Raw genomic sequence first — 57,671 nt, 5'->3', positions numbered from 1 at the left:
GGGTACTGGTGATGGCGATGGCGATGGCGATGGCGACGGCGATGGCGAGCCGAGTTGTCCCCCCTCACTGCCGGATGAGTACGTGCCGGGCCAGTTCGACATCGTGGCATTGCCGAGCTTCGCGCCATCCGAGGACAACTTCGACGACCTGCAGGCCCTCTGCGACCCCGCGGAGGTGGGCTTCGGATGGGAGGACCAAGCCATCCAGTGGGAAACGGTCAACGGAAACGGCGTCGATCTCCTCGTCTACCGCCCCGCAGACCCAGGTGGCGAATGGCCAGTCGGACAGTTCCCCGTCGTCTTCCACCACCACGGCAACGGTGGCCAGGACGGCGCGCTCTACGAACACGTTGCGAACGCGGTGGTCGATGACGGTGCGATCTTCGTCAGCGTCGGTGGCGAGCGCGCAGCGAACCCCGACCTGCGAGCGATGATCGACATCTGCATGCTGCGCTGGCTCTTCACCGCCGATGATTGGGATGGTTTCGGGCCGGGTACAGGTGGTGCAGCGAAGCTCGACGGCAACGTCATCGTGATGGGACACAGCAACGGCGGAGAGGGGGCTCATATCGTCAACAACTGGTTCGAGGAGCGGCCGTGGAAGGACGACGTGGAGGCCCCGGAACACCACATGCGGCTTTGCGGGATCGTTGGTCTCGCACCGCGCGGTGTCGAGGCAGGCGAAGCGCCCTTCTCCAGCGGGATCGGGATCGCCGGGCCGGCGACCGTGCCGTACCTGACCATTGAAGGCTCTGTGGACAAGATCGCCAACAGACCCGACGAGATCGCACGGGCGCTCGCCGATCTGGTTCAGCAACATCTACGGCATGGCCGAGACGGTCTTGTTTGTGTGCGGTGGGGGGCGCGACGCGGCGACGGTGCTCGAACTCGACGCTGGAGAGCTCGAGCGCGGGTACGTCCGGCCGCTCGAGGCGGGGGACGTCAGCACGCAGCGGCGGGTGCTCATCGGCTGTGGTCGGCCCGACGCCGCCGCCGGTGTGTCGATCGAGGTCGTCGACCGCCAGACCCGGCGCCGCTGCCCTGCGGGTGTCGTGGGTGAGCTGTGGTTGTCCAGCCCAAGCAACGCCGAAGGCTACTGGAGCGGCACGGAAGCGGACAACGCCGATCGCTTCCGTGCGCAACTCGTCGACGCCCCCGAGCGTGCCTTCCTTCGCACCGGTGACCTCGGCTTCCTCCACGACGGTGACCTGTTCCTCTGCGGTCGCGCCAAGCACGTGTTGATCGTGGGCGGTCGCAACGTCCACGCCCATGATCTCGAGCAGAGCCTCGAGCAAGCGCACCCGAACCGACGCCCCCATTCCCGAGCTTCGCTGAGCGAAAGTGGGCGCGAAGTGGTGACTCGAGCATGGCCGAAGGCCCAACTCGGGGCTTGACGGTACGGGTGATCGACGAGGGTCGAACAGGACTCCCCGCCCGGATCACCCGGATCACCCGGATCACAACCTCGTTTCAGCGAAGTCTCGCCAATATTCCTTGTCGACACCAGAACTCGTACATACAGCAACAAGCTCCGCGCGCAATCGAGGTTCCAGAACGACTCCCAGTTCACCCAGGTTGTCGCACAGAGTTTCTAGCGCCAGCACCGTTTCGCCATGCTCCACGTAACGCTTGACGTTCCCCAGGGGGAAGCTAGGAGCGTTCAACGCAACTGCTTCCAGCAACAACAAAATTTGGTCTTGATTTGTGTGTGAATTACTCATGATTTCGCCTATAGCCTCACGTACCCCGTGGTAATGCCTTCCCCCCCCGGTCCTGGCTCGATGATCACGGTAATATCGAGGCCGTGATCTTGACCTCGAACCTCGAAACGGACTGGGCGTCCCTTGGAGTTCACGGTGAGAGCACGTAGTGACGGTCCACCACGAGTAATTCGTGCTGTGTCGAACCCAGGTCCAGTGGTTTGTTTCCATGTCGACGAACGGGAGTTGGCCACGCGCTCAATCGAAGCGATGGCTTGATCATCGTTCCCAGGTATAAGGAAATGCGCCTTGCGTACTACCCCGGTTGGGGCCATGCCCAGAGCCTGGCTTCCCGGGATCTCCATCAAGAATATGCTTTCGGCGAGATGAAGAGACTCCGTACCCTCCCGCCTTTGCGGCGTCGCTCGCGTGAGCCTGGCTCGCTTGGACTTCAGAGTCCGAGGTACCACAGTTGCCCTTCTTTGGCTTCGAAAAGCGACACCATGAGTTCGTCTTCTTGTCGCGCCGGTACGTGTGCCCGTTCGGGAGCACCACCTCGCGGTCGTAGTGCTTACTCCCGATTTCGAGCGAAATCTCACGGCCGTCGGCATTCGCCACGTACCGCAGCTCGGCGTCAAACACCTCCGGCGCAAGCTCCGAAACGTTCTCGACATCACGTCCCTCCTCGAGGGCCTCGAGCGTCTCCTTGGAGACCTTGGAGGAGGACACGTCGGCATCCGCGTGCTTGGCGGCCTGTTGCCCATTGACCAGGTTCTCTAGTTCGTCCGCGCTGCGCTCGACATCCCCAGCCAGGCGCTCCACCCGGTCGAGGTCCGGATCGTCCTGCTCGAGCGCGAGCTCGAGCTTGGTCTGCTCGAACTCGACCTCGTCGAGCTTCCGCGTGATCGCCTTGTGATCGGCGAGCGCGGCGATCATGTCCGCGTCGAGTTCGTCGAAGTCGTCGAGCCGCCGCCCGATCTTCGCGTCGTTGGTCAGGTCGGGCAGCAGCTTCCGCACCCGGCGAAGCACGTCGTCGACCCGCTCGAGCACGGCGTGGGCCCCCTCGGCGATCTTCGTGCCGATCTTGACGCCGGCACGGACCAGGCTCGCCGCCGCGATCCGCTTGGCCAAGGCCTGCAGTCGAGGAAATTTCGCAAGCAACTCGGCGCCCTCGAGGCCTTTGAGCGCGGCGGAGCCGGCCCTCCGGTCAGGAGCCCGACCGCCACTTCGAAGAGCAGCGTCCCAAACAAGACCCCGAGCTTGTTCCCGTAGTCGTAGGGTTTGGAGGCGTTGAGCGCCGTGAGCTGCTTGTGCAGCATCTCCGCCGAAGCGCGACCGATCTCGAAGCGGAACTTCGGCTCGGAGATGACCTTCGGGATCATCTCTTCCATCGCCGTCCAAAACTCAGGCGTGAACAAGGAGGCGAGGGATACAAATGTATCGACGATGCTTTGCCGATCCCTTTACAAGAGGACCGGACTCGGAGTCGTCGATTTGGTCATTGGATCAGTGATCTGTCCCTGCCAGGCTGCCCCGCGGAGAAATGATCAGAAACTCTGCAACAAGGCCGTTCCCGGGCCGATGACCTCTACGTGGCCACGTCCGCGCAGAAGCAAGCCAGCGCCGCCCGCCGGGAGGCCAACCGGGCCCGGGGGGCGACGCGTGGCTACGATCGCGTCCGAGCTCGGCCGATCTACCCCGGCCGTCGCTACAAGATCAACCGGCGCTGCATCGGCCGAATGATGCTGTTCGCGCCGGGCGCCAATCCCACGGATCTCACCAACTTCATCGGGTATTGCCTCGCTCACAACGCTGAACGCTACGGGATCCAAGTCCACGCTAGCCTGTGGATGTCCGACCATCACCATACGGACGTGACCGATCCCGATGGCCATTTGGTCCCATTCAAGCAGCAATTGCACAGTCTGGTCGCCCGTGGCCGCAACGCTCGTTTGGGCCGATTCGACAGCGTCTGGAGCGGCGATGATCCCTGCGACACTCGTCGACCGACTGACGACGAGTCGCTGATGGATCTGGTCTACAGCCTGACCAATCCCGTGAAGGCGGGGCTCGTCAAGTGGTCGTGGCAATGGCCGGGGTTCAGCACGCTCGGCTGGCGGTTTGGCGAGACGCGGATCTTCGAGCGGCCTGATTGGTTCTTTGACAAGGCCGGCGGCATGCCCGAGAAAGTGTCGCTGACTTTAGTGCGGCCAGCGATCTTTCCCGAGCTCGATGACGACGCGCTGTATGCCAAATTGATGGAAGCGGTCCGCGAGCGCGAGCGCGAGATCCACCGAAGCATGCGCAGGCGAGGGCGAAAGTTCATGGGGGTGCGCAAGCTTGCCCGGCAGCGCTGGAGTGATGTGGCGCAGAGCGTCGAGGAGCGGTTCACGGTCGCGCCCAAGCATGCCGGGTCGAGCAAACGGCGGGTGCTGGTGGAGATCGGGCGGGATCGTGAGTGGGAGCGGCAGTATGCGGCGGCGCGGGCGTTGATGCTTGCCGGGAAACCGGCGGTGTTTCCTGCGGGGACGTACTGGCTGCGGCGGTTCGCGGGTGTTGCAGTGGCGGCGCAGGCTCCGTAGCGGGCGGGCGATACAGTGACGGCGGGGTCGCGCGAGCCATCCCGTCGTCATGTATTGGTTCGGCGGGGTTGAGCTGTGGGTCGAGCGGTGGATCGCCCGGGTTCTTGGGCTTCGGTGGTCGGAATTGGGTGTGAAATTGCGACTCGAACGTGGCCGGAGGGCCACCTCGAGCCTCCGCCCGGTCGGCCGATGAGGAAGACTCCCAGTCCGGCTCTCCCGGATCCCCGTCCGCATCCGGCAGATGAAGCATCGGTCATGACTCCCCGACCGACTCAGACTCATCATCAATGGTCGAAGTTTCCAGCAGGACAATGCCAGAGCACGAGGCCATCAGCCGCTGTTGGATCTCGTCCATATCCTCCAAATCCGACACTTCGAGCAGTACGCTGTAGTCTTTGTGGCGTCCGCGTACCCAATCAGCCCTCGCAGCAATGAAGTTGCTGAATAGAATCGCCTCCCTTCCTGAATCCAGCCGATACTTATAGTAGGCCCCCCCGAAATACTCGCTCCCGCGCTCTGAGAGTTCGAGGCCGAGAGCCTTCTCGATGATCGAGCGGGCATCAGTCAGACTCAACTCCGTCAGCCCATACACGTCGTAGCGATGCTGCACCATTGTCTTTTCTCCTAGAACCTGATCGTGTCCGCAGACCACTGAAGAGCGCGTTCCTGAGACTTGAATATCATGAAATTTACCTCACGCTCGGCGTTCCTCTCGAGCGTCCGATGGACCTTGTCCAAACGCATTTGTTTGATTTGCTTCGGCGTCAATGGGCCGATCCTAGCCGGGTTGGTTCCGATCTCAATGCCGAGCTTCTTTGCGCGAAGGAAGAGAGATTCACTCGCCAACGCAACGTCGAAATCGCTGTGAGGGCCAAATGCCTTTCCGGTGCTGAAGCTCTTGCCGGTCACCGCGCTTCCTTGAAGACTGGCTGTTGCGTCAGTGACGCCGGCCTTGCTCAAGCCCCTGTTGAGCTTTGTACCAAAATCAGCGAAGTCGTCGGCAGATGCGAAGCCGTCCGGCACTCCCCCCCTGCGGCGTCGCTCGCGTGAGCCTGGCTCGCTTGGACTTCAGAGTCCGAGGTGCCACAGTTGCCCTTCTTTGGCTTCGAAAAGCGACACCATGAGTTCGTCTTCTTGTCGCGCCGGTACGTGTGCCCGTTCGGGAGCACCACCTCGCGGTCGTAGTGCTTACTCCCGATTTCGAGCGAAATCTCACGGCCGTCGGCATTCGCCACGTACCGCAGCTCGGCGTCAAACACCTCCGGCGCAAGCTCCGAAACGTTCTCGACATCACGTCCCTCCTCGAGGGCCTCGAGCGTCTCCTTGGAGACCTTGGAGGAGGACACGTCGGCATCCGCGTGCTTGGCGGCCTGTTGCCCATTGACCAGGTTCTCTAGTTCGTCCGCGCTGCGCTCGACATCCCCAGCCAGGCGCTCCACCCGGTCGAGGTCCGGATCGTCCTGCTCGAGCGCGAGCTCGAGCTTGGTCTGCTCGAACTCGACCTCGTCGAGCTTCCGCGTGATCGCCTTGTGATCGGCGAGCGCGGCGATCATGTCCGCGTCGAGTTCGTCGAAGTCGTCGAGCCGCCGCCCGATCTTCGCGTCGTTGGTCAGGTCGGGCAGCAGCTTCCGCACCCGGCGAAGCACGTCGTCGACCCGCTCGAGCACGGCGTGGGCCCCCTTGGCGATCTTACGGTCCCGACTTCAAAGCCGATGTAGATCTCAGGAATGTCCCAGCCTGAGAACTTCGGCGATGTGAACGGAGATTCGTGCTCGAGGCTGTTGGCCTCGATGATGAAACCGTCGAGGAAGTCCGCATCGTTGGGCGCGACGAATTTGACCCCGAAGACCCCATACTCTTGCAGAGCCGAGATCAGTGAGCATTCGACTCGCACACGAGGCTCATACCGAAGCTGGCATCCTGAGAGAGAAAGACACCAAGGGCGAGATCGCCCTCGAGCTTGGTGTTGGCCCCGCTTGCGACGGCAGTCGGCTGGTTTCCGCGTTCGGTCGGGAGTGGCTCTAGCTCCGGTGTGGGCTCGAACGTCCCCGAGGTTTCTGGCCCGGCCTTGGCTTCCACCTCGCCCGGAACCGCCAACTCGGACTTGATGGTCTCCGCCCGCTCCTGCCCACAAGAAGATAGCCAGACGAGCAAAAAGCAGGTGCTCGAACGGGTCTTCGAGAGGAACGCTACGTTGGACATCGCGCTGGTCTAGCACGAAAGCCGACAGTGCAGCTGGATGAGGACGTGGCCTGGCCTACGCATCGGGCTCGTTGGTGTCGACGAGGCGTGTAGCTAGAGCCGCAAGTCGCAAGTCCGTGCCGGGTTATGCACGGCACTGGAACCCAATGGCTTCGTCGCGGCTCCTCGCAGTACGCCCGGTACAGCGTCGTCGCCGCTCCTCGCCCTTGGGCCTCAGCTCCGCACCTAACCCGGAACGAACTTAGGGTGTGCGGCACTAGGCTTCCGCGGGCACAGGCTCGGGCGTGTCGGCCCCGCCGGCGAGCATCGTGGCGAGCAGTGACGCCATGCGCTCGTAGGAGAGCCCCTGGCGGATGTCCTTCTCCGCCAGCGTGCCCGCACAAAAGGCCAGCGCGACGATGACCTTTGCGCGATCGCTGCGCTGCTCGGGGGTCAACACGTCGGCCGCAAATCGCTCGAGCAACTCTTCGTGGAAGCTGGTGCGCAGCGCCTCGTTGCGCACCGCTGCACCGCCGGCCAGCTCGCGGACTTCATCCAGCTCCGCGACAGCCAAGAGGATGTCGTGCTCGCCCCGGATGAGGCGGGCCGTGAGCGGCATCTGGTGGCCGAGCAGCAGCGACTGCTCGATCAGGCAGCGAAGCCGGTCGCGGGCTGGCCACGAGTCGTCGAGCAACTGCGAGATGCGATCGAAGTACTCCCGCTTCTCATTGGTGATCGCGTGCAAGAGCAGGTGGGCCTTGCTCTCGTAGTGCGAGTAGAGCGTGGGCTTGGTGACCCCGGCTCGCCGCGCGATCTCGGCGACCCCCGTCTTCTTGTAGCCATGCTCGACGAACAGCTCGGTCGCGGCGGTCAGGATCAACATCCGGCGAAAGTGCGCGGGGCTGCCGACCACGGCCCCGCCGTTCAGCATCGCGTCGAGCCGGGCCCGCGCTTGTGTTGCGGTCATCATCGGCGCGACGATACCGCAACCTTACTTGTTTGACTAGTTGAGTAAAGGCGGTAACTTGTTCGAAACAGCCACGGGGAGCCAAATGGACACCAAACTGATGATCGAGGTGTACCGAGCCTTCCGAGCGGGCGCCCCAATGGGCGACGTCGCGCTGACGAAGTTCGCGGCGATGAGGGGGTCCAGACAACGCGATCATCGCACGGCTCACTGACGTCGCGGGGTACGCCCACGGGGTCGATGTCGAGACCAGGCTGCTACGTTGTCGAGATGTCCGACTCCTCGGATGCCCTCCTCGATCTACCCGCCAAGCGTGGTCGCCTGCACGCGCTCGCGGCCGCGGGGATCCTCGGCCCAGCCGAGCTCGAGCGGGCCCTGACTGCGACCGGCCACCGCCCCACCGCCAAGAGCTGGTCCGCGTACCTCTACTGGCAGGCGCTGATCATCGGCGTGGTGTTGCTGGTCGCCGGCACGATCTTCTTCGTGGCGGCCAACTGGTCGGCGCTGCCGGGCCACACGCGCATGGCGATCGTCGGCGGCGCGATGCTGCTCGCAACCTTGGGCGGCGGCTACCTCGGCGACACACTGGCCGGACGCGCGGTGACCCTGCTGGGTGGCCTGCTGTTTGGGCCGCTGCTCGCGGTCTATGGCCAGGTCTATCAAACGGGCGCCGACGCGTGGGAGCTGTTCGCCGCGTGGACGGTCATGCTGATTGCCTATGGGGCGCTGTCTCGGTTCGTTGGCACCTGGGTGCTCGCGCTGGTCTGTCTGCACGTCGCCGCGTTCGGGTGGATCCATCAGGAGCTCGGCGCCAACATCTACGAAGGCACCGGCGCCCTGCCAGCCGCCGCGCTCGCGCTGCTCGACGCCGTCATCGTCGCGCTCGCCGAGCGCTTCACCTCTGGGCGCGATCGCGAAGTCATCGCCCGCGCCGCCGCGTTCGCTGGCCTCGCGTTGCTGGTGCCGTTTGGCGTGGTCACGATCTTCGAGCGGCTCCCCGAAGGTGGCGCGCCCGGGCTGGTCTTGCTGCTCGCCGGCCTCGCGGCGATCTGGGCGATCTATCGGGCCCGGATCCCCGACATCGGCATGCTCGCCGCGTTCGCCAGCGTCGTCACCCTGCTGGTCTCCACCGGGTTCGCGCGGGTCCTGTTCAAAGACGTCGGCGCCGAGCTGTTCGGTGTGACCACCCTGGGCGTGATCATCTGCGCGCAAGTGTGGGGCTTCACGCGCTGGCTGCTGAATTGGCGACGCGAGCATGGCCCGACCCACCACCCCGCCAGCCCAGCGCCCGCCGAGACGGGAGATGCGTCCGCAAGCGAGCGAGAAGCCCTCGCCCGAGCTGAGACCACCCTGCGCGAGCTGCTTGGGCTCATCGCCCCCACCCAGCTCGAGCGCGCGAGCACGCTGCCGCTGGCCGACGCGCTCCACGACAGCGAAGCCAGCGACGCCCCGGTGTTGGTCCGGCTGTTCACGGCGATCGGCACCTGGATCGGCGCCGCGATGATCGCCACCTTGTTCGCCGCGATGGAGCTGTACCGGGTCGTCCCGCTGGCGCTGGTCCTGGGCGCGGGCTTGTTCGCTGGCGCGATCAAGTGGTCGCAGCGGCCCCGGCGATCGCTGGTTGTCTCGCAGGTGATCTGGGCGATGGCCCTTGGCGCGCACGGGCTGATCGCAGGGGCCCTCGCCAAGGCCGACCTGCTCAGCGACAGCATGATCGCGTTCACGTGGATGGGGCTCAACATCGCCACGATGTTCCTGGTCCGCGTACCTAGCTTCCAGCTGGCCTCGGCCGTGTGCGCGGTTGGGTTTGCGACCTGGTGGGCGCTCTCGCTCGAGCTGCCCATGTTCGCCCTGTGGGTTGGCGTGCCAGTGGCCGCGCTGGCGACCGCGGCGTGGATCCGCGAGGTCCCGTGGGCGGCCCGGCTTGGGCGAACTTGGACCGCGCTGGCCTACGGCCTGCCGATCGGCGCGCTGATCCCCCTGTCGGTGATCTCGGTCGGCCACACCTGGGTGGATCCGACCCTGCGCCTGGGCCTCGTCGGCCCCCTCGCCAGCCTCACGATGCTCGCGCTGATCGGCGCGGTGGTGTGGCAGGCCAAGCGCGAGCAAGCCAGCGCGCTCGCGGGCCGGGCCTACGCGCTGGGTGCGATCGCGCTGCTGCTCGGGCTCGCCACCCGCCACGTCCCTGGCCTGAGCCTGGCGCTCGTGTGGCTGTTGCTCGCGCACCTGCGCAAGAGCAGGGGCTTGCAGACGCTGGCCTCGATCCAGCTCGGCTGCTTCTTGTTCCTGTTCTACTACCAGCTCGAGACCACGCTGCTGCTCAAGTCCCTGTGGGTGATGAGTACGGGCGCGCTGTTGTTGCTCGGGGCGTGGCTGGCACGCCCGCGCAGCGACGAGACCCGCGCCGACTCGGGCCCCGAGCGAAGCTCGCGTTGGCTCCCCGCGATCGTGCTGTGTGTCGTGAGCGCAGGCCTGGTGATCGGCGCGAGCCTGCAAAAGGAGCGCGTGCTCAGCACCGGGCAGACCGTGCTGCTGCCGCTGGCCCCCGTGGATCCGCGCTCGCTGATGCAGGGCGACTACATGATCCTGCGCTACGAGCTCGAAGACGAGCTCGACACCGGGCGCGCCGGACAGCGCGAGCTCATTCGACCGATGCCTGGCCAGTTCGAGCCCGACCACGAGGCACTCGAGCCCGAGCCGCCAGCCGTGCCCGCGCTACCGTCCACGCTCGTCGGCCAGCCCCGCCGCGGTCGCCTGGTGCTCACCGTTGACGGCGATCGGGTCGGCCACTTCGCGCGCTTCGACGACGGCAGCCCGCTCGCCGCGGACGAGCTGTTGCTCGAGTATCGCCAACGCAACAACCAGGGCAGCCGCCTGCGCGTTGGCGCCGAGTCGTTCCTGTTTGAAGAGGGCAGCGACGATCTCTACGCTAACGCCCGCTACGGCGAGCTGGTCGTCGCCAGCGACGGCGAGTCAGTGCTCGTGGGCCTGCGCGACGAGGCCCGGCGACCGCTCGGCGTCCCCCGCCACTACCAGGGCAGGCGCTCGCCGTTTTGATGCCAGAACCCGCCGCTGGTCTCGAGCGAGAGCTCGTCGATCCGCGCCAGCAACCCGCGCGCCGCGTCCTTGGCCTGGGTGTCCCCACGCCCGCCGGTCATCTCGGTCTGCACCCAACCCGGATGCAGCAGCGCGACGGCGATACCAGCTGGACGAAGGTCATGCGCCAGCGACACCCCGGCCATGTTCGCCGCGGCCTTCGACATGCGGTAGCCGTAGCTGCCGCCCGAGCTGTTGTCGGCCAGCGAGCCCATCCGACTGCTGACAATCGCGATCTTCGCGCCCGCACCCAGCCGATGTTTGAGGGCGGTCACCACCCGCAGCGGACCGATCGCGTTGACCTGGAACTGCCGCTCGATCGACTGAAAATCGAGGGCATCGAGGCTCGTCCGGGCAAGGATGCCCGCGTTGTTGATCAGCAGGTCGAGCGCCAGATCCCCCAGCCGCTCGTTCAGGCGCTCGAGGCTGGCGCTGTCGCTGACCTCGACGCCGGTCTCGACCTGGACACCAAGGGCGTCGAGCTCGGGCGATGAGCTTCGGCAGGCGGCGACGACATGGTCGTCACGCTCGTTCAGCAGTCGCGCGAGCTCGAGACCGATCCCGCGGTTGGCTCCGGTGATGAGGATGTTGGCCATGGGGGGGAGCCTACAGCTTCTTTCACGCGCGTGAAGCCCGGCGCGCGGGCGACGACACCCAGCGGCGTGCGGTACTAGTCGTGGCTCGCGATGCCGGACTCCTACGACAGCGTCCCGTACACCAGCTACGCCTACCCCTACACCCACCCGGATCTTCTGTGCGTGCTGGGGCGGCTGTTTGGGCTGACGCCAGCGGCGCCAACGCGGTGTCGGGTGCTCGAGCTCGGGTGTGCCAGCGGCGGCAACCTGATCCCAATGGCGGAGCAGCTGCCCGAGAGCACCTTCGTTGGGATCGACCGCTCGCGCGTGCAGATCGATCGCGGGCGCGCGTTGGTTGGCGAGCTTGGCCTGACCAACATCGAGCTGCAGCAGGGCGACATCATGGCCCTCGACGCCCAGACGCTCGGCAGCTTCGACTATGTGATCTGTCATGGCGTGTTCGCCTGGGTCGCGCGCCCGGTCCAAGATCGGATCCTCGCGCTGACGGCCGCGCTGCTGCGCCCGCGTGGGCTCGCGTTCATCAGCTACAACGTGTACCCGGGCTGGCACATGCGCGAGATGGTCCGGCGCATGATGCTGTTTCACCTGCGCCGGTTTCAGGGCCCGCAAAAGCAGGTCGAGCAGGCCCGGGCGCTCGTCGACTTCGTGGCCAGCTCGGCCAAGCACGCCGCGGCGCCCGATGATCCCTACATGCTGCTGCTCGAGCGCGAGCTCGCAACCATCGAGGCCATGCCCGACGCGTACCTGTTTCACGAGCACCTCGAGCGCGACAACTCGCCGCTGTACTTTCACGAGTTCATTGATCGCCTGGGCCAGCTGCCGCTGCGCTACCTGTGCGACAGCGATCTGCACCTGATGGTCGATCGGGACATGCCCGAGGAGGTCCGCGAGACCCTGGCCCGGATCGCCACCGATCAAGTCAGCATGGAGCAGTACCTGGACTTCGTGCGCAACCGGCAGTTTCGGACCAGCGTGGTGTGCCGCAGCGAGTCGGCCCCGCAGCGGCGCCTGCAGCCCGCGCGGGCCCAGTCGCTGCGCTTTTGTATGGACGGCGGGACCAGCGAAGCCGCGCCCTCGCTGGCCCCAGATGTCAGCGTGGGGTTCGCCAGCTCGACCGGCGCGCGGCTCAGCTCGCCCGCGTCGCTGACCAAGGCGGCGTTGATCGAGCTGGGCGAACGCTGGCCGGCGAGCCTCGCGTTCGACGAGCTGCTCGCGGCCGCCAGCGCACGCGTGCAGGCGGCCGGGTTCACGGTCGAGCCGGACCGCGAGCGGCTCGCCGCCGATCTGATCGAGTGTCTGCTGCGCAAGGCCGTGACCGCCCGCATCGACGAGCCACCGCTGACCACGAAGATCCCCGACAAGCCGCGCGTGAGCGCCTTCAACCGGATCATGGCCGCGCGCGAAGGCTGGCTGGCGACCCACCATCACAGCCGCTTCGAGCTCCCGGCACCGCTCGCCGAGTTGGTACCGCTGCTCGATGGGACCCGCGATCGCGGCCAGCTCATCGCCGAGATCGCCGGGCTCGTCCGCACCGAACAGCTGAGCATTCGGACCAAGGCCGGCGCGACGCTCGAGCCGGGTCCACAGCTAGACGGCGCCTGCGCGAGCTTTCTCGACGAACAGCTCGCCAAGCTGGTGAAGCTTCCGGCCTTGATGTAGCGCCAACGAGTACAATCCGCCGCGATGCGCCTGTCATGGCCCCACGCTTGTCTACTGCTGTCCACCCAAGCGCTCGCGTGCGGCATCGGCCGCGAAGCCGACTCGGGACCCGCCGCGACCTTCACCCTTGGCCAACAAGACACGACCGAGCCAAGCGACGAGCTCGGCACCGAAGACACCGAAGACCCTCCGACCACGGGCGACGGCGACGGCGACGATCAAGGCAACGATCAAGGCGACGGCGACCCCAAGTTCGATCTCACAGCCACCCCCGACGCCGAGCTGCCGCCGACCGGCCCGATCCCGACAAACTGCGCCCAAGCGCTGCACGGCACCAGCACGGTTGGCTGCCGCTTCTACGCCGTCGATCTCGACACCCACGACGCCGCCGAGTCCGTGCAGTTCGCGGTCGTGGTCTCCAACGTGCAGACCCACACGCCCGCCACGGTCACCGTCGAGCGCAAGAACATGGCTGGCGTGTGGTCGAGCGTCGCCGGCCCCACCGTCGTGAACGCGCTGGACCTGCACAGCTTCGAGCTCCCGGATCTGCACCAAGACAAGAGCGGCAAGCGGGTCGGCGGCGCCTATCGGATCAGCGCGGACGTGCCGATCGTCGCGTACCAGTTCAACCCCGTCGACGGCGCGACCTCGTACCTCTCCGACGCCTCGATGCTGTACCCGGCCGCGGCCTGGGATCACATCAACCACGTGGTTGGCTGGCAGCCCAACGAAGACGGCTTCGGGCTGCAAGGCGCCTACGCCACGATCGTCGCCGCCCACGACGGCACCCAGGTCCAGGTCACCCCCAGCGTCGTCACCCTAGGCGCCGGGGGGGTCCCTGCCGGCCAGGCCGGCGTGCCGTTCATGATTAGTCTCGACGAGGGCGACATCGCCGAGGTCATGACGCAATTGATGGGTTCGACCCTGAGCGGGACCAAGATCATCAGCGACGAAGACCACCCGGTCGCGGTGTTCTCGGGGCACGAGTGCGCGTTCGTGCCAGCCAACCTCGAGGCCTGCGATCACCTCGAGTCGCAGCTCGCGGGCGTGCGCAGCTGGGGGACCCACTTCATCGCCTCGCGCATGCCCGTGCGGGTCCCAAACTTGCCCGAGGCCGCAGCCTGGCAGGTCTACGCGTCCGAGGGGCCCACGACCATCACCTTCACTGCCAGCCCCGGGGTCGTCGGGCTGCCAGCGCCGCAGATCGTGCTGCAGGCCGGCCAGATGCAGCCCTTCTACGTGCGGGGTCCAAGCGGCACCCCGGGCGACTTCGAGGTCCAATCCGACAAGCCGATCGCCCTCGTTCAATACATGATCGGCGGCGACGGGTTCGGCGGGATCGGTGATCCAGCAATGGTCCAGCTCGCCCCGATCGAGCAGCAGCTGCAGCGCTACGTGGTCTTGGTCCCGGACACCTGGATCAACGACGTCGCCGTGCTGACCCGCAGCGCGGGCGCCCCGATCACGATCGACGGGGTCCCGGTCGCCAACAACCTGTTCGTGTCCGTGGCCAACAGCGGCTACGAGGTCGCCCGCGTGCCCGTGAGCGACGGCGTCCACGTGCTCGATGGCGGCGACGCGCCGTTCTCGGTCCTGATCGTGGGCTACGACGAGTACGACAGCTACGCGTACTTGGGCGGCACCGGGACCGAGCTCATCAACCCTCGAGCACCTGCTTGAGCCGCGCGAGGTCCTTCATGTTCGCCCGGCGCCGCGAACTCCGAAGGCGTGCCCGCGCTGCGCAGCGTCATCTGCGTGGATGCCCCGCCCTCGGCCGGCGCCCAGGTGTGGGTTGTCGTGATCGGGAACGGGGTCGGGGGTCGGGGACAAGCTGACTGACCGCCGTCCCACACCGGATCGCGCGGCCCAGCCGTTGTGGTCATCGCCCAACACCCGCGACGCGATCCCTGCTATACGATGCGACGAGCCAGTGAGGTGCGGCCAGGGTGGCCCCGCTCGCTGGCGCAGATCGGTGCTGAGGATGTCCGACGACCCCCGCCTCGAAGTCTCCGCTTCGCGCATTCAACAGCTGGTTGATGTCCTCTCGCTGTTGTCGTTGGGTCAGTACGATCCCGCGCTGACGCAGATCCAGGTCGGGGCAGAGGAAGACCAGATGGCGCTCCTCGAGCAGAGCCTGAGCATCTTCGTGCGTGAGCTGTCCGAGGCGCACGCAGAGAACGACGCGCACATCTCCCAGCTCGAGCATCAAAGGCTCGAGCTCGAGCGAAAGCTCGAGCTGATCAACCGGCAGCGCGCGGCGATCAGCGAGCTCTCCACGCCGATCCTCGAGCTCTGGGACGAGGTCGTCACGCTGCCGATCATCGGCCTGGTCGACACCGGGCGATCGCTAGAGATCACCGAGCGGCTGCTGCAGCGCATCTCGGACACCGGCTGTCGATACGTGATCATTGACGTGACGGGGCTCGACGTCATCGACACGATGACCACCGACCACTTCGTGAAGATGATTCGCTCGGCCCAGCTATTGGGCGCCCACTGTGTCGTCACAGGAATGAGCTCCAACATCTCGCAGACCATGGTCGGCATCGGGGCCGAGCTTGGCGGGGTCACGACCTTGCGAACCCTCAAAGAGGGGCTCAAGCACTGCTTGCGTCTGCTCTGGGCCAACACCGCAAACGGCTGAGCACAGATCGTGGAAGCCAAGATCGTGGGCCGCACGCGCCTCGCCACCGTGGGCTCGAACACCCTCCACCTGCAGTGGCATGGTGACATCGGCGCCGCTGAAGTCACCGCGATCGAAGCGTACAGCGCCGCGCTCAGACAAGAGCTTGGCGGTGACGCGCAAGTCTACGCGCTGGTCGAGATCGGTGACGACGTCGGGATCTCGCGGGACGCTCGCCCCGGGATCGGGACGCTCGCCCGCGAGCAGCCCTGGGCTGCGACCGCGCTGGTCGGCGCCCGCTACGAGGTCAAGGTGCTGATCGAGTTGACGCTCAACGCGACACGACTGCTCACCAAGGCCGTCCACGACGTGGCGTTCTTCGACACCAACGCCGAGGCGCGAGCGTGGCTCGCCGAGCGCGGCGCGTGCTGAACGGCCTGCGACCGCTCGCTCAAGCTTCGCGCTCCGCCTCGCCCTCGCGCAGCTCGAGGCGCAACACTGCGCGCGCGCGCGTCAGCCAGCGCGGCGCCCACCAGTTGCGCTTGCCGAGCAGGCCCATGCTCGCCGGGACCAGCAGCAGCCGGATCAGCGTCGCGTCGAGCAGGATCGCCAGCGCCATGCCGATCCCAAGCTGCTTCATGAACACCAAGGTCCCCGCCGCCAATCCAAGCAAGAACACAATCAGGATCACCGCGGCGGTCGTGATGATCGCTCCGGTCCGCGTCAGGCCTTCGACGACGCTGCTCGAGTCGTCGTGATCGCGCAGCCACGCCTCGCGGATCCGGCTGAGCAAGAACAGCTGGTAGTCCATCGACAAGCCAAACACCAAGGCGAACATCATCACGGGCACCGTGGGTTCGATCGTCCCGATCGAGCGATAGCCCAGCAGCTGCTCGAACCGACCGTCTTGGAACACGAACACCAGCGCGCCAAAGCTGGCCGTCAGCGACAGCGCGTTTAGGATCACGGCCGCGAGCGCGACCACCGGGGCGCCGAACGCCAGCAACAACACGAAGAAGCTCGACAGCGCGACGGTCAACGCGGCCCACGGCAGCCGTGCCGCCAGCGCCTGATCGATCTCGCGGGCGTGCGCCGCCGTGCCAGCGAGCGCGACCTCGAGTCCGTCCGGTGCCCGGGCCTCGATCGCCGCGAGCTGAGCCCGGGCCTGTGGCGACGAGCTTGGCAGCCGGCTGACGACCCGCAGCAAGGTCGCGTCGTCCGCGACGACCGCGTCGAGTTGAGCCTGCAGCGCGGGCGGCAGCCCCGGCCCCGCGAGCAGCTCGGCAATGGGTAGTTGTTGGCCCGCGCCCAACATCGAGTTGATCCCGCTGACCGCGACGACGCCGTCAATGGCTTCGAGTCGCTGGGCGAACTCCTGTACCGCGGCGAGGGCATCGGGCGTCAAGATCGACTCGCCCGAGCGGGTCGTGACCAGAACCAGCTGGGTCGCGCTGGGATCGACCGCGAATCGCTGGCTGTCGCTGACGGCGTCGTGGACCCGATGAATCTCGCTGGTTGGTGGAAACATGCGGGCGTCGGCGGGCGCCGTCTGCAGGCGCAACGCTGGCGCCCCCGTGAGCAACAGCGCGACCCCGACCACGACCACGACCCACCCCGGCCGTCGCGTGACCGCGGCCGCGATCCGTGCCCACCGAGCTGGCGTTGCGTCGCGGTCGTGCACGCGCGCGAGCCGGGGATCGATCGGACCGCCGCCCAGCACCCCTGCCCCAGCGACCCGGTGGCCAAGCAACGCCAGCAGCGTGGGCAAGATGATCAGCGCCCCGATGTTGGCGAGCACGACGACCAAGGTCCCCCCCCACGCGATGCTGCGCAGCAGCGAGATCGGCACCCACGCCAGCGCGAGCAAGCTGACGATCACCGCGATCCCAGAGAACAGCACGGTCTTGCCCGCGGTCACCAAGGTCCGCCGCAGCGCGACGTCGACCGGGTTGCCGATCGCCAGCTCTTCACGCTGGCGCTGGACGATGAACAGCGAGTAGTCGACCGCGAGCCCAAGCCCAAGAAACACGACGATGTTCAGGGCAAACAGCGACACCGGGGTCAGCTCGGCGAGGGCGCGCAGCAGCGGGAAGGTGCCGGTGATCGCAAATCCGCCAACCACGACCGGCAGCAACGCCGGCAGCGGTCGACGAAAGTAGACGAGCAAGATCAGCAAGGCGATCGGCAGCGCGACCAGCTCGGCCCGCTGAAGGTCTTCGCGCGCCAGCTGCTGGGCGTTGACGTTGGCGGTCAACGGACCCCCCAGCGCGACCTCGAGGCCGTCGACCGAGCGCGCCGCCGCTTCGAGCTGTTCGAACTCGGCTTGCTTGGTTCGGTCGTCACCGCGAAGCGAGACCAGCAGCAGCGCCTCGTCTTGGTCCCGCGACAGGCTGATCGGCAGCTGCTCGGGGCCGGTCACCTGGGTGACCTGAGGCAGGGCCCGGAGCCGATCCTGCAGCGTACCCAGCCGCTCGCGTGCGCCAGGATCGGCGACCAACGAGGCGTGATCGCTGTCGCTCGCCAAGATCAGAAGATCGACCTGGGCCGCGCCAAACCGAGTCGCGAGCTGCTCCTCCGTCTGCACCACCGTGCCCCCGCTGACGGCGAAGCCGCCGGGCTCGAGCGCTTGGATGGTCCCCGGTGCCATCCACAGCCCCACGATCACGGTAGCGATCAACGCGATGAGGCCGACCCATCGCAGCTTCAGTGTCGCCCGAGCGAACCCGCCTGCCATGCCCGCAGACGAAGCAAGGCACGTGCCTGGGGACCGTGCGGTCCAACCAGCGCGCGGCTCGACCAAACGAGAGTCGGCGGGCCCTTCAAAGAAGAGCCCGCCGATCCACGTGACGAGGCGTCCTCGCCCACGCTGAACACAGTTGTTGCCAAGCGACTCCCGCTACGCAGCGGTCATGCGCGTGGCTCACCGTGCCTACTTACCGAACAGACCCGCGCCCGGGCCCTTGGGGCCGGTGTTGTCGAGCTTGGCCTTGCGGTAGCGCTCGCGGACGATCTCGCCAGCGAGTTCACGCGAGCCAAGCCCAAACGCCAGCGCTCCCGCCAGGCACAGCGCGCCAAACAACAGCGCGAAGCTCAGCAGCACGAAGTCCTCGGCGACGCCGAGCTGGTGGATGCCCATGGTGAACGCGAACACCAGCACGACGTAGCGGGCGAACTCTGCCATCCACACGGGGCCGAGCGCCTCGCCGGCCTGTGCGTCGCCGGCCGGCTGCTCGCCGCGCTGGCGCGCCTCGATGACGTCGCGGACGTAGTTGCCAACGGTGAAGCCAACGCCAACGATCAACAGCGCGACCGCGGCCCGGGTCACCGAGAACACCAAGAACGCGTCGACGTAGCCAGCCCACAGATCGAGGCCGAGGTTGTTGAGCCCCTGCACGATCGCGAGCAACACCACCGCGCCCTGAACCACGAACCCGACCAGGCCCGAGGGCTTGGCGAGGTCATCCTCGCGCTCGGCGATTCGGCCGAACCCGAGCTTGTCCATGAGCTTGTCAAACCCGACGCCCTCGAGGGCCTTTTGCACGATCCCGCGCAACAGACGACCCGCGAATACGCCAAAGATCACGATCAGGGTCGTGATCAGCACCGCCGGAAGCAGCGCCCAGAACTGCGCCATCATGTCGGTCATTGGCGCCGACAGGGTCTGCAGGCCGATCCGGTCGAGCGCCGCGATCGCGGCTTGAACGACGATGAAGGCCATCGCCAGCCAGCCAACGACCTTGCTGGGGCTCGAGCTGCCGAACAGCCCGTCGAGCCTGGCCTTGGCCACCAGCTTGTCAAACCCAAGCGACTCGAGCGCGCGGGTGGCCACGGTGCGGACGATCTTGCCCAGCACCCAGCCGCCAGCGGCGATCAGGATTGCAATACCGATCGCGGGCAGCAGCGCGAGCAACGTGTTGATCGCGTTGCTCAGCGGGACCGAGATCGCCTCGATCTGCAGGGCGTCGAAGGCCCCCGCGAGGCCAATGATCATGACCAGCGAGAACACGACCTGGCCGGCCGTCTGCGAGAAGGGCTTGGCCACGTCCTCGTCAGGCTTGGCCTCGGCCTTGTCGTCGGTTGGCTCGGGGGCATCGAGCGCGGCAAAGCGCCGGTCGACCCGGGCCAGATCCAGCGCCTTGGTCACGACCTTGCGCAGGATCAAGCCTGCGATCGTGGCCACCGCCATGATCAGGACCGCCTTGCCGATCAGCGGCAGCGCCTGCATCACCGTGTCGACCAAGCCCTGAATCGGGCCCGCGGCCTGCTCGAGGCCCGCGAAGTCCAGCACCCCGACGACGACCAGCGCCATCACCAGGTAGAACACGGTCTGGGCGACGCCACGCTCGAGCGCGTTGGGATCACGCTTGGTGTCGTCGTCTTCGAGCAGCAGCTTCAGGCCCAGCTTGTTGGCCAGCTTGTTGTCCAGATCGGTATTGCACAGCAGGCGAAACACAGCCCACGAGACCAACTTCGCGACCAACCAGCCCGCGAGGAACAGCAGCACCCCAAGCAGCAGGTGCAAGCCCATGCTCATCAGGTCATCAGAGAGCAGGGCGCCGAGCTTGTCTTGCCACCACTGTGGGGTCAAAGCTGCCGGGGCCACGTCTTCGACGACCTCCTTGGTAGGACTGGGTGGGGCGGCCAACGCCAAGCGGGGAGCGGCCAGCACGAGCGCAGCCGAGAGACCGGCCAACATCGAATTGAATTGTCGAAACATGATTCCTCCGTCGCGAACGAATGGGCGCGACCGGGGAACCATCGGTGAAAAGCACCACAAAGATCAACTGTGCATTTATTTCGAGCGAGCGCGGGCGCTCCCGCCCGTACCAGCGCCGCCCTCAATCCGCCGGACTCAGCCGCCAAGCGTCCAGCGACGGGTCACCTTCGCGTCGCCGCCATCTCGCGGCATGGGCCACCCTGAACCGGGCACGGCCGCGCGGACACACTTGTTGAGCGCCTCGGATCCGCCAGTCACCGCAACACTGTTCGCGCGACCGCTCCACCTGATCTGGAAGCTCAGCTCGAGATCGACGGACGCCGTCGCGCCGGCTTTGATCGCCTCGGCCCAACAAGTTGGCAGCGCAGCTTCGACCGGCGCGAGGCGATTTGTCACGGTTGCGTTGGAGACCTGGCCGCTCACTTGCGTTGCGGTGGTTTGGATCTTGGTGCTGACGCCCGAGGGCTGGGTCGGCTCGGGCTGGGTCGGCTCGGGTACAGGCGTCGGCTCGGGTACAGGCGTCGGCTCGGGTACAGGCGTCGGCGCGGGGTCGTCTGGCGAGCCTTCGATCCCGAACACCTTCGCGGGGTCGTCCGGCTGCACGGGCTCGGGCTCGACCGCGGGCTCGGGCTCGACTGCGGGCTCGGCTGGCTCGGCGGTGTTGTCCTCGGCCGCGGGACCGAGCCCGGCGATCCACTCGCCGATCGGCGCCGACCAGTACCAGACCGCCCAGCCGCCGCCGATCAGCACCGCGCTCAGCAAGATGATCCCCCCCATCAAGCGCCGGCCCCGACGTCCGGCGTCGAGGATCCGCGGCGGCCGGTCGCGCTCGATCATCGAGGCCGACGCGCCATGAAACTCATTGGTGAACGATGGTCGATCGCCGCGGCGTTCGTGAACATCGCCGATCTCCGAGTCGAAGGTCCTTCGTGACACACGCGGATGGTACCAGGCCCGCCGAGGATGCCCGCGGCGCGCCCTACTCGAGCGCGGCGCAGCGACAAAAGTGAATGCAGACCCGCGCGCCAGGACCCAGCGCGATGTGATGCGGTCGCGCGGGTGCGACGATCCCCATGACCCCAGGCCGCAGCACGAGGGTCAGATCACCTTCATCTTCGAGCACGTATTGGACGCTGCCTTCGAGCACCTGAATCTGCCCCCACGCGCCCGCGCGCAGGTGATGACTGCGGAGCAGACCCGCGGGGATCGTGGTCTCGTCGTACTCGGGCGACTGCCTGTAGCTGGTCGCGCAGGGCGGCAGCCGGGGCATGCGGCACAGCTGACAACGCAGCGGCGTGCCCACGTGCGCCGCGCGTCCAGCCGCTTCGGTGACCCATGGGGCCAACGAGAACGGTGGCGCGTGGCGGACGTGTTGGGTGTGGGTGCAGTCGAGCTCGGCGACCCAGACTCCGTCTTCGTCGCGATGAAAGCCGGTGATCAGCGACTCGGGGATCAGCTGCAGCCGCCGCGAGAGCCCCGCGAGCGTCGGTGGATCGAGCGCGGCCTCGAGCGTCGGAAACCACGTCCGCTCCTCGAAGCGGACATGGGCCTCGAGCAGCTCGCCGAGCTGCGCGCTGTGATCCGCGAGATCATCGGTGCCCAGGCCCTCGAGCAGGCCGCGCAGCTGCGCGTGCTCGGAGCGGATCCGCTGGGCGTGCTCGCGCAGCTCTTGGCTCGCGCAGTCGCTCAGGGGCAGCAGCTCCCGCTCTTCCACGCTGAAGTGAGGGCTGACTTCAGCGAACCACTGGGTGCGGATCTCGGCGATGAAGCGCGCGGGGTCGGCGGGCGGATCGGCCTTGACCCGCAGCAAGGTTCGCGCGAGGACCAGGGCGTGATGGTGGTCGCGCGACAGTCCGCGCAGGCTCTCGTGTCGGTTCACGTCGGGGACGCTAGCACGCGATTGTGGTCCGCTCTGGCGCATCGCATGCGGGCGCCGGGCGACGACTCAGACGTCGCTCCGACTTGGCCGCGAGAACGCTTCGGGGTGCTCGTGGGCATACTCGACCAGCGCCTCGGCGAGCTCGTCGTGGGGCGCGGGCCGGTTGAAGTCCGGCCCGCCCACGCGCCTGCGATAGGCCATGAACGCCTGCAGCGGATCGGGGGGCCCGGGGGGATCGGGCGGGGTCTCGGCTTCGGAGCGCTCGAGGGCCGCGGCGAGCTCGACGAGCAGCTCGCCGTTCTCGACCGCCCCGACCGCCAGCCAGGCCGCCCCGATCGCCCGGGCGGTGGCGGCACCATGGTTCCACACGAACTGATCGGCGCCACCGTTCGCGTAGTCGCCCTCGGACGCGAACAGCCCCGCGATCGCGTCAACGACGACGGCCGGCGCCCACGGGGGCTCGGCGCTGGCGAGGCACAGCAGGTCGGCGAGATCAATCTCGCCCGCTGCGATTGCCATGAGCGCGAGCTCGAGATCCGCTGGGTCTGGGCCCTCAGTAGATTGTGCAGTCAGGGAGCGCCTCCTTCAGTCGGTCGATCGTGCCCGCAGGCAGCGGATTGTTGCGCACCCGCAGCTCACGAAGGGTGGTCATCTCGAACAGCGTCTCGGGCAGCGCGGTCAGGCCCGAACTCCAGATGATCAAGCGCGAGAGCCCAGTCAAGCGGGCGATGTCGGCGGGCAGGTAGGTCAGGGACCGCGAGGCGATCCACAGCTCGCGCAGCGAGGAGAGCTCATAGATGACCGGAGGCGGCGTCGCCCACGGGAGCCCGCCCAAGTGAAGGAAACGCAGCGCGCTCAGCCGCGCGAACGAGTCGGGCAGCTGCGCGAGCGAGTTGTCATGCAGCCACAAGGTCTCCAAGCGAGCGAGCTGGCCAAAGTCCTCCGGAAGCGCTTGGAGCTCGTTCCCCCCAAGGCCAAGGGTGTCGAGTTCGACGAGCGCGGTCACGACCTCGGGCAGCGACGACAGCCGGTTGTCAGCGAGGTGCAGCCCTCGCAGATCCCGAAGCCGCGCGAGCTCGACGGGCAGCGTGGTCAGCCGATTGTGGTTGAGCTTCAGCTTGCGCAGAAAGAACACCTGGCCGACCTCTGCCGGGACCGTCTCGATCGCGTTGCCGCTCGCGTCGAGCTCACGCAGGGTCGGCAGCTGGCCCACGGAACGTGGGAGGCGCGAGAGCCCAAGACCGCGCAGGTCGAGGCGATCATCGCGGACCCGGGCCGCCAGCGCGGAGACGGCCGCGGCGTCGCCACGATTGAAGATCGCGGCCGTGCCCACGCCCCCGCGCTGGGCGAGCGCGTCGACCAGCGCCTCGGAGTCCACCGCGTCGACCGGACCGATCGCCTCGATCACGCGCTCGACCCGAGCGCAGGTGAGCAGCCGCGGCGCGGTGAGCAGCCCGGTCTCGCGCAGTGCAGCGACGAGCGCTGGATCGTCGCGCTCCCGCACGATCCGACGGGCCGCCCGAGCGAGCTCTGCGTCGCGGTGTTCGTCACCGCCCCACCCGATCGCGAGCAGTTGCGCGAGACCGGGCGCCGAGATCGGTCCACCGCCGAGGGCCGCGATGTCGTCCACGTCGAGGTCCTCGCGGCCCGCGGCGCGCAAGGTTGGCTCCGAAGGACACCGCAGCTCCGGCGCGGGCGCGGGCGCGGGAATTGTACGCTCCTCGCTCCGCTCGCCGCTCGCCGACCAGTCCGTGAGCGGCCCCGCCCACGCCCCCTGTTCAAAGTGCGCCCGGCGGGCGAGCACCCCGTTGCGATAGTACTGCTCGGCGACACCATGCAGCGCGTCATTGGCATACTCGAGCGTCGCCCGCTTGCCGCCTTCGGGAAAGAACAGCGTCGTCAGGCCATGGGCCTGATCCGCTCGATACGACTCGATCGCCAGCCGCCGCCCGTCGCTAGCGAAACACTCCAGCGGCCCGTCGCGGCGTCCCTCGCTGTCCCAGACACCGACCAGCCAGTTGCCGGACTTCGCGTTGAGGATCGCGTGCGCGGGGACCCCCACGGGACGCTCGCGCAGCGGCGCCCCCTCCGAGTCGAGCCGGACCTGGTCGGCGCCGAAGTGACGGACCGAGGCGAGCGTGCCGTGGACGTAATCGTACTCGGAGCGCACGATCGCAGGGCTCAGACGACCGCCCGCGTGCATGTCCTCGCTCGTGTCGCCGGTCGTCGCCACGAAGGTCCGCTGGCCATGCAGCTCGCCGTTCTCGTACTGGCCGAACTGCGCGACCTCACCGGTCTCGTGAAAGCGCTCGAAGCTGCCGTGGGGCACGCCGTGACGCAGCTGCGTGATGCAGCAGAGCGAGCCATCTGGCCGCCAATAGTGGACCTCGCCGTGGAGCTCGCCGTTGGCGTCCTTGGGCCCGAGGATCCACTCGTTGTCCTCGTCCGACCACCATGCGGACGCCGGCACCCCGGCAGGGCGCTCGCGCTCGACGTCGGGCGGGTGGATGGCCACTGGGGGGCAACATATCAGGCCGCGGTGGCGAGGCGCGAGCGGATTGGGGCCGGGCAGGATCACTCGCCACGCGAGCGGTTGAGAAGCTCCATTAACTCGCTAGTGCCCCCTGTGCTTCAATGAGAAGGTGGCGAGCAACGACGACGAGCAGTCCGGTGTTCAGGTCCTCGGTTCGGCGGAGCATACCCGCGTCGCGCTGCTCGAGTTGTTCGAGTGGGCGCACGAGCTTCGCTTCTCGTACGCGTGGATGAGCTCGGCCCAAGGCACCGCGGATCATTGGCGCGCCTTCCCCATCACCAAGGTCCGTCGCGGTGTCGTGGGTCTTCACTTCGCCGAAACTGAGCCGCTCGTGCTCTAGGAGCCCGTGGTGCAACGCCTCACGCCGCCTCGCTTGGTCTTTCCGCCGAGCTCTTCGTCGCCGAAACTTCCAGTACGCCCGGTACAGCTGCGTTTCGGCTCCTCAATCTCGACGAAAATCCCGGCGCGAGGCGACGCGATGCATTGCACCACGGGCTCCTAGACCTTTATCGAACATGTCGACGGCCGCGTGCGAGTGGTGCACGACGCGACGGGTACCTTTCATCCAAAGATCATCGTTGGGACACGAGGGAGCCGGGGGCGGGCGATCGTGGGCTCGAGCAACTTCACACGCGCGGCGTTCGACACGAACCACGAGGTCAACCTCCTGATCTCGGGGGCCGCCCAGAGCGGGGCGATCGAGCAGTTGCTCCGCGTCGTAGACACCCATTTCCACATGAGCTCGGCCGAGCCGCTGACGACTGCGCTGCTGGACGCGTATCGACCCAAGTGGGACCCAAAGCCGCGAGCGAAGGTGTTTCGAACCACGCGTCGGCGCCAGGCATCGGGGGTCGTGGCGCGAGACAGCCAGCTCGATGCTGCCGCCACCTTTGGCGCTGAAGCAGCTGTTCTTCTTCTTGCCAAACTCATAGTCGCGCGCTTGGCTGTTCTTGCGGCGCGCGAGCAAGGCGAGGTTGCCAGGCCAAGCTGGCCGGCCGCTGACGCTCGACAGTGCCCCCTCGCTGCCGCGCGCGCGCGCTCTCGCCAGCACCCGGGGAACCGCTCCCCAGGTGCGTGCGCATTTGCTCGGGCTCAGAGGTTGTCGTCGAGCCAGTCGAAGACCCGGTGTGACAGCATCGCGGTCGCTCCCGGCTGAACGTGGAACTGGGCCGCCTCCTCGGCGGTGAATTTGTAGTAGTCCTTCGGACACTCGAGGGCTTCGAACAGCTCGCTCGCCTGCCCGCGTCCCTCGGCCTCCGCATCGAGCACGAGCGTCTTGGCTTCGATGTCCTTCACCAGCTCGCCAAGGTCGAACTTGGAGACCTCGTCGAGGAAGCCGGACGGGGTGTCGACGCCGTGGTGCCACATCGAGTCGCGGATACCCCAGCGGATGAAGTCGCTGACTTCCATCATCTGGTAGATGGTCTGGTCGAACGCCTCGGGGTCGCTCTCGTAGAGCGCGGGCAAGTTGGGGTCGATGTAGCCCAGCTCGTTGTAGATCGCGGCGGCCCAGTTGATGACGCCGGGGTTGGCGACCAACGCCGAGATCCGGTGCTCGAAGGCGGCGGCTCGCGGTGCGAGGTAGCCCCCAAGGCTGACCGCGAACAGGGCGATGCGATCCTCGTCGACCTCGGGCCGGGCGACCAAGTCGTCGACGATCGGCGTGATCACGGCTTCCCAGTCGTGCCGGAAGGGCAGCCCCTGCAGGCGGATCATCTTCCCGATCCCAGGCCCATCGAAGAGCATCACGTTGTAGCCCCGCACCATCGCCGCATCGACGACAAACTTGCCGTCCTCGGCCCAGCCGTCCTTGCCCTCTTGAAATATGATGGTGGGCGCGGGCCCGTCGAGGTTGGGGGGCACACAGAAGTATCCGGGGATCGTGGTGTCCTCGTATGGGATCGCCACCGGGGAGCAGGGCGAGCCAGACAGATCGAGGTAGGCCTCGTGTGCGGCTACGGCCGCGTGGGTCAGCTCGACCACCTCGGGCGCGTCGGGGTTGGGGTGGCGGTGGAGCGCGGCGCGAAAGTAGGTGGCGGCGCGCTGGTAGGCCATGGCGGCCGAGTACGGGTGACCGGCGTTCTCGCTGTCCTTGGCGAGGCCCAAGACCCGCTCGGCGGTCTGCTGGAAGGCCGTTGTCCAGCCCATCTCGTCGGTCGGGTCCACCCGGCTCAGGGTCTCCAATACCTCTGCGACGTCTGTAGCGCCCATCCACGCCTGGCCAAGGTAGTAGAGCGCCACTTCGTTGAGGACCGGATCGGCCATGCCGAGGTCCCACCAACCCTCGCGCTCCTGCGTCTGCGCGGGGGGATCGCTGTCATCCGTGTTCGCAGGGCCGTCACAAGCGACCACGAGCGCGAGGGGGAGGAGGAGAAGGCGTCGGGAGAGCTGCTGAATCATCATGTTTGTCTCTGATTGGAGGCCACCGTCGTGGTGGTCACTGGACGAACACCAGACCCGGCCCGATGTGTCACCGCGTCCGCAGATCGCCAGGAAGGGCCCGCGGGGAAGCCAGCGCTCGGTGAGGTCGTGCGCGCGGTCGTGCGGGGTAGAGGGTCGTGAGCGGATCGCTGGCGCTCGAGCACGCGTCCCCGAAGCGCGTCCCACCCCCGACCGGATCCGGTCAAATACGCGACGTGGGGCACCCGCCAGGGTGAGTTCCTGGAGTCCTCGATCGCGCGCAGGGTCTTGCCGTACCCTGCCCCGCATGAAGCCGAGCCAGACGCTCCGACGCCGCATCTCCCCCATCGCGCTGGCCGCCCTGCTGTGCCTGTCCAGCTCCTGCAAGGACGCCAAGGACACCAAGGCCGACGACGCACCCAAGCAGGGCGAGGGCGCGCCCACGAACGTCGACGCGACCGAGCCGGTCACCCCGACCCCAGCACCCCAGCCGCTCCCGCAGGTCGCCCCGCCGACCGTCGACTCGGCCCCGATCGCGGACGTCGGCGACGTCGTCGCGACCGTTCAGCTGCCCACGGGCACCAACGTCCAAGACCTGATGCCGATCGTAGAGAAGTTCGCGCCCGGGATGTCGGCGATGGTCCGCATGCAGCTGCCCACGATGCTCGCCGATGTTGCTGGCATGAGCCTCGACGGAGCCAAGCTCGACGCGCCGATCTCCATCGTCGCCGTCGAGCCTTCGCTGGCGACCCAGCCCCTCGCGCTCTTGGTGCACACCAAGGACCTCGCCAAGCTGCAAGCCGCGGCCAAGGGCGCCGGCCTCGAGCTGCGCGAGCGCGACGGCCTGGCGCTGATCGGTCCTTCGGCGGTCGTCGCCGCGGCCGAGACCTTCGCGTTCACCAACCTAAAAGCCGCGCCCGACCACACCGAGATCGTCATCTATCCGCCGCAGCTCGCGGCGTCGCTTGGCCCCCAGATCGAGGCGGCCATGGCCATGATGGACGCGCAGCTGGCCGGCACCAACCCGGGCATGCAGGGGCTCATGCGCATGTACGTGGACGCGCTGCTTGGCGTGACCAAGCAGACCGAGCGCTTCGTGATCAGCGTGAGCGCGGGCCAGACCAGCACGGATCTGCACGCGCGCGCCTACCCGCTGGCCGGCAGCGAGCTCGCGGCCTTCGTCGCGGCGCAGACCCCCAGCAACCACCCGCTGCTGGCCAAGCTGCCAAGCACGGCCACCCAGACCATGGTGATGTCCGGCGAGATCCACAGCGGGCCCACCACGGCGTCGCTGATCGGCTTCAGCGTCGCGGCGATGGAGTCGATGTACAGCGGCGCGATGCCAGCCGAGACCTGGACCGAGATCATGACCGCCTGGGCCGACACCCTCGACGGCCAATTCGCGATGTCGATGACGCTCAGCCTGCCCACCGGCACAACCCAACCGGGCATGAGCATCCAAGCGCTGACGGGCGCCACCGATGCCGATGGCATGCGCAAGGCCTGGCGCGACATGGTCGGCGCGCTGGCCAAGGGTCAAGACGGCGTCGACATGATGGGCATGAAGGTTGCGATCGACTATCGCAACGACGTCGTCGAGCACGACGGCGTCGGCGTCGATCTCTACACGACCAACATCGACGTCACGAGCTTGCCCGAAGACCAGCGCGCGATGATCGAGGCGACGAACAGCGCGTCGCAGAGCGTCAACTTCGCGACCTTCGACAAGTTCGGCGCCATCGCCACGACCGACGAAGACAACAAGTCGATGCGAACGCTGATCGACGCGGCCCGGGGCAAGGGCCAGGCCCTCGAGCCCACCCCCGGCCTCGCGTCCGCGCTGGCGATCAGCACCGAGCGCGGCGAGAGCCTGTTTAGCTACTTCGACATGACCACGGTCGCCCCGGACCCCAGCAAGATGCCGTTCCGGGCGTTCGTGATGGCGTTCGGCAAGCAGGGCGACGCGCTGGCGATTCGGTTTTCGCTGCAGAACTGAGCCCCCAGCCCGCGGCGGGCTGGAACCGCCGCCGCGGGTGCTCTAGCCTGAGCCATAGTGCGAGCAGCCGCGATCCCCGAGATGGCCGTCCACGTCCACACGCTGGACAACGGCCTGAGCGTCTACCTGAGCAGCAACCGCGAGGAGCCGTGGATCTCGTGCCGCGTCGCGGTCCGAGCCGGGGCGGCGCAGGAGCCCGCGTCGTCGACGGGGCTGGCCCACTACCTCGAGCACATGCTCGCCAACAAGGGCACGCGCTCGCTCGGCACCCGCGACGCCGCGGCCGAGCAACCCCACTTGGATCAGCTGCGCGAGCTCTACGAGCGGCTGCGCGAGACCACGGGTGAGGGCCGCTCGCAGCTGCTCGCGCAGATCGACGACGCGAACCAAGCCGCCAACCGCTGGGCGATCGCCAACGAGCTCAAGCAGGTCTACGGCCGACTCGGCGCCAAGGGCTTCAACGCCTTCACCTCGCACGACCGCACCGTGTACGTGGTCGACATCCCCAGCAACCGGCTGCGCGCGTGGGCCCGGCTCGAGGCCGACCGGTTCACCGAGCCAGTGTTCCGCGGGTTCCCAACCGAGCTCGAGACGATCATCGAAGAAAAAAACCGCGCGCTCGACAACCCGGGCCGGGTGCTGTCGATGGCCGCGAACCAGCTGGTCTGGGCCGGGCACCCCTACAGCCGCGATGTGCTTGGCGACGTCGAGCACCTGCTCGCGCCCTCGATCGCGGCGACCGAGCGCTTCTTTGCGAGCTGGTACGTGCCCAACAACATGGCGGTGGTGCTGGCTGGCGATCTCGATCCCGCCGAGGCGCTGGAGATCGTGCAGGCCCAGTTTGGTCGGCTGCGCGCGGCCCCGCTGCCCCCGCGCGAGGCCCCTGCCCTGGCGCCCCTGAGCGGGCAAGCGCGGGTCGACGTCGTCCACCGCGGCGACGAAGAGATCCGACTGATCTGGCGCACGGTCCCGCGCGAGCACGAGGACGCCGATCCTCTCATGCTGGCCGACATGATGCTCGACAACAACTCGACGGGCCTGCTCGACACCCGGCTCGAGCAGCGGCAGCTGGTCCGTAGCGCGGGCGCCTACCCCAACCTGCGCATGCTCGGCGGGACCGAGACCGTGTGGGGCCGGCCGCGCGTGGGCCAGAGCCTGGCCGAGGTCGAGGCGCTGCTGCGCGAGCAGGTCCAGGCCCTGCGCGACGGCGAGTTCGCCCAGTCGGACCTCGACGAATTGATCGCCAACTTCGAGGTCGGCGAGCTGCGCAAGCTCGAGAGCAACAGCGCGCGCGCGGCCGTGATGCTCGACGCGTTCACCCACGAGCGCGAGTGGGACGCGGTCCGCACCCGCCTGGCCAAGCTCGCGCTGATCAACAAAGACCAGGTCGTGGAGGCCGCGCGCCGGTGGTTGGGCAACGATCACGTGATCGCCGAGCGCAGGGCCGGCGAGCCGCCGGTCAGCAAGATCCCCGTGTTTGGCCTGAGCGAGCTGCAGCTCGACGCCGACTCGCGCTCGCAGATGTCGGACGAGGTCCTGGCGATGCCGGCCCCGCCGATCGAGCTGCAGGTGCTGCGGGTCGGCGAGCACACCGAGCGCAGCACGACGGCCGCCGGGCTGCTGTATCGGACCCCCAACCCCAACAACGATCTGTTTCAGCTGAGCGTGCGGGTGGGGCTTGGCAGCGCCCATGATCCCACCTTCAGCAAGGCGCTGGCGCTGTGGTCTCGGGCGGGCGTGGGCAAGCTCGACCTCGAGGGCTATCGGCGCGCGCTGTTTCGTGAAGCCGCGGCGGTCGCCGTCGACTGCCGCCGCCAGCAGACGGATCTGATCATGGCTGGGCGCGCGCCAACCCTGGCCAAGCTGCTCCCGCTCGTGCAGGAACGCCTGCGCGCGCCGGTGCTCAGCGAGTCCGAGCGCGCGCGCTGGGCCGAGGACGTGGTCGGCAAGCGCTCGCAGCGACGCGACACCACCGACTTCAAGTTCACCACGCTCAAGCAGTGGGCGCTGCGCGGGGCCAAGAGCCCGTACTTGTGCGAGGCGCTGACCAACGACGAGGTCCTGGGCCTGAAGCTGGACGACTTGTGCGCGGCGCCGGGCAAGCTGCTGAGCCACGCGCGTGTCAGCGTCTACGCCGGGCCGCACGAGCGTCAGACCCTGGTTGATCTGCTTGGCCTCGACGAGCCCTCGCCGCTCGCGCCCCCCGCGTACGAGCCGCTGCGCTTCAACGCCCAGCCGGCCGAGCGGGCGCGGATCTTCGTGGTCCACCATGAAGCCGCGCAGACCAAGATCGGGCTGTACCTGCCAAGCGAGCCCTACAACCCCAGCCGCTCGGCGATCTATCGGCTGTTTCACGAGTATGTGGGCGGCTCGGCCGGGCTGGTGTTTCAAGAGGTTCGTGAGTCGCGGGGCCTGGCCTACGCGGCGCACGGCGGGCACACGGCGGGCCCGCGGGTGGGCGACCAAAACCTGATCTGGGCGAGCTTGGCTTCGCGGCCCGATCGCAGCGTCGAGGCGGCCGCCGTGGTGCTGGGTCTGTTCCGCGAATTCCCCCTGCAGCAGCAGCGCTTCGAGCGGGCCCGGGCCTCGGCGCTCGAGCGCATGTTGTCGAGCCGGGTCCGCTTTCGTGCCTACGGGTTCGCGTTCGAGAGCTGGCGGCTGCGCGGCCTGGAGGCCGATCCGGGGCCGGCCAACTTCGCCGCGCTCGAGCAGCTCACGCTCGAGGATCTCGGCGCGTTCGTCCAGCCGCTGGCGACCGCGGGCCCAGCCCTGGTCGTCGTCGGGGACCTCGCTCGAACCAACATGAGCGCGCTCGCGGAGCTCGGTGAGATCGAGCAGCGCGAGCTCGACGAACTCGTGGTCTACTGAGCCCGTCGCCATGCACGTCGACCGCTCCCGATTTTTGTTCCTGACCGCGTCACTCGCCGCGGCCGCCTGCAATCAAGCGCACTCCGCCAACCCCAACGTCGGCAGCGGGGCGAAGGCAGCCCGCGGCGCGAAAGATCCCAAGGCGCCCGCCGACCCAGCCCAGGCGCACCTGAGCTCCCAGACCGGTCAGCCAACCGGCGGTCCTTCGGTGTGGCTGGAGATCGAGCCGGGCACCGAAGACAAGCCCAGGCCAAGCGCCGACCCAGACTGCAACAACAGCGCGGGCCAACCCAAGTCCTGCTCGTTGAAGGCGCCCGGCAGCCACTGCGAGAGCTTTGACTCCACCCAGGCCCTGTGCCGAAAATTCCCGGAGTTCATGCAGCCGCGCGCGGCCGAGGCCGCCGTCGACTGCATGCTCGCGGCCAGCGGCACCCAGGCGATCTGCGACTGGCAGATCTGGCAGCAGTGCACCGGCGCCGGGCTCCAGGCCACCTGCGTGGACCCCCGCACGCGGCCGAATTGTGAGTCGATGAGCTCGTTTTGTGGCGGCAGCCTGGACGTGTTCACGTGTCAGCAGGCGCTGTCGGCGGTCCGGCCCCACAACGTCGAGCGGGTTGCGAGCTGCATTCAGGAATTCTGCGAGGTCTCGTTTTGCGTCTCGGATCTGTGGAACTTCTAGCCCCGTGCTAGGCAACTCGTGAACGTCTACCCGCCGCCGCCGCCATGGGCCAGCGAGATCACCTCGGTCGGCGTAACGGGGACCAACGGCAAGACCTCGACCACGCGCTTCGTCTGCGCGGGTCTGGCCGCTGACGTCGATGATCCGATCGCCCACGTCACCACCGTGAGCTCGGGGTTTGGCGACGAGCATGGTTCACCGCCGGCCGACCACGATGCGTTCTTGCAGCTGATGCGGCGCCTGTACGATCGCGGGGGGCGGCGCGCGGCGATCGAGGCCACGTCCGCCAGCTTGGGCCTTGGCTTCGCCCGCGCCTGGCCGTTTCGCGTGGGGGTGTTCACCAACCTGGGTCACGATCACCAGCGGACCCACGGCTCGTTCGAGCACTACCTGGCCTCGAAGGCCCAGCTGTTCGTCGCCCTGCCGCCGGGTGGCGTGGCGGTGCTCAACGCTGCCGATCCACACACCTCGCTGATCGCCGAGGTGCTCCCGGCGGGTGTCCGCGCCCTGTACTTCGCCGGGCCAGAGGCGGTCGAGCTCGCGGTGCCGATCCACCTGCGGATCCTGAGCGCGACCCCAACATGGAGCGGCCTTCAACTCGAGCTGGCGGCCGCCCCCGAGCTTGGCCCGATCCCGCGCACCCTGAAGTTGCGCGCGCTCCCCCGCTTTCAAGCCCCCAACGCCGCCGCCGCCTTGCTCGCCTGCCTCGCGCTGGGCATCAACGGCCACGCGGCCGCGCTTGCGATCGCCAACGCCACCCCGCCACCGGGTCGCTTCGAGCTGATCCAGCCCCCAAGCCCACACGCCAGTGCCCCGCGGGTGATCATTGACTATGCCCACACCCCCGAGGCGCTCACGGCCGCGCTCCACAGCGCGCGCGCCCTGTGCTCGGGACGCATCATCCTCGTGATCGGATCGGGCGGCGACACCGATCCAGCCAAGCGCCCCCCGCTTGGCGCCGCCGCGCGCGTCGCCGACCACGTGTGGCTGACGAATGACAACCCGCGCCACGAAGACCCCGCTCAGATCGTAGAAGGTCTGCGCCAGGGGCTGGGCGGCGCCCGTCACGAGGTCGAGCTCGACCGCCGCCAAGCGATCGCCAGCGCGATCCACTCTGGCGCGTGCGAGGATTTGGTCCTGATCGCAGGCAAGGGTCACGAGCGCCACCAAGAGATCGCCGGCCAGCAGCTCCCCTGCAGCGACCACGAGCTCGCCCTCGCCGCCCTCGCCCCAGGACCTCCCCATGGCCACAGCTAAAAAATCCGCACAACCGCAGAAGTTCTCGGGGTTCACGCCCGACCTCGTGCAGTTCCTTGGCGACCTCTCGATCGACAACAACCGCGAGTGGTTCCAGGCCAACAAGCAGCGCTACGAGCAGCAGGTCCGCGAGCCAGCGCTCGCCTTCATCCGCGCGGTCGAGCCCAAGCTCCGCAAGCTCTCCAAGCACTTCGTCGCCAGCGACAAGAAGGTCGGCGGCTCGCTGATGCGCATTCATCGCGACGTGCGCTTCTCGGCGGACAAGACCCCGTACAAGACCAACCTCGGGATCCAGTTTCGCCACGAGGTCGGCAAAGACGTCCACGCGCCGGGGTTTTACGTGCACGTGGACACCGAGGGGGTGTTCTTGGCCGCGGGCACCTGGCATCCCGACTCGGAGTCGCTCGGGTTGATCCGCCAGCGCATCGCCGCGCAGGGCCCCGCCTGGAAGCGAGCCCGGGACAACCCCAAGTTCGTCGCCCACTGGGAGCTGGGCGGCGAGAGCCTGACCCGACCGCCGCGCGGTTTCGCCAAAGACCACCCGCTGATCGACGACCTGCGCCGCAAAGACCACATCGCGGTGTGCAAGCTGAGCCTCGATCAGATCCTGGGTCCGAAAGCGGTCGACTTGGTCGTCGCGCGCTTCGCTCTCACCCAGCCCTACGTCTCGTTCTTGTGCAAGGCGATCGACGTCCCGTTTTGAGTTGTCCCGATCGCCGCGGCGAGAGTACGGTCAGGCGTGGCCCCGCTGACCCTCGTTGCGCTTGGAGACAGCCTGACCCAAGGGTTCTTGCACGGGGCGATGCAGCGGCCGAACTGGTCGTTCCCCGCGATCTTGGCCCGCGGCCTCGGGCTCGAGGTCCCAACGCAGCACCGGGTCCCGGAGTTTCTGGGGGCCGGTCACCCGCTCAACCTCGAGGATCTCTTGCGGCACCTGCAGCGCGAGATCGGGGACACCGTCGAGACTCGTGAATTGCTGCTGCGGCTGCCCAAGCTGGTGCCCGCGTACGTCGACGAGATCGAAGATTTTTACGAGCGCGGACCCGGTTCGAAGCCCAGCGGATCCGACACGTACTTTCACAACCTCGGCGCGTGGGGGTTTCGGGTCGGCGACGCGCTGCGGCTCACGTCCCGCGCGTGTGCAGCCTTCGTCAGGCAGGAAGAGGGCCTGATCCACGACGACCTGCTCGCGCTCCCGTGCGCGCCGATGTACCGCTCGGCCCAGCAGGTGCTCAACCCAGCCGGCCTGCCCGCGCGCGCCAACGCGACGATCCTCGACAACCTGCGGGCGCTCGCGGCCGAAGAGCCGATCGATCTGCTCACGCTGTGGCTTGGCGCCAACGACTGCCTAGCGACCGTGCTCGAGATGAAGGTCGCGGACATGCCCAGCAGCTTTCGCGGCACGGATCAGACCGCGCGCCGCGAGTTCAACCTGACCTCGGCGGCCCAGTTTCATAGCGACTATGCCCAGCTCGTCGACGAGGTCGCGCAGATCCTTTCAAGCAATCCCGGGCGCGGCCAAGTCTATGTTGGGACCGTCCCCCACGTGACGATCCTGCCCCTGACCAATGGGCTGGGTACCCAGCGGGGCAAGTATTACGACCACTATGGGCGGTTCTTTCGCAATGAAGGGAATCGCTCGGGGGCGTTCGCGCAGCTGCTCACCCGCGATCAGGTCATCCACATTGACGAGCGGATCGACGCATTCAATGGCTCGATCCGCTCGCTGGCCACCGCGCAGGGCTGGACGGTCGTCGACATCGCGCAGACCTTCGACGAGCTCGCGGTCAAGCGCAACGACTACCACGACGACCCCGGCAAGCCGCTGCGCGACTACCTGGGCAAGCGTGGATTTTGTGTGCACCCGCTGCTGGAGCTCGAGCGGCCGCCTTCGATCCTGCCCTACACGGTGGAGAAGCAGCCCGATGGCGCGCGGCGCAAGAGCGGTGGGCTCGTTGGCCTGGATCACGCGCACCCGAGCACCCTGGGCTACGGGCTCATGGCCGAGCGCTTCTTGCAGGAGATTCAGGCTAGTAACCCCGACCACGCGTCGCTGCAGGCCGCGTGTATCGACTGGGCCGACGTGCTGCGTCACGACACGCTCGAGCAAGATCCGCCGGCGCTGTGGGCCGACTTGATGACCCACGCGGATCGCTACGCGTGGCTGTGGGAAGGGCTGAGCGCCGCGATCGCGCGGCACGTCGGCTGAGCACCAACACACATCCAGGTGCCCTTCGTGACGCCGCCTGCGGCCTGCGGGCCTAGCCTCGGTGGGGTCGGCCGGGCGCGAGCCGTCGCGCTCAGCCGCAGGCGAGCGTCGTCACCACTGCCAGGTGGCGCCGTCGAGATCCTTGACGGTCTGCACACAGACCGCGCAAAATTCCGAGGTGTGATGGACGGAGCTGCGCGTGTGGTACATGACACATGGCGGGTTGGGCCCGCGGCTCGGGTCGACAATGGCCGTCGGCACCTTGACGTGGGTGCTTCCGTCGCCGGGGATCTGGTAGTCCGAGGCCGCGACCGCGTTGGCGACGTCCTGGCTGTTGAACGCACAGTGATGCCCCTGGCCGCCGTGAGCGTTTTCGTAGTGGTGCGCGTGGGTGTCGGGCACCATCCCGAGGGCGTGGCCGATCTCATGCATGAAGAGCACGAGGATCGAGTCATTGGCCTCGGGCGTGCCGTTGGGCCCGGCGTGGTACTTGTTGGTGATGAACACGTTGTTGCTGCCCTCGTCCCGGCTGCCGCCAAGCTGTTGAACGACGCGCACCTCGACGTAGACGTTCTTGCCCGTGCGGATGTCGCCAACGGTGGTTGCGTCGGTCACCGTCACGCGAACCTGGGTTGGGCTGACCCAGGTCGTAACGTAGGTCGAGGGATCAATCACCTCGCTGTCATCCGCATCACCGACGCGGATGCGATCGACCACGTGATCCACGATCGACGGGAACAGCCGCCTGCTCTCCACATCGCGGATCTCGATCGTGCAATTCCAGCTGGCTAGATCACTGGCGATCGCGGTCACGTGGGAGTACTTGGTCAACGTGGCGCCGAAGTAGCTGTGCTCCGCCTCGTTCTTCGCCTCCCAGTCGGGGTCCTTCCACTCGCAGCTGTGGAACTCTTTGGCGTCCTCGACGTGGCCACACTGGTTGAGGAGCAGCAGGCGCAGGTGCTTGGGGGCGTGGACCAGCGGCTGCCCCAGGTCGACGACCTGCTGCCAGTTCCGGTTCTTGATCTTGCCTTTGGTGACGTAAGAGAGCGGCTCCTCGCCAATCTGGATCGGCGGCTCGGCCTCGATGAGGTCGACGTCCATCGCTGCGTAGGTGGCCTTCAGCTTGTCCTTGATCGCCTCATAGGTGCGCTTGCCCTCCGCGTTCATGTAGTAGAAGTAGTAGTAGATTCGACGCGCTTCATCGATCGTGAGGTCGACGGGCGGCGGGGCCGACCTTGGGTCCGTGCCGTCGGCGACCACGGCGTTGTCGTAGGCCGCGAAGTAGGCGCGCAGCGGGTTGATGACGCCCTTGGCGAGACACTCGCTCTCGAACCCGCGCGTGTAGTCCGAGGTGTCGATGAGCAGGCGCTTGAGATGGTTGGCCTCGAGGGTGCTGCGGATCAGCTTGGCCTTGGCGGCCACATTGGCGACGATCGGCAGCCCGAACGAGACCCCCGCGTCGGACGCGACCCCCGAGCCGTCCTCGGCGCCCTCGATCTCGGCGAGCGCCCGCTCGAGGCTCTTGGTCTTGACGTCAGCGTCAAACCAGTAGCCGATCGTGTTTTGACGGATCAGGTGCGGGGCAGCCTTGACGGCGCCCCATGAGGCGACATCCCAGGCACCGGTGATCGCGTCCTCGGGGGGCGTGAGGGTCCCGATGCTCTTCCCGAGCTTGATGAAGCTCTTGAGCCAGCCAATCACCTGATCGCGGCCCGCCGCCAGGCCCCCCGCCGGCCATGGCCAGCTCTCGAGTAAGGTCTTGCTGTCGATATAGAGCTGGCGCTCGACGTATTTCGGGTTTGGGCGGGCCTGCTTCATCAAGAGCAGCTCCTGGTACTGCTGCTGCTCCTTGAGGCTGAGGTCGTCCTTCCGGCTCTCGAGATTCGTGAACAGGAAGCGCTTGGTGAAGGGGAGCTCGCCCGAGACCGTCGGAGGCTCGCCGTTGAGGGCGTCCCGCTTGGTCCCGAGCGCGAGCAGGGTGTCGCGCCGGACGCCCTCGATCGCGGGCAGCCGGAAGGCCTCGATGAGGGCCTGCGGCGTGTAGAGGGTCATGTCGTCGGAGTAGACCATGACGTCGATGCCCGGGCCGTAGCCGCGCGAGTCGTGGTGTTTGGGACCGGTGTTGTGACCGCCGACCAACAGCGTGTTGGTGAACACCCGCGGCAAGCCCTCGATGCCGCAGTCGCCTTTGAAGGCCTTGCGAACCGCTTCATTCCCGCCCAGTTCGCCGTAATGAAAGGGGAAGCAGGCGGAGGTGTTGCCGCCGGTGGCGAGAAAGAGTGTATTCGGGTAGGCGGTGAGCGCCTGCTCTGCCTCGTCGGTATTGTAGTGCATCACCTTGCTACAATTGACGATTGCTGCGCCCCGGGAGCCGGCCCACTCGAAGGCGGTCTTGGTCAGCGCGGCGTTCATGTCGCCCATGGTCTGGCCCCTTTGAACCATGACGTCGATGAGCTCGATCCGCGTCGAGCCCCACGCAGCCTGGGCCGCGACGTTGGTGCCGTGCTTGGATGGCGAGGCGTCGAGGATGGGCCCAAAGGTGTCGTAGGCGGCGGTCGGCCGATCCTCTGTGTCGTCGGTCGAGAAGAAGTGCCCGTCGACGACGCGCGGCTGAAGGTAGTTTGCCCCCGCCGAGTCGTCGAAGATGCCGGTGTCGCAGACCCCGACCCTGACCGTGTCCGCGGTCGCGCCCGACTTGGCGTAGATGAGCTCGAAGTCCGCGTCTGCGGCCTTGAAGTCATCGGCGTTCTTGTTGGCCAGGACGCCGTAGGATCCCCGACCCACGTCCGGTTCATTGATCTTGATGGTGAGGCGCGCGGTGCAGATCACGTTGTCGCTGCCGTCGACGAGGCGCGCTTCGAGCTGCTCGTCGCCGTTGCCCCACTCGAGCCCCACGACGGTCATCTTTTCGACGGCGAGGAAGGGGGGCGCGGCCTGGCCGTCCCAGGCTCCGTCGGCGCAGGGGAGCAGCAGGGGATCGCCCGAGCACAGCTCGTGAAGGGGATCTTCGATGCCATCGACGCCCTTGGCGAGCCGCACACGGCTGAGGTAGAGGTAATCGGTGTCGATCACCGAGCGGGTCGCGGGCCGGGTCTTGGCCTCGGCCCCGGGATAGACGAGGTGCACGTTGAAACCGGCGCCAAGCTGCTGACTGCAGCGCACTTCGACCCCGCAGCGCTCGCCCTGCGCGAGCTCGATGTCGGTCACCACGCTCTGGTCTGCGCTGCGAACGAAGGTCAGCACGGGCAGCTCGGGCAGCACGTCGACGTGGGCGTCGACCTGGCCCCCGATCTTGGTGTGCCGCGCAGCGATGTTGTCACGTGGGGGCGTGTCGAGGGTGAGCTGGAGATCCAGCGCGCCGACGGACTGACCGCGGGCGTAGAGCGAGAGCCCGTGGGTGAGCTCCGCGTTGGTGATCACGGCCGATCGTGCGTGGTCGAGCACGAAGGGGGTGTTGAAGTCCGCGTCCCTGAACAACTCGAGGTGGGCGTCGGTGGTCGAGAGGGTGCCGCCCAAGCCGAATCCGACGCCCGGATCCGTCTGCGCGATCGACAGCGTGACCTGCACGGCGCCGGCCCCCACCCACGACTTGGCCACGTCCAATTCGATCTTCGGGGTGACGGTGTTCGTCTTGGGTGCTGGTTGGAAGCGGTGGGTCTTCTTGCCACTATCGGCGCCAAGATTCAGCGTGACCGGGGCAAGAGGTTCCCACAGCTGCGGATGCGGGTGGGTGAGCGTGAGCGTGTAGGTGCCCGGGGCGCGGTTGTTGTAGCGAACGCTGCCGCCCGATATGTCGTCGCCGCCTCCTGGACCCGGGGTCGGGCCCGTGAGGGTGGTCCTGAAGCCCTCCGGGGACCCCCCGTGGCGCGGCCGAAGCAGCACCTGGATGTCCCACTTGGCGTTTGGACAGGGCTCGGTGGTGCCGCGGATTCTACCCATTCGCCTGGCCCTTTGGTTCGAACAGGTCCTCACGCAGCACGTCGACTTTGGCGAAGCCGGCGATCTGTGGATCCTCGAGCAGCTCGCGCAGCTCCTCGCGTCCCTCGAGCAGGTGGAAGTCGGGGCCCTCGACTCGCGCCCAGTCGATCAAGGCCTCGACGTCCTGTTCCTCGTCGATCCCCCACGCCAACGCGTTTCGCACGACCCGGCTCACGAGTTGGCGCATCGGCGCCTCGTCCAGTGTGGCGTCGGCCGCGAGCAGGCGTGCGACCTGTTGGGCCTCGAAGCGCTGTTGGGCCGCGTCCGCGAACGCCTGCATTTGGGAGGCTCGGATGTGTAGCATGACGATGGCACCCGGGAGCGGGCTGCATAACATGGTTCTGCACGACGGGGGACCCGAGTCAAACGCGCCGCGGAGCTTCGATAGACGACGCTCCACCGCGCGAGCTCAGAGCCCGATCACGGGCACCGGCGTCAAGCGATCGATCAACGTGCCATCGCCGAGCCCTCCGGCTCCGTTGCTCCCCCAGCACATGATGGCGCCAGACTCGAGCCGCGCACAAGCATGGAAGTCGCCGTGCGAGATCTCGACCGCGTCGGTGATGTCCACGACCGCGACCGGCGTGTGCCGGTCGATCGTGGTGCCATCACCGACCGCGCCGGAGTCGTTGCCCCCCCAGCAAGCGACGGTGCCTGGTTCGCGTCGTGCACAGGTGCTCCAGCCGTTGCCCAACCCGAGCTCGACGGCGTCGGCGAGGCCCACGACCGCGACCGGCGTGTGTCGATCGATCGTGGTGCCGTCTCCGATCTCTCCATTCGTGTTCCGACCCCAGCACACGACCGCGCCGCTCATGCGTCGCGCGCAGGTGTGTCGGAAGCCCGCCGCGATCTCGACCGCGTCGGTGAGATCCAAGACCGCGACCGGAACCAGGCTGTCGTCCGTGGTCCCGTCGCCGAGCGCTCCGTTTTGGTTTCCCCCCCAGCACTCGACGGAGCCATCCGGGTGCAGGGCGCAGGTGTGACGCCAGCCCGCGCTGACCGCGATGGCGTCGGTGAGGCCCACGGCCGCGATCGGCACGAGGCTGTCGGTCATGGTGCCGTCGCCGAGCTGTCCGCGGGCGTTGGAGCCCCAACAGACCACGGTGCCGCCAGCCCGCAGCGCGCAGTTGTGCTGCACGCCAGTGGCGAGGGCGACGGCGTCGACGAGACCCGATACGCCGACCGGCGTCTCACTGTGCGTCGTGGTCCCGTCGCCGAGCTGGCCGTGGTCGTTCCTCCCCCAGCAGACCACCGCGCCGCTCATGCGCCGCGCGCAGCTGGTAAACCAACCGGAGCCGTCCGCGATCTCGACCGCGTCGCTCAGGTCGAGGACGGTCACCGGGGTGAGCTGATTGGTCGTGGTGCCGTCGCCGAGCTGGCCATATTCATTGAAGCCCCAGCAGGCGACCGCGCCGGTTCCACGAAGCGCGCACGAATAGCCGGTGCCGGTCGCTAGGCCGACGATGCCCCCGTCTCCGTCGCCATCGCCGTCGCCATCTCCATCCCCGTCGCCGTCGCCGTCGCCGTCGCCATCTCCGTCCCCGTCGCCGGGATCCCCGTCGCCGTCGCCGGGATCACCATCACCATCACCATCACCATCACCATCACCATCACCATCACCATCACCATCACCGTCGCCGGTCTCGGTCGAGGTCCCGGTCTCATCTGCGGCGCTGTCCCCTTCCGGTTCCGAGCCACACGCCGCGAGCGCGAAGGTCAGTAGAGGGATCAGCAGCAGGCTGGAGGTTGCTGCCGGTGTCGGGTTCGCGAGGATCGAGGTAAACACGAAGCCGGACTATAGACGAAAAGCAGTCGACCTCGAGAACTCCCGGGCACCAACGAATCCAGTGACACCCCGGCGTCACGCTTTACGCCTGCTTTCCTCTGGTAGGCAACTGCAGCTGCTGCGCTGAGCTTCGCCGAAGATGTTCGGGTCGCGCCTCGCAGATGCGCCCGGGTCAATGCTCTATCGTTGCAGTAGTTCTTGGCGTGCATGGGACGCCGCAACCAATCACCAGCGCTCGACACCGCGCAAGCGCTCGAGCGTGTCGGCGCCGATCTTCGTGGCCGCCACCCCGAGCGAGCGTTGGCGTGCCTGTTGAGCGTCTGGGCCGAGCATCGGGCCCCCGAGATCGCATCCCTGATCGAGGCGCTCTCGGCCCAGCTCAGCGGCGCTTACCCGGCGCTCCCGACCGGCAGCCGGCGCGACTTCGATGAAGCCTGGACGACCCGACTGCGCGCGGGTGATCTGGCGGAGCGCGGCCTGTTGCTCGAGCGCGTGCTCGAAGGCGCCGGCCCCGAGGTGTGCCCGCGCCTGCAGCAGCTCGCCGCGCTCCCACCCGATCCACGGATCGCCAGCGCGATCCTGCGTGGGGTGCTGCACTGGACCGCGAGCCCGCGCAGCAAGACCTGGACGGCGATGCACCGCGTGCTCCGAGCCCACGCCGATCCGCGCTCCCTCCCCGCGCTCGAGCACGACAGGGGACCACGTGATCTGTACCCCCCATACGGCTTCAGCCGCCGGACCGGCGGCACCCGACGCACGATCACCACGATCCAACGGGCGATCGCCAAGCGGGCGATCGCCCTGTCCCCGGAGCAGGCCGCCACCGTTGCCGCGCTAGCGAAGGTGATCAGCGAAGGCGTCGCGGACCAGGGCGTCACGCTGCTCGCCAATGTCTACGCCAACCCAGCCGATCTCGACCAACGCCGAATCTACGCTGACTGGCTGGAGCAGCGCGGTGATCCACGCGGCGAGTTCATCAACCTGCAGCTGCTCGCCGCCGAACACAGCAGCCCGGCGATCCACAGGCGGATCGCCAAGCTGCGCTCGGCTCACCAGACCGCGTGGCTTGGCCGGATCGCCAGCGCGTTCGTCTCGCGGAGCGTTCGCTTCGCCAACGGCTTCCCCGTCCACGGGGTGCTGCGTCGCAGGCTCCGCAACCCCGGCGTGTACATCGACGCGCCCGAGTGGGCGACCTTCCAGAGCTTGGTCGCGGCGCCGGCCGTGATCTTGCGTTCGTCGACCATGCGCTCGCTGACGGAGATCCATGACGAGGAACGCAACGCCGCGTCACTGCGACAGGCGGAGCCACCGATCCCCGGCGTGCGTCGCTTGGTCGTGACCGACTCGGATCGCTGGGCCGCACGTCGCCGTCTGTCCATTCAGCGGTTCGACCGCCACGGCAACCCGATCAACTCCGACGTCCAGGGCCTACCTGATCTCCGCGAAGTAGCGATGAACCGCGTTGGCTCCGAGCCCCACTCCGGTGGCGGCTTCGAGTCGTGGGCGCGGCGGCTTGCGAGCCCGCTGCTGCAAGATCTCGAGCAGCTCGAGTTGGTGCTCCCCGAGGACACCCAAGGCCCGCTGCAGGTCGCAGGCTGGCTCGCAATGCTGCGAGCCTCTCGCTGCCGCAGCATCTCGCGCTTGCGTCTGCGCCGCGGCGATCTAATCGTGGACATCGAAGCGGAGCACGGGGACTGGTCGCGCGTCCACGCGCATGGGCGTGGCCACACCCGTGAGCTGATCGCCCACGAGCTCACCGGGCTCGACAACTGTGAGCTACTCATCGACGAATAGACGCCACATGCACAAGTCGCCCACGAGCTCACCTGCAGTTTTTCTGCAACGCCCGCTCGCGCGGGCCGATAGCCAGGCGTGCACCCCTCACGCCCGCCCCACTCGCTCGCCCTGACCTGCGCCCTCGTCTGCCTCGTGGTCACCACCAGCTGCCTCGCCGCGCCGCCGCAGGTCGACCTCGACGGTCCGCGGGTCGTCGACAGCTCGCTCGCGGGGCCGCGCAGCATCGAGCTCTCGGTGCTGCCCACCCTCAGCGTGACCTTCAGCGAGCCGATCGACCCGGCGACCGTGCACGCGGGCAGCGTCGTGCTCGCCGCTTGGGACATCCTCGACGCACCCTGCAGCCTCACCCCGATCTGCGACGAAGGCAGCTGCGAGCGCGGTCGCTGCCAAGCGCAGTCGCTGTCGTCGGGCGATCGCAGCGCGCTCGAGCGCGGCGAGCTCGACCCTGGCCAGGCCCACGTCGTCACCCTCGAGCATGAGCTCCACGACGACGACACCCGCCTGCTGCTGCGTCCGCGCCGGCCGCTAGATGCCCACCGTCGCTACACCCTGCTGATCGGCCCGGCCGTGCGCGACCGCGGGGGCGCGCCGCTCGTCGATGACTACGAGCGCGCCGTCGTGTGGCAGCGGGACCTCGTCACCGCCGGGCCGGGCAGCGCAGGCCCCGAGCCACAGCTGGTCGCCCCCGCCGCGGGCAGCCTCGACGTTGCGACCAACCTCGCCCACGTTCAGACCAAGCTGTGGCCGCCGGTCCCGCTGCCGCAGCCAGACGCGCGCTTGGAGCTCGAGGCCGCAGACGGCAACGCCAGCATCGCGCTCGTGGACCCAAGCGCGTGTCCAGGCTGGGCCCCCGGCACCTGCCTGCGCTGGCGCCCGGCCCAATTGTTGGCGCCCCATACTCGCTACCGGCCCGCAGGCGGCTCGCTCGTCGATCGCCTGGGTCGCCCTGCCCTGCTCCCGGCAGCCTCGCGCGAGACCTGGTTTGGATCCGGCGCCGGCCCCGACGACACGCCGCCCGAGGCCGAGCCGATCGCCCACCTCAGCGGACCTTGCCTGGCGGTCTGGATCGACGCAGGTGAGCCCGTCGAGGCGATCCTCAGCGTCGACGAGCAGCAGCGCCGCGCCACGATCCCAGCCAGTGGCTACATCGGACTCGAGCTCGACGCCGCGGTGCTCCCCGCGGATCTGATCGCCTGGTCACTCGAGCTGCGCGACCTCGCCGACAACACCAGCCAACACCACGGCCAGCTGGTCGCCGGGCCTGGATTTGACCCTTCCGTGCCGCGAGTCCGCATCACCGAAGTGCTCGCCAACCCCAGCGGCCCCGAACCCCACGCGGAATTCGTCGAGCTCCTCGCGGGCCCCGATGGCGCCGATCTGAGCGGCCTGTACCTCGCCGACGTGTCCCCTGCCCAGCTGCAACAAGCGTGGCTCGCGGGCGAGGATCTCCCAGGAGACCCGTTGCCCAGCGTCGCGCTGGGCCCCTCCGAGCTCGCGATCGTGGTCGCGTCTGGCTGGACCGCCGACGACGCTGTCGACCCCGCGCCCCCGCCAAGCACCAAGGTGCTCGTCGTCGACGCCAGCATCGGCGCGTCCGGGCTCAAGAACGTGGGTGAGCCCGTGACCCTGTGGACAACCACCGCGCACGGGCCCACGCCGATCTCGACCTACGCCAACTGGATCGACACCGGGGCCAGCGCCCACAATGGGCGCAGCGTCATCGCGGGCGCCGACGCTTGCGACCTGCCCGATCGCTGGCGGTCTCACCCGCAGGGCCGCTCGACGCCGGGCCAGCTGCCCTGAACGGCTCGGCCGCGGTCGTGCTGCGCCATGACTCGATGACTCGATGACTCGCGCTCGACAACGCTCGGGTTCGAGCTGACGAAGTAGCGCCCCCTCGCGGGGGCTCGACAACCAGCTCAGGGCATCAGCTTGACGATGAAGCCGTCGTCCAGCCCAGCGTTTTGGACCATGCCCGAGACCCCAAAGTCGACGTAGCTCGCAAACGATCGCCCAGCCATGACGACATAGCCCGTGCTCGTCACCGAGATGTCCAAGCCGATGTCGGTGCCGATCCCGCCAAATCGATTGTTGGCCATCAGGTCGCCGCCAGACGTCAGCTTGGCGAAGAACACGTCGGGGTTCATGCTCGCCGCCGTCAACATCGCGCCACCAAAGCTGGCCGAGCCATACAGCGCCCCGCCAAGGTAGATGTTGCCGGCCGCGTCGAGGGTGAGGGTCAGCCAGGTGTTGATCGCGTAGGTGACCGCGAACTGGTCCTCTGCGTCGCCAAATCGCTTGCTCCACACGTGGTCGCCGCTCGAGTCGAGGGTCACCAAGAAGATGTCGCGCAGCCCGGCGCTGACGAGGTCCGATCCGCCGAAGCTCACGGTCTCGGACATCGACCCGGTCATCACGATGTCACCGGTCTGATCGCGAACCTTCACGTCGTGGACCTCGTCGTCACCGGACCCGCCGAAGCGCTTGCTCCACTGCACCGCGCCGAGCGGACTGAGCTTGGCAAGATAGATGTCACGCTCACCGGCGCTGTCCATGCCGCCACCGAGCGGGATCGAGTCCTGGAAGCGACCGGCGATCACTACATTGTTGTTGGCGTCGGCGTCGATCCCAAACCCATAGTCATCACCGGGCCCGCCGATCTGGCGCGAGAACACGTGCGCGCCGTTATCCCCGTCGAGCTTGACCACAAACGCGTCGCGCATGCCCGCGCTCTCGAACATCCCGCTGCCGTAGTCGACCTGGCCCGTGAAGGTGCCAGTCAGCAGCACGTTGCCCTGGCTGTCAACGGCGACTCGCTCCGCGCGATCGGGGTCGAGATCGCCATAGCTGTTGCTCCAGATGTGGTTGCCGTCGCTGTCGAGCTTGGCGATCACGACGTCCGCGGCGCCCTTGCCCGTGAGCTCGCCGCCGCCAAAGTCGAGGTGACCATAGATCCGCGCCACAACAATCAGGTTGTCGTCCGCGTCAACGATGATCTTTGCCGGATACTGGTTGCTGCTATCACCGTAGCGCTTGCTCCACTGCGGGTTGCCGTAGAGATCGAACTTTGCCAGCACCAGATCGGCCTTTTCGCCGGTCGCCACCAGCGGCTGACCACCAAAGCTGACCGCGCCTTCGAAGTCGCCCAGCGCATAGACATTGCCAAGCGAGTCGACCGCCGCGCTGGACAGGCTCTGCGACAACGGGTTGCCAAAGCTGCGACTCCACAGCTCGGTGCACGCGGGCATCTGCCCGTCGCAGTCCTCGTCAACGGTCTCGGTGAAGCAGTCCTCGCCCTGCGGGGTGACCTCGCCCTCGCACGGCCCCCAGGCCTCGCCACTGTTGGCGCAAGTCCGCACCCCGCCCACGCAGATGCCCACGTTCAGGGTCGCTGGCGTGCCGCTGTAGCAGTCCTCGGTGCTGCCGGGATCGCACAGGCCCACGGGGCCCTCGGTCGGATCCTCGCTCCCGGTGTCCGCGGCGCCGGGCGGCAACAACCCCGAGATCCAATCGCGCAGGCAGTCCATCTCGCCCTCGTCGAGCGGTGTGCCGTTGACCGGCATCCGAGATCCGCAGCTTGGCGCGTCGTCGACCTTGATATAGAGCAGGCTGTCCTCTGGCGAGGCAGGGTTCGCGAGCAGGCCCGAACAGTTCGTGCCCGGGACCCCCGAGACGCGCGACTCGACCCCCGGAGACGTCAGATCCAAGCTCGCCGCCGTCGACTCGCCGTTGCTGTGGCAGATCGAGCCGCCGCAGCGGTCGATGAACAGCTGCGGCGTATCGCAGGCGAGCGACCCGTCCGAGCCCGCCTCGCCCACCGAGCCGTCCGAGCCGTCCATGCCCGCGTCCCCATCATCGGCGCTACCGCATCCAATGAGCCCGAAGGCCCCCGCCAAGAAGGACAGCCCAAGGCTGACTGATCGAACTCGAAGGTCGTGCATGATCATGGCCATTTCCGGGCGGGACCATGACACGGAAGTTACGAAGCGCGTCCGCACAATTTGACGTTGGGGCCCAGCGGCTTCGCGGAGTGTGGCCAAACCCAGCTTCACCGCCGCGCCGCCGCGACTCACCCGCGTCACTGTATTTCCAGCCCAGAGCGCGGCGCGGCAGGCGACGCATTCGCGTCATGATCACGAGATTGACTGAGGCCACTCCAGACTCATGAGCACATTGTCGCCATTATCGACAGGTCCACTCGCAACAGTGACGGCAACTCCTTCGTTCGTTCGCGCCGCGCTTGCCAGGGCTGACACCCCCGCGTACGGTGCCTAGAGATGCGATCGGCGTCGGTGATCCTCACCGGCTTTGGCACCACATGGGTCAGATTCGCGAATGCGCATATAGTGCGTGCTGACAATGGTCGAAACAAGGTGAGCGTGAACATGCGTGAATTACTACCAGCCTTGATTGGGCTTCTGGCTGTCGCCGCCACCTCGAGCCTGGCGGGCTGCCAGGGCAACCCAAGCGGCCAAGACGCCGACTCCGCGGGCGACGACGAGGGCCTGCCGGGATGCGAAGCGATTGAGCCGGGCCCGTCCCCGATCCGGCGCCTGACCCGGGTCGAGTACAACAACACGATCTACCAGCTATTGGGCGACAGCAGCCAGCCCGCCAACGCGTTTCCGCCCGACGAGGTCGCCGGCAGCTTCGACAACCAGGCGGCCGCGCTGGTCGTCAGCCCGCTGCTCGCCGAGAACTATGAGAGCGCGGCCGAGCAGCTCGCGATTACCCACGCACCAGGGCTCATGGATCAGCTCCCGGCCTGTGCCGGCGGCGCCCCGGATCCGGCGAGCTGCAGCGCCGATGCGGAGGCCTTCATTCGTAGCTTTGGCAAGCGCGCCTATCGACGGCCGCTGACCGAAGACGAGGTCAGCGCCCACATTGACCTGTTCATCACGGGGACCGGGCTGGGTGAGAGCTCCTATGATCCCGCGGTCGGGGTCGAGACGGTCATGCAGGCGATGTTGCAGTCGCCGCATTTCCTCTATCGCGTGGAATTTGGCGCGCAAGACGTCGCTCCCAGCGGCGAGGACATCGTCCCCCTGACCTCCTACGAGCTGGCCTCGCGGCTGTCATACCTGCTGTGGAACACCATGCCCGACGCGGCGCTGTTCGAAGCGGCGGATGCGGACGAGCTGCAGACCAAGGCGCAGATCGAGGCCCAAGCCCGGCGCATGATGGACACTCCGCGCGCACGCGAAGCGGTCAAGAACTTTCACCGGCAGTGGCTCGGACTGGGTCGGATCGAGACGCATATCGCCGCCAACGGCAAGAGCCCGGAGATCTACCCCGACTACGGGCCCTACTTGCTCTCGTTGTGGCGGCGCGAGACCGAGGCGTTCATCGACGACGCGGTGTTCGAGCAAGACGCCAACGTCGAGGTGCTGTTTACCGCCAACTACACCATGATGAACAAGCAGCTGGCGTTCTTTTATGGGGTCACAGGTCCAACCACCGACGAATTCGAGCGGGTCGAGCTCGACCCCAGCAAGTACGCCGGGTTCTTGACCCACGCCGGGCTGCTCGCGCTCTACGCCATGCCGGATCGCTCGTCCCCGATTCATCGGGGCAAGTTCGTGCGCGAGGTCCTGCTGTGTCAGTCCCCGCCCCCGCCGCCCGACGTGATCCCCAAGCCCCCTTCGGTCGACGACACCCAGACCACCCGCGATCAATTCATCGAGCACGCCGAGAATCCGCTGTGCGCTGGCTGCCACCGCCTCATGGATCCGCTTGGGTTCGGGTTTGAGCACTTTGACGGGATCGGTCGCTACCGCGAGACCGAGTGGGGCCTGGCGATCGACGCCAGCGGCGAGCTGCTCGAGACCGACAATGACGGCCCCTACAACGGCGTCGTCGAGCTCGCCAACAAGCTCGCCACGAGTGAGCAGGTCAAGAGCTGCGTCGCCAGCCAGTGGTTCCAGTTCGGCTACGGCCGGGCCCCGACCAGCGAGGATGCCTGCTCGATGCAAGAGATCGAGGCCGACTTCGCGGACTCAGACTACGACATCAAGGAACTGGTCATTGCACTGACCCTGACCGACGCATTCCGCTATCGCCACGTGAACGCGGCGCAGGAGGCCCCATGAGCAACCGCAAGAACCATCGCTTGAGTCGTCGCACCGTGCTGCGTGGCTTGGGTGGGGCGACGATCGCCCTGCCGCTGCTCGACGCCATGCGCAGCGACACCGCCTACGCCGGCGCCGACAGCCCCAAGCGCCTGATCATCATGTACACGCCCAACGGCACGGTGCCCGTGAACTTCTGGCCGGCCGGAAGCGGGCCCGACTTCGAGCTCTCGCCGATCCTCACCCCGCTCGCCGCCCACAAGCAGGACCTGCTCGTCATTGGGGGCCTCGACATGTTGTCGTCGCTCAAGGGTCCCGGCGACGCCCACCAAAAGGGCACGGGCGGCTGTCTCACGGGCACCCCCTTGCTCGAGGGCAACTTCGCGGGCGACGGCGGCCAGTCTGCCGGTTGGGCCGGCGGCATCTCGCTGGATCAGGCGGTCGCCAACCACCTCGGCAAGGACACGCCCTTCGCCTCGCTCGAGCTCGGGGTCGCCGTCCAAGATCCCGCCAACGTCGGCGCGCGGATCTCCTACCGTGGCGCAGGCCAGCCCCTGCCCCCCGAGAACAGCCCCTACGCCGCGTACCAGCGCTTGTTCGGCGACTCGATCGCCGACCCGCTGGCGGTCGAGCGTCGCGCCGCCCGACGCCGCGCGGTGCTGGACGCGGTCAATGATGAGCACCGCGCCCTGCGAAGCCGACTTGGAGGCGAAGACCGCGAGAAGCTGGAGAACCACCTGAGCGCCGTCGAAGAGATCCGCAACCGCCTCGACGAGAGCGTGATCACCTTTGGGGGTGAGTGTCAACCGCTCGACCAGGGCGAGCTCTTGGATCCCAACGTGGTCGCGAACATGCCGTTCATGGGCAAGCTGCAGATCGATCTCATGGCCATGGCCATGGCCTGTGACATCACCCGGGTCGGCACGATCATGTGGACGCGGTCGGTCGCGAACCACGTGTTCTCGTTCGTCGATCCCAAGATCACCGAGGGCCACCACTCGATCGCGCACAAGGGTGACGAAGACGCGCCCAAGATCGCGCAGAACACCGCGATCAACGCCTGGTATGCAGAACAGCTGGCCTATCTGATCACCAAGCTCAAGGCGATCCCCGAGGGCGACGGTACGGTGTTCGACAATACCGTGATCTTATGGACCAACGAGCAGGCCAAGGGCAACAACCATAGTCGCTTCGACATGCCCTACGTGCTGGCCGGCAGCGCAGGCGGCTACTTCAAGACGGGTCGCTACCTCACCCGTCCAGACATGCCGCAGGTCCCCCACAACAAGCTCTTGGTCTCGCTGCTGCAGGCCATGGGCGTAGAGACGGACAGCTTTGGAGACCCGGAGTTCGACACCGGCCCACTGTCCGGGCTCACTTGATGGTCAACACGCGGTGTTCGCGATGATCGCGGGCACCCCCGAACTTGGGTACGCTTGATGTTCTCGACGCGTCGCGGCTGTGCGGCCGCGCGCCTCTGATCTTGCCATGGGCCACCTCTGCCTCATCCTTGGAATCGCGCTCTCATTCGCCCCGCCTTCGTCTGCGCCCAGCGAGACCGTGCAGGTCGCACCGCCGCCGCCGCCAACGGGCCAGCTCGCGCAGCCGTCCGTGCCAGCCACGCCGGGCCCCGTCATTGAACCGGGCCCCGTCGCCACACCCGAGGCCAACCCGCCCGGCGATCCGGCTGCCGAGCCAGATGCCGCGCCCAATACCAAGCCAGAAGCCGCGCCAGAAGCCGAGCCAGAAGCCGCGCCAAAAGCCGAGCCAGGCAAGGGCGACGCCGGCGACGAGAAGCAGAGCGAGAAGCCCAAGAAGTACGAGCTCCAAGTCGGCGCGCGGGTGATCGCGGGCGGGCGGCTGCGATACATCGAGCCCAACCTCGACAGCGACGGCAATCGGATCGGCCAGCCCGAGCGCAAGGGATCGCTGCAGCTACGCCAGGCCCGGGTCAAGGTCAAGATCCAGTACCTCGACGTGCTGTCGGTCAAGGTCAGCCTCGAGTTCGCCGACTTGCTCGACTCGCCAAAAGCCGGCGACGTGCTGCGCGACGCGTGGGGCAACGTCAAGCTCCACCCCGCCTTCCAGATCAAGGTTGGCCACTTCAAGCGGCCCTACTCGCGGCTCGAGCTGCGCGGGGTCTCGTCGGTCCCGGTGATCGGCCGCGGGCTCTACAACAACGTCGCGGTTGAAGATCTGTCGTGGGGCGACCGCGCGGTGGGGGTTGCGCTGTGGGGCAAGATCAAGCCCGAGCGGCCGGGTCTGCACGCGTTCGGTTGGACGGTCAGCGCGTCCAACAACGCGGTCGCGGGCGCGCCCAACGGGGTCGATGCCCACGCCCGGCTGACCTACGATCCAACGGCGTGGCTGTCGATCGGGGCCGGCGGCGCGTTCAAGCACGTCCAGGACTCGCTGGCCAACGAGGCCGACTGTCTGGCGCAGTGGAAGCGCGATCCCAGCTGCCACCGCAACGTGTTTGGCGCGGACTTTGACGTGAGGTTCAAGGTCAAGGGCTTGTATGCGGCGGTGGAGGCCGACCTCGCCCAGGACTGGCTGTTCGCCGACACCTCGCCGTGGATGCTGGGCGCGGTGGCCTACGCGACCTACGACTTCGAGGTCGGGGACAAGACCCGGATTCAGCCGTTGGTGCTTGGCGAATTCGTTGACACCAACCTCTCGTTTAGCGAGAGCGAGGCGGTCCGCGCGGTCGCGGGCCTCAACGTGCTATGGACCAAGCGTTTGCGGGTGATGCCGCAGGTCCAGTACGTCGTGCCGCTGGCCCCGGTGACGGCCTTCAACCACTTCGTAGAGAGCTGGATCACCGGGCTCTGGGTGCAGGTACAGCTATGAACACATCCTCCAAGTCTCGCCCTTCCAGCTCCGGCCGTGGCCGCGTGATCGCGTTCGAGGGCGTTGACGGGGCCGGCAAGAGCACCGTGCTCGCGCTCGTCGCCGCCCACCTGCGCCAGTCCGGCGTGACCGTCAGCATGCCCCGGGTCGGCAAAGAGCACAGCTCCCGGCCGATCCGCGAGATCCGTCGGCTGACCCGCGACCGCAGCAACCTCGCGCTGCTGCCCCGCGCCGAGAGCCTGCTCTACGTCAGCCGCGAGGCCCAGGTGCTCGACGAGCACGTCCGGCCCGCGCTCGCCCGCGGTGAGACCGTGCTCCTCGATCGTTCGATGCTGACCTCGATCGTGATCGGCGCGTACGGCCGCGGGCTCGAGCTCGAGGCCTGCGAGACGATCGCCTCGCTCGCCTCGGCCGGGCTCGACGTCGACCTCACGCTGATCTTCGACGTCGACCCGCGAACCAGCCGGATCCGCAAGCGGCTCGAGAAGATCCGGAGCCAGCGATCGCGCGACGGCGGCCGCAAGGGGCTGTCTGGCTCCGGCTTCAAAGAGCGGATCCGGTCCGGCTACCTCGAGCTCGCCAAGCGCGATCGCCTGCCCGTGTTTCACACCGAGCGCAGCGGCCCGCACGAGGTCGCCGCGCGGGTGATCGCCATGCTCGAGCACGGCGCGTTCGAAGAGCCGGCCGAAGACGCGACCCCGTGGTTCATCACCGCGCCCGACGTGCCCTTCGAGGTCGCGGTCGCCTCGCTGCCGCCGCTGGTCCAGCTGTACTTCACGCGGCGCATGCCCATGGGTCGAGCGCTGCGTGCCGGCTTGCTCGAGCGCGAGCGCGAGCTCGCGATCTGGGCCGCGGACCTCGAAGATCCCTTGCTCGCGCCTGCGGCCGAGCTGGCCCCCGAGCTGGTCCTGGCCCGGCTTGGCGCGCTCGAGAGCAGCGTCGTCAGCAAGGACGCGCTGCGCCAACGACTGCTCGAGTCGCACCCTGTCGAGGTCGCGCGCAGCCTCGCACGGGTCGAGGGCGACGCCGCCGACCGCATGCGGATCCAGCTTGCAGAGGCCGCGCCCGGGGCCGTGGTCGAGAGCCTCATGGGCCGCGCCGACGCGTTCGCCACGAGCTTGCGCGACCGCCTGTGGAAGCACGCCGACGCCTACGAGCGCGCGCTGGGCTTGCAAGGGTGCGACGACGCCGACTCGTGGCGGCGCCGCGAGAAGCTGCTGCAAAAAGACCCCGCGCTGGTGATCTCGAATTTGCGCGGGTTGGCGAGCGAGCGGGTCGACCCGATCCTCACCCGGTTCGCCGAGCTCGCGCCCAAGCCGGTGCTGCAGGCGCTGCAGGGCCGCGGTGACGCGACCGCCCACGCCCTGCGTCGGCAGCTGCTCGACACCGGCCGCGAGGTCATCGACTCGCTGATCGGCCTCGACGATCCAAGCGCTTGGGCGCTGCGCGAGCAGATGCTCGATCGCTGGCCTTCAACGGTCGCGTGGAGCCTTGGCGGCCTCGCCGACCACGCCCAGACCCCCGCCATGCTCGAGCGATGCCGCGCCTGCGCGCCCACGGATCTGTTCGTCTCGCGTCGCCTGTATCAGGCAACCACTACCGATTCGTCCTCATCCAAATAGGTCATGTTCATGTTCACACGCACGATTTCATCACACCCAACAAGCTCTCATCGCACGTGGAGGCGGCTGTTGCTGCTCGCCCCGCTCGTGGCGCTCGCGTGCAATCAAGCGGCACCGCCGGGATCGTCGGGGGCTTCGGACCAAGGCGCCGACGACGGCGACGACGACGGCGAGTCCGGCAACACCTTGCCGGATCTCACGGATGACGCGGGCTCCGGTGGCGACGGCGACGGCGACCCCGGCAGCGACACCGCCGACACGTCGAGAAACACCGACACCGACGCGACCGACACTGGTGATCCCAACCTGGGCCCCTACGCGGACACCCTGTATCCGCTCGCCGACGGGGCCCACTGGACCTACCTGATCAAGAACCTCAACGGGCAGATCGTCGGCATGGACATCGTCGACACGACCGAGCTCGACTGGGATGGCGAGCAGGCCTGGATGCTCACCGACCAACCCAACGCCAAAGGCGAGTGGACCCAGAGCGTCCTCGTCCGCGACGGCTCCGTGTCCACGCGGGTCCACAAGAAGATCCTGACCGACGGCGGGATCGCGTCGATCGTCGACTACGATCCCGGCTTCGCCCGCGTCGACGACACCTGGGACACGCTGAACTTCTCCGAAGAGCTGCTCTACGAGCGGACCGAGACCGACGGCCAGGGCAATAACCCCAAGGTCGAAGCGCGCGGCCACATCTTCACGGTCCAGGCCGTGCACGAGATGGTCACCGTCCCGGCCGGGACCTTCGACTGCGTCAAGATCGAGCGGGTCCGCAGCGTCGGCACCAACGCCGGCGAGATCACGATCTCGTGGTACGCGTTCGGCGTGGGCAAGGTGCGCGAAGAGACCCCGGCGGAGTCCCGGGTCGAGGAGCTCGCCAAGGTCTCGCTGCCCGGCGGCGTCGACCTGCCCTGAGCGCCTGCCTGCCCTGCGCGCCTAACAGCGCCTAACAGCGCCTAACAGGGGGGGCCTTGGCCCCCCTCAGCCCTCCCAGCCGAAGGTGCCGCGCTCGGCTTGGGGCAGCTCCGCGAACCGAGCTTCGATGGTGTTGCGCGCCAGCCCACGGGGAGCCCGGTAGATGATCGCCAGGCTCCCCTTCTTGACCCGCTTCTCTTCGCCGACGACCGTGCACCCGAGCTCGCGCAGCGCAGCGCCGTAGGCGTCGGCTGCGGGCTGCAGCGTGTCTTTGTCGAGACCCTGCACGACCACACGCTCGACGGTGTTGCGCTCGAGCACGAAGATCAGCACCCACGACAGCGCCGCCGTGAGCACGGCGACGACGTACAGCTCGAGCCCGCACGACAGCCCGATCACCGTCACCAAGATCACGCGCCCGGTGTCCTTGGCCTCACCCACGTTGGTCCGAAACCGCATCAGCCCGCCGATCCCGAACACGACCAGGGCCATGCTTGGCTGGACCTTGACGATGATCGCAATGATCGCGCCGACCAGCGCATACATGATGAAGGTCTTGGGCTGCTCGATCTCCTCGATCGTGGTGGCCTTGGCCCGCGTCGTGGGGTGGTAGGCGAGCAGCGCGGCCAGGCTGATCGTGACCGCGAGGATCATCAGCATCGAGGTGATGAACCCGAGGTCGTAGAACGCGGCCCACCCCAGCCCCAAGTCCTGGGGGATCTGGTTGGCGAGGGGGACCTCAGAGAGCGAGTCGGGCGGGGCGCGCATCACCGGCATCAAGGATACACGCAGTAGCCATCGCCGTCGTCGATCCCCCCGTTTTGCCAGCAGACCAGCCACGCCTCGACGAACGCAAACCGAGTGTCGACGAACTCGTGCAGCTCCGCGACCTTGTTGAGGTACAGCTGGTCGGAGTAGGGCTTGTTCACGTCCTCGAACACGGCCTCTTGGATCTGTTCCGTCCAGGTATCGATGCGCTCGTGCATCTTGTCGGGGGCGTAGCCGTCGTGCAGGATCTCGTCGATGAGATCGATGTACAGCGCGAACCACATCGGATCCTCCAGCGCGATCGTGTAGCAAGGCCGGCCGTGCGAGGTCCACTTCTCCCACACGAAGGGGTCGGGGTTGGCGGGGTACTCGCCGTCTGGTGGATGCGAGAAGCGCTCGAAGGTGTTGTCCTTGTCCCACGGCAACAACATGAACTTGCCGCCGATCGGCTCATCGTAGAGGTAGAAGTTCAGCCCCCCGGCCCACATCCCGTCGGAGTCGGGGATCACGGCCTCGGCCGCGAACACCCGCAGGGCCTGCTCGATGTCGAGATAGGTGAACAGCTCCTCGGCGGTCGCCGCGTCGCGCATCGCGTTGAGCCGAATCGGGTTGCTGGAGTCCAAGTTGGTCTTGAGCGTCCAGTTGCCGCGCTTCCACAGATCGCCGGTGGGGTCCTCGAAATTGCGGTCGAGGAACGCCTCGTCGAGCTTCTCGAGGTTGGTGAAGATCCCGTAGTACTCGCCATTAATCACGAGCCGGGCATTGTTCGCGCACGGGGCCTTGATCCCGACGTCGCGCATCACCGCGTAGGCCAGCCGCTCACGCAACATGTGCCGGTTGAAGGTGGCGGCGTCGAACGCCAGGCGCTTGATGCCCAAAAAGTTGCCGTTCGGATCGTTGGTGTGAAACCCGATCTGAAACTGCATCTTGTCGTCGACATACCAGGCCGTTGGGTTGCCGCGCAGGCGGATCTCGGCGTCCTGGATCACGATGTCGCCGTACCTGAACTCTGCGAGCGGGTGGTAGGGCTTGGGGTTGACGCCCAGGTCCTCGTTCATCTGCCCGTCTAGCCACTCTTGTTTCAGCATCGACCAGACAATTGGGTGAATCGTCAGCTCGAAAGTGGGCAAAAGATCCTGGGCATAGATCGCGTGGCAGCCCTCGGGATCCTTCGGTATCTCGGGCTCTGGGGGCAGGTCTAGCGGCGGCGGCGGCGGTCCGTCCTCCCCGCCGCTCGTCGTCTCGGTCGACCCCATCGAGTCGGCGCCCGAGCTGTCCGTCGCAGCCGCTTCGGCCTCGGTGGTCACCGAGCTGACAGCTCGCCCGTCCCCGCACGCCAGCAGCAGCGCACAGAACGTCAGCGCACCTCGCTGGGCACGCTGAGCCGGTCCACGAAGGGGTTCGCAAGCGGGCGAGGAGCCCTCGCCCGAGCTGAAAACAATCCAACCTCTATGTGTGTGCATCTCAGGATGGTCCCAATGGTCATCTAGCAGGATTTTTCAGCGTGGCATGGCGCTCTGGCTGCGACGCCCAGCGGCGGCAACGCCTGCCCTCGCGCCCCTGCGGTGCATCGCGCTTGACGTGCGCGTTTTGCACGTGTCAGGGTGGGGCGTGATGTCGTTCGGAAGATTGCACGGTATTGGGGTCGGCTTGGCGGTCGTCGTGCTGCCGGCCTGCTCGAAGGATGACCCCATCCCGCCACTTGGGGGCGAGACCGGAAGTGTGGATGAGGAGCCGCTGCCGGGCGGCGATGACTGCGAGGCAAACTGGTACGCGGTCGACGGCGAGCCCGTCCCGAACCAGCAGCTTGGGCCTGAAGCGCTGAGCGGCTCGCTGGCCACACACCAGAGCCGTATCGAGTTCACCGCGCCTCCGCAGCGCCCGCGGACGTATGAACCTATCCCCGTGGATCCGGTATTTGCGGACATGAGCTTCGAGA

At 67.4% G+C, this 57,671-nt stretch carries 45 protein-coding genes; 23 read left to right on the top strand and 22 right to left on the bottom strand.

The genetic code is table 11. From position 1 onward, the window contains the following. Positions 1 to 64 precede the first annotated feature (64 nt). Positions 65 to 820 carry a hypothetical protein gene (locus tag DB30_RS20125; protein ID WP_052551414.1) on the bottom strand — a complete coding sequence of 252 codons (756 nt, stop codon included), beginning with the start codon at positions 818 to 820 and terminating at the stop codon, positions 65 to 67. A gap of 7 nt (positions 821 to 827) precedes the next feature. On the opposite strand from DB30_RS20125, the gene DB30_RS20120 reads away from it, so the two are divergent. Further along, positions 828 to 1,394, top strand: a complete 567-nt coding sequence (locus DB30_RS20120) for an AMP-binding protein (RefSeq protein WP_052551411.1) — start codon at positions 828 to 830, stop codon at positions 1,392 to 1,394. Between the two features lie 63 nt (positions 1,395 to 1,457). On the opposite strand, the gene DB30_RS20115 is transcribed toward DB30_RS20120, so the two are convergent. Next, on the bottom strand, positions 1,458 to 1,721 hold the full coding sequence (locus tag DB30_RS20115) for a MafI family immunity protein (RefSeq protein WP_146659768.1): 264 nt from the start codon (positions 1,719 to 1,721) through the stop codon (positions 1,458 to 1,460). Positions 1,722 to 1,979: 258 nt separating this feature from the next. Beyond that, positions 1,980 to 2,831, bottom strand: a complete 852-nt coding sequence (locus DB30_RS20110; RefSeq protein ID WP_052551409.1) for a DUF445 domain-containing protein — start codon at positions 2,829 to 2,831, stop codon at positions 1,980 to 1,982. A gap of 608 nt (positions 2,832 to 3,439) precedes the next feature. Between DB30_RS20110 and DB30_RS20105 the strand changes: the two genes are divergently transcribed. Continuing rightward, positions 3,440 to 4,282, top strand: a complete 843-nt coding sequence (locus DB30_RS20105; protein WP_146659766.1) for a hypothetical protein — start codon at positions 3,440 to 3,442, stop codon at positions 4,280 to 4,282. Between the two features lie 253 nt (positions 4,283 to 4,535). On the opposite strand, the gene DB30_RS20100 is transcribed toward DB30_RS20105, so the two are convergent. From DB30_RS20100 to DB30_RS20080, 5 genes are all read right to left on the bottom strand, one after another. Next, positions 4,536 to 4,895: a hypothetical protein gene (locus tag DB30_RS20100; protein ID WP_052551405.1), complete on the bottom strand. Its 360-nt coding sequence runs from the start codon at positions 4,893 to 4,895 to the stop codon at positions 4,536 to 4,538. A gap of 11 nt (positions 4,896 to 4,906) precedes the next feature. Then, positions 4,907 to 5,242 carry a hypothetical protein gene (locus DB30_RS20095; RefSeq protein WP_146659764.1) on the bottom strand — a complete coding sequence of 112 codons (336 nt, stop codon included), beginning with the start codon at positions 5,240 to 5,242 and terminating at the stop codon, positions 4,907 to 4,909. Next, positions 5,239 to 5,949, bottom strand: a complete 711-nt coding sequence (locus DB30_RS20090; RefSeq protein ID WP_146659762.1) for a hypothetical protein — start codon at positions 5,947 to 5,949, stop codon at positions 5,239 to 5,241. Before DB30_RS20090 ends, DB30_RS20095 begins: the two co-directional genes overlap by 4 nt. A gap of 205 nt (positions 5,950 to 6,154) precedes the next feature. Continuing rightward, positions 6,155 to 6,484: a hypothetical protein gene (locus DB30_RS20085; RefSeq protein ID WP_052551399.1), complete on the bottom strand. Its 330-nt coding sequence runs from the start codon at positions 6,482 to 6,484 to the stop codon at positions 6,155 to 6,157. A 256-nt stretch (positions 6,485 to 6,740) separates the two neighbouring features. Beyond that, positions 6,741 to 7,433 (bottom strand): TetR/AcrR family transcriptional regulator, encoded by a 693-nt coding sequence (locus DB30_RS20080; RefSeq protein WP_052551397.1) that lies wholly within the window; start codon positions 7,431 to 7,433, stop codon positions 6,741 to 6,743. A 267-nt stretch (positions 7,434 to 7,700) separates the two neighbouring features. Here DB30_RS20080 and DB30_RS20075 point away from each other — a divergent pair, with 267 nt between their 5' ends. Next, positions 7,701 to 10,487, top strand: coding sequence for a GDYXXLXY domain-containing protein (locus DB30_RS20075; protein ID WP_052551395.1), 2,787 nt, complete (start codon positions 7,701 to 7,703; stop codon positions 10,485 to 10,487). On the opposite strand, the gene DB30_RS20070 is transcribed toward DB30_RS20075, so the two are convergent. Continuing rightward, positions 10,460 to 11,122, bottom strand: coding sequence for an SDR family oxidoreductase (locus tag DB30_RS20070; RefSeq protein ID WP_052551393.1), 663 nt, complete (start codon positions 11,120 to 11,122; stop codon positions 10,460 to 10,462). The two genes, DB30_RS20075 and DB30_RS20070, sit on opposite strands and share 28 nt — an antisense overlap. 90 nt (positions 11,123 to 11,212) lie before the next feature. Between DB30_RS20070 and DB30_RS20065 the strand changes: the two genes are divergently transcribed. The 4 genes from DB30_RS20065 to DB30_RS20050 all read left to right on the top strand — a co-directional run bounded on the left by DB30_RS20065 (position 11,213) and on the right by DB30_RS20050 (position 15,836). Next, positions 11,213 to 12,781: a methyltransferase regulatory domain-containing protein gene (locus DB30_RS20065; protein WP_052551392.1), complete on the top strand. Its 1,569-nt coding sequence runs from the start codon at positions 11,213 to 11,215 to the stop codon at positions 12,779 to 12,781. Positions 12,782 to 12,805: 24 nt separating this feature from the next. Next, the gene (locus DB30_RS20060; protein WP_052551389.1) at positions 12,806 to 14,461 is read left to right on the top strand and encodes an IgGFc-binding protein; all 1,656 of its coding nucleotides are present in this window, start codon (positions 12,806 to 12,808) and stop codon (positions 14,459 to 14,461) included. 301 nt (positions 14,462 to 14,762) lie between these two features. Further along, positions 14,763 to 15,425, top strand: a complete 663-nt coding sequence (locus DB30_RS20055; RefSeq protein WP_052551387.1) for an STAS domain-containing protein — start codon at positions 14,763 to 14,765, stop codon at positions 15,423 to 15,425. Positions 15,426 to 15,434: 9 nt separating this feature from the next. Then, positions 15,435 to 15,836: a SpoIIAA family protein gene (locus tag DB30_RS20050; RefSeq protein WP_052551385.1), complete on the top strand. Its 402-nt coding sequence runs from the start codon at positions 15,435 to 15,437 to the stop codon at positions 15,834 to 15,836. Positions 15,837 to 15,855: 19 nt separating this feature from the next. Here the strand turns inward: DB30_RS20050 and DB30_RS20045 are convergent, their stop codons facing one another. The 6 genes from DB30_RS20045 to DB30_RS20020 all read right to left on the bottom strand — a co-directional run bounded on the left by DB30_RS20045 (position 15,856) and on the right by DB30_RS20020 (position 24,515). Then, positions 15,856 to 18,138 (bottom strand): MMPL family transporter, encoded by a 2,283-nt coding sequence (locus DB30_RS20045; protein WP_052551382.1) that lies wholly within the window; start codon positions 18,136 to 18,138, stop codon positions 15,856 to 15,858. 195 nt (positions 18,139 to 18,333) lie between these two features. Then, the gene (locus DB30_RS20040; RefSeq protein WP_205633027.1) at positions 18,334 to 20,100 is read right to left on the bottom strand and encodes a mechanosensitive ion channel; all 1,767 of its coding nucleotides are present in this window, start codon (positions 20,098 to 20,100) and stop codon (positions 18,334 to 18,336) included. A gap of 156 nt (positions 20,101 to 20,256) precedes the next feature. Further along, a complete protein-coding gene (locus tag DB30_RS20035) occupies positions 20,257 to 21,057 on the bottom strand; it encodes a hypothetical protein (protein ID WP_052551378.1) in 801 nt (266 codons plus the stop codon). Between the two features lie 43 nt (positions 21,058 to 21,100). Further along, positions 21,101 to 22,000 carry a DUF3565 domain-containing protein gene (locus DB30_RS20030; RefSeq protein WP_052551375.1) on the bottom strand — a complete coding sequence of 300 codons (900 nt, stop codon included), beginning with the start codon at positions 21,998 to 22,000 and terminating at the stop codon, positions 21,101 to 21,103. Positions 22,001 to 22,066: 66 nt separating this feature from the next. After that, complete coding sequence (locus tag DB30_RS20025; RefSeq protein ID WP_052551373.1) at positions 22,067 to 22,519, bottom strand: DMP19 family protein; 453 nt, start codon at positions 22,517 to 22,519, stop codon at positions 22,067 to 22,069. A gap of 34 nt (positions 22,520 to 22,553) precedes the next feature. After that, complete coding sequence (locus DB30_RS20020; RefSeq protein WP_052551371.1) at positions 22,554 to 24,515, bottom strand: leucine-rich repeat domain-containing protein; 1,962 nt, start codon at positions 24,513 to 24,515, stop codon at positions 22,554 to 22,556. 127 nt (positions 24,516 to 24,642) lie between these two features. On the opposite strand from DB30_RS20020, the gene DB30_RS20015 reads away from it, so the two are divergent. Together DB30_RS20015 and DB30_RS43125 are read left to right on the top strand one after the other, a co-directional pair. Next, positions 24,643 to 24,873: a hypothetical protein gene (locus DB30_RS20015; protein WP_052551369.1), complete on the top strand. Its 231-nt coding sequence runs from the start codon at positions 24,643 to 24,645 to the stop codon at positions 24,871 to 24,873. A gap of 189 nt (positions 24,874 to 25,062) precedes the next feature. Further along, positions 25,063 to 25,689, top strand: a complete 627-nt coding sequence (locus DB30_RS43125) for a phospholipase D-like domain-containing protein (RefSeq protein WP_165703851.1) — start codon at positions 25,063 to 25,065, stop codon at positions 25,687 to 25,689. Here DB30_RS43125 and DB30_RS20005 read toward each other — a convergent pair. Then, on the bottom strand, positions 25,626 to 26,885 hold the full coding sequence (locus DB30_RS20005) for an alpha/beta hydrolase family protein (protein ID WP_052551365.1): 1,260 nt from the start codon (positions 26,883 to 26,885) through the stop codon (positions 25,626 to 25,628). The genes DB30_RS43125 and DB30_RS20005 overlap by 64 nt on opposite strands. Positions 26,886 to 27,240: 355 nt before the next feature. Between DB30_RS20005 and DB30_RS20000 the strand changes: the two genes are divergently transcribed. The 6 genes from DB30_RS20000 to DB30_RS19975 are packed head-to-tail and all read left to right on the top strand — an operon-like array spanning position 27,241 to position 35,942. Continuing rightward, positions 27,241 to 28,929: a hypothetical protein gene (locus tag DB30_RS20000; RefSeq protein ID WP_052551363.1), complete on the top strand. Its 1,689-nt coding sequence runs from the start codon at positions 27,241 to 27,243 to the stop codon at positions 28,927 to 28,929. Between the two features lie 57 nt (positions 28,930 to 28,986). Next, positions 28,987 to 31,797 carry a M16 family metallopeptidase gene (locus DB30_RS19995; RefSeq protein WP_146659748.1) on the top strand — a complete coding sequence of 937 codons (2,811 nt, stop codon included), beginning with the start codon at positions 28,987 to 28,989 and terminating at the stop codon, positions 31,795 to 31,797. A 10-nt stretch (positions 31,798 to 31,807) separates the two neighbouring features. Then, positions 31,808 to 32,476 (top strand): hypothetical protein, encoded by a 669-nt coding sequence (locus tag DB30_RS19990; protein ID WP_052551359.1) that lies wholly within the window; start codon positions 31,808 to 31,810, stop codon positions 32,474 to 32,476. 18 nt (positions 32,477 to 32,494) lie between these two features. Further along, on the top strand, positions 32,495 to 33,733 hold the full coding sequence (locus DB30_RS19985) for a Mur ligase family protein (protein ID WP_052551356.1): 1,239 nt from the start codon (positions 32,495 to 32,497) through the stop codon (positions 33,731 to 33,733). Continuing rightward, positions 33,720 to 34,436, top strand: coding sequence for a DUF2461 domain-containing protein (locus DB30_RS19980; protein WP_052551354.1), 717 nt, complete (start codon positions 33,720 to 33,722; stop codon positions 34,434 to 34,436). Before DB30_RS19985 ends, DB30_RS19980 begins: the two co-directional genes overlap by 14 nt. A gap of 36 nt (positions 34,437 to 34,472) precedes the next feature. After that, a complete protein-coding gene (locus tag DB30_RS19975) occupies positions 34,473 to 35,942 on the top strand; it encodes an SGNH/GDSL hydrolase family protein (protein ID WP_052551352.1) in 1,470 nt (489 codons plus the stop codon). Positions 35,943 to 36,053: 111 nt separating this feature from the next. On the opposite strand, the gene DB30_RS19970 is transcribed toward DB30_RS19975, so the two are convergent. The 3 genes from DB30_RS19970 to DB30_RS19960 all read right to left on the bottom strand — a co-directional run bounded on the left by DB30_RS19970 (position 36,054) and on the right by DB30_RS19960 (position 41,706). Then, entirely contained in the window at positions 36,054 to 39,881 is a 3,828-nt protein-coding gene (locus DB30_RS19970; RefSeq protein WP_052551350.1) for a S8/S53 family peptidase, read from the bottom strand. Further along, entirely contained in the window at positions 39,874 to 40,200 is a 327-nt protein-coding gene (locus DB30_RS19965) for a hypothetical protein (protein WP_052551347.1), read from the bottom strand. The genes DB30_RS19970 and DB30_RS19965 overlap by 8 nt, the downstream gene beginning before the upstream one ends. 129 nt (positions 40,201 to 40,329) lie before the next feature. Continuing rightward, positions 40,330 to 41,706 carry an RCC1 domain-containing protein gene (locus DB30_RS19960; RefSeq protein WP_052551346.1) on the bottom strand — a complete coding sequence of 459 codons (1,377 nt, stop codon included), beginning with the start codon at positions 41,704 to 41,706 and terminating at the stop codon, positions 40,330 to 40,332. Between the two features lie 207 nt (positions 41,707 to 41,913). Here DB30_RS19960 and DB30_RS19955 point away from each other — a divergent pair, with 207 nt between their 5' ends. Further along, positions 41,914 to 43,500 carry a TIGR02996 domain-containing protein gene (locus DB30_RS19955; protein ID WP_052551344.1) on the top strand — a complete coding sequence of 529 codons (1,587 nt, stop codon included), beginning with the start codon at positions 41,914 to 41,916 and terminating at the stop codon, positions 43,498 to 43,500. A 78-nt stretch (positions 43,501 to 43,578) separates the two neighbouring features. Continuing rightward, entirely contained in the window at positions 43,579 to 45,306 is a 1,728-nt protein-coding gene (locus DB30_RS19950) for an Ig-like domain-containing protein (RefSeq protein ID WP_052551342.1), read from the top strand. A 116-nt stretch (positions 45,307 to 45,422) separates the two neighbouring features. Here the strand turns inward: DB30_RS19950 and DB30_RS19945 are convergent, their stop codons facing one another. After that, positions 45,423 to 47,444 carry an NHL repeat-containing protein gene (locus DB30_RS19945; protein WP_146659744.1) on the bottom strand — a complete coding sequence of 674 codons (2,022 nt, stop codon included), beginning with the start codon at positions 47,442 to 47,444 and terminating at the stop codon, positions 45,423 to 45,425. A gap of 444 nt (positions 47,445 to 47,888) precedes the next feature. Between DB30_RS19945 and DB30_RS19940 the strand changes: the two genes are divergently transcribed. From DB30_RS19940 to DB30_RS19920, 5 genes are all read left to right on the top strand, one after another. Continuing rightward, positions 47,889 to 49,592: a DUF1592 domain-containing protein gene (locus tag DB30_RS19940; protein WP_052551420.1), complete on the top strand. Its 1,704-nt coding sequence runs from the start codon at positions 47,889 to 47,891 to the stop codon at positions 49,590 to 49,592. After that, complete coding sequence (locus DB30_RS19935; RefSeq protein ID WP_052551337.1) at positions 49,589 to 50,953, top strand: DUF1552 domain-containing protein; 1,365 nt, start codon at positions 49,589 to 49,591, stop codon at positions 50,951 to 50,953. Before DB30_RS19940 ends, DB30_RS19935 begins: the two co-directional genes overlap by 4 nt. A 106-nt stretch (positions 50,954 to 51,059) precedes the next feature. Then, entirely contained in the window at positions 51,060 to 52,421 is a 1,362-nt protein-coding gene (locus DB30_RS19930) for a porin (protein WP_052551335.1), read from the top strand. 44 nt (positions 52,422 to 52,465) lie between these two features. Next, positions 52,466 to 54,043, top strand: coding sequence for a dTMP kinase (locus DB30_RS19925; RefSeq protein ID WP_052551332.1), 1,578 nt, complete (start codon positions 52,466 to 52,468; stop codon positions 54,041 to 54,043). 69 nt (positions 54,044 to 54,112) lie between these two features. Then, the gene (locus DB30_RS19920; protein ID WP_052551330.1) at positions 54,113 to 54,964 is read left to right on the top strand and encodes a TapB family protein; all 852 of its coding nucleotides are present in this window, start codon (positions 54,113 to 54,115) and stop codon (positions 54,962 to 54,964) included. Between the two features lie 66 nt (positions 54,965 to 55,030). Here the strand turns inward: DB30_RS19920 and DB30_RS19915 are convergent, their stop codons facing one another. Both DB30_RS19915 and DB30_RS19910 read right to left on the bottom strand, forming a co-directional pair. Further along, positions 55,031 to 55,732, bottom strand: a complete 702-nt coding sequence (locus DB30_RS19915) for a hypothetical protein (protein WP_165703850.1) — start codon at positions 55,730 to 55,732, stop codon at positions 55,031 to 55,033. A gap of 8 nt (positions 55,733 to 55,740) precedes the next feature. Then, positions 55,741 to 57,039, bottom strand: a complete 1,299-nt coding sequence (locus DB30_RS19910) for a CotH kinase family protein (RefSeq protein WP_052551325.1) — start codon at positions 57,037 to 57,039, stop codon at positions 55,741 to 55,743. Positions 57,040 to 57,346: 307 nt separating this feature from the next. Between DB30_RS19910 and DB30_RS19905 the strand changes: the two genes are divergently transcribed. Beyond that, a partial coding sequence (locus DB30_RS19905; protein WP_146659736.1) for a hypothetical protein occupies positions 57,347 to 57,671 on the top strand: 325 nt, incomplete at its 3' end.

It is taken from the genome of Enhygromyxa salina (genome assembly GCF_000737335.2).
GTDB classification, from domain to species: domain Bacteria; phylum Myxococcota_A; class Polyangia; order Nannocystales; family Nannocystaceae; genus Plesiocystis; species Plesiocystis salina_C.
The sequence above is the reverse complement of the archived record's forward strand: the minus strand, read 5'-3'. Positions and strand labels throughout refer to the sequence as shown.

Excerpts from the sequence above, each read along its gene's own strand:
- DB30_RS20125 (WP_052551414.1), bottom strand. The coding sequence starts at position 820 with ATGTTGCTGAACCAGATCGGCGAGCGCCCGTGCGATCTCGTCGGGTCT.
- DB30_RS20120 (WP_052551411.1), top strand. The coding sequence starts at position 828 with ATGGCCGAGACGGTCTTGTTTGTGTGCGGTGGGGGGCGCGACGCGGCG.
- DB30_RS20115 (WP_146659768.1), bottom strand. The coding sequence starts at position 1,721 with ATGAGTAATTCACACACAAATCAAGACCAAATTTTGTTGTTGCTGGAA.
- DB30_RS20105 (WP_146659766.1), top strand. The coding sequence starts at position 3,440 with ATGATGCTGTTCGCGCCGGGCGCCAATCCCACGGATCTCACCAACTTC.
- DB30_RS20100 (WP_052551405.1), bottom strand. The coding sequence starts at position 4,895 with ATGGTGCAGCATCGCTACGACGTGTATGGGCTGACGGAGTTGAGTCTG.
- DB30_RS20085 (WP_052551399.1), bottom strand. The coding sequence starts at position 6,484 with ATGTCCAACGTAGCGTTCCTCTCGAAGACCCGTTCGAGCACCTGCTTT.
- DB30_RS20080 (WP_052551397.1), bottom strand. The coding sequence starts at position 7,433 with ATGATGACCGCAACACAAGCGCGGGCCCGGCTCGACGCGATGCTGAAC.
- DB30_RS20075 (WP_052551395.1), top strand. The coding sequence starts at position 7,701 with ATGTCCGACTCCTCGGATGCCCTCCTCGATCTACCCGCCAAGCGTGGT.
- DB30_RS20070 (WP_052551393.1), bottom strand. The coding sequence starts at position 11,122 with ATGGCCAACATCCTCATCACCGGAGCCAACCGCGGGATCGGTCTCGAG.
- DB30_RS20065 (WP_052551392.1), top strand. The coding sequence starts at position 11,213 with ATGCCGGACTCCTACGACAGCGTCCCGTACACCAGCTACGCCTACCCC.
- DB30_RS20060 (WP_052551389.1), top strand. The coding sequence starts at position 12,806 with ATGCGCCTGTCATGGCCCCACGCTTGTCTACTGCTGTCCACCCAAGCG.
- DB30_RS20055 (WP_052551387.1), top strand. The coding sequence starts at position 14,763 with ATGTCCGACGACCCCCGCCTCGAAGTCTCCGCTTCGCGCATTCAACAG.
- DB30_RS20045 (WP_052551382.1), bottom strand. The coding sequence starts at position 18,138 with ATGGCAGGCGGGTTCGCTCGGGCGACACTGAAGCTGCGATGGGTCGGC.
- DB30_RS20040 (WP_205633027.1), bottom strand. The coding sequence starts at position 20,100 with ATGTTGGCCGGTCTCTCGGCTGCGCTCGTGCTGGCCGCTCCCCGCTTG.
- DB30_RS20025 (WP_052551373.1), bottom strand. The coding sequence starts at position 22,519 with ATGGCAATCGCAGCGGGCGAGATTGATCTCGCCGACCTGCTGTGCCTC.
- DB30_RS20000 (WP_052551363.1), top strand. The coding sequence starts at position 27,241 with ATGAAGCCGAGCCAGACGCTCCGACGCCGCATCTCCCCCATCGCGCTG.
- DB30_RS19990 (WP_052551359.1), top strand. The coding sequence starts at position 31,808 with ATGCACGTCGACCGCTCCCGATTTTTGTTCCTGACCGCGTCACTCGCC.
- DB30_RS19980 (WP_052551354.1), top strand. The coding sequence starts at position 33,720 with ATGGCCACAGCTAAAAAATCCGCACAACCGCAGAAGTTCTCGGGGTTC.
- DB30_RS19970 (WP_052551350.1), bottom strand. The coding sequence starts at position 39,881 with ATGGGTAGAATCCGCGGCACCACCGAGCCCTGTCCAAACGCCAAGTGG.
- DB30_RS19965 (WP_052551347.1), bottom strand. The coding sequence starts at position 40,200 with ATGCAGGCGTTCGCGGACGCGGCCCAACAGCGCTTCGAGGCCCAACAG.
- DB30_RS19955 (WP_052551344.1), top strand. The coding sequence starts at position 41,914 with ATGGGACGCCGCAACCAATCACCAGCGCTCGACACCGCGCAAGCGCTC.
- DB30_RS19945 (WP_146659744.1), bottom strand. The coding sequence starts at position 47,444 with ATGCACGACCTTCGAGTTCGATCAGTCAGCCTTGGGCTGTCCTTCTTG.
- DB30_RS19940 (WP_052551420.1), top strand. The coding sequence starts at position 47,889 with ATGCGTGAATTACTACCAGCCTTGATTGGGCTTCTGGCTGTCGCCGCC.
- DB30_RS19935 (WP_052551337.1), top strand. The coding sequence starts at position 49,589 with ATGAGCAACCGCAAGAACCATCGCTTGAGTCGTCGCACCGTGCTGCGT.
- DB30_RS19930 (WP_052551335.1), top strand. The coding sequence starts at position 51,060 with ATGGGCCACCTCTGCCTCATCCTTGGAATCGCGCTCTCATTCGCCCCG.
- DB30_RS19915 (WP_165703850.1), bottom strand. The coding sequence starts at position 55,732 with ATGCGCGCCCCGCCCGACTCGCTCTCTGAGGTCCCCCTCGCCAACCAG.